Source organism: Nocardia coffeae, from assembly GCF_019890715.1.
GTDB lineage: Bacteria > Actinomycetota > Actinomycetes > Mycobacteriales > Mycobacteriaceae > Nocardia > Nocardia jiangxiensis.
On sequence record NZ_JAINZY010000003.1, the window covers coordinates 170,202 to 227,872 of the forward strand.

The window sequence follows — 57,671 nt, forward strand, 5'->3', positions numbered from 1 at the left end:
CGGGCAGTCGTGTTCGACGCCCGCTGGCTCGAGTAACGCACACTCCGCGCCGGACGACAATGATGGCAAGTGTGTATCGACCGAACAGTCTGCTGTGAGGGGTAACGGTGCGACACCGTTAACAATTGTGCATACAATCTCTGCGCAGATCGTTTCGAGGGAAGGCCGAACAAATTGAATATCATGGGACTCATGCTGCTCAGCAACACTCTGGGCCGCTCCCTCGGATACCTGATGCTCGGCATCTATGGCCTGTCCCATCAGTACCCGACCGATTACTGAGTCCGCCGGCCGTCTCGGCGTCTACTGATCCACCAGTGCCACGGATGCGATCCGGTGCAGCGTGAAATTTCGTACCGCGCCGGTCACCGGGTCCAGGGCGTTCAGCTGGCCGCCGGAAACCTGTAGCGGTTCGACGATGCGTTGAGTGGCGACACCTTGGGCATCGACATATCCGATGTGCACCGGTCGTCGCACGCGCACGGCCAACTGGAGTAGTGCCATGGTGGCCGCGGTGCTGGTGCGGGAGCCGTCCGAACGCACCGCCTGACCCGATTTCGCCTGTGCCGCACGCTCTCCGGCGCGCAGTTCGGCCACCAGCTGCCCGAGCTGTTCGGTGCTGGGCAGGCTGGGGCGCCAGGCGTTGCGGGTGTTGGGGCGAGCGGGGATCCGCATACCGTGCGGACGCAGATCGACGATCGCGCCCGAGGAATCCTCACCCGCCGGGCTGAACCCCGCCGCACGCAGTTCCTCGAGCACCTCGGCGAGCGTGGCCTGCGAGATCGCCACCGTCGGCGCGACCGCCCGCAGCGCCAACTGCTCGGCGACCGGTGCGGCGAGCACCTCGGCCAGTAGCGCGGGATCCTCACTGCGGACGAATGATTGCGCGATACCGGCTCGCAGCCGCCCGTGCCGGCGGGCCACGTCATCGATCAGATAGGTCAGCGACTGCGGAACCGGGGTGCGCGAGTGCGTGGTGAACAGCTGATGCAGTTCGGCCGCGGTCAGCCCGGCGTCCAGGGCACGTCGCACCGACGTCTCGCCGATCCGGTAAACGGTTGCCGCACCGGCCGATTCGATATCGGCGACCAGTGCGATCCGGCCCTGCAGATCCGGGACCAGCGGTCCGGGCGCGATCACCGTCAGATCCGCCTGCACCAGCACGTGATCGACCGGATCCGGTAGCGCGGAATCCATTTCGGACTCGGCGTTGCGCAGCGCCTCCTCGGGGACGGCCGGGTCGCCGGGCGCGACGGGGCCGTGCAGCAGCGCGCGTCCCGCGGAGGTCAGCGCACCACGTCCGACCAGGCCCAGCGTCGCGGCCTCGGTGAGTGTGCGGTCCACCGCCTCGGTGTGAAAGTGCCTGCGCAGACGCGGTTGCCGCCAGGCCAGCACCCGGGCCAGATCGGCGGCGGACACCGCGGAGCCGGTCGGGAATTCGGCCAGCAGGCTCAGAATCGCGTGGCGGTCCCGGACAGCGTGCATATTGCGCAATTCCATCGACAATGCCGCCAGCGGTTTGTCATTGGCGTCGCGCAGCCCGATCATCCAGGGGAAGCGATCCAATTCCAGCCACGCGTGCGCGAGCGTCACCCAGCGCCGGGCCGGGGAATGTTCGCGCCAGCCGTCGGTGGTGGTCGTCGGCGCCCAAGAATCGTCCAGTGAATCGTCCGGCGGGGCCGGTTCGGGAATTCCCTTGTCCAGTAGGCGCGCTGCCGCGAGGACCTCGGCGAGCAGGCCGACGCGGGTTTCGTCCACCCCGGTCTGTTTGGCGATGCGGCGCAATTCGCGCACGCCCAGTCCGCCCGAGCGCAGCGCGGGCGCGGGTGCGGTGCCCAGCACCTCGAGAATGTCCCCGCAGTGCCGCAGCAGTTCACCCACCTCGCCCGCGGCCGCGGCATTGACATCGGCCGCGGTGTGTTTGACCGGTGTGGGATGCGGTGGTATGAGCGCGTGCGGATCGGTCACCGGTTCGCGGCGCAGCACCTGCCCGACCGCGGGTGGCAGTTCGACGGTCTCCGCGTCGACCCAGTTCAGCAGGCGGTGTGCGAGCAGACGCTGAATCGGGCGGTCCGGCGCCGTGCCGGGGGCCGCGTCGCGGGTGCGTCCGCGCGGACCGGTCGCGGCGAGTTTGTCCAACAGGGCGCGTTCGGCGGGACCGATCTCGGTCAGCGCCTCGGTGATCTCCGATTCGGTCAGCGCGTCCGGGAGTTCGGTGGTGCTGCCCAGTTGCCAGGGCAGCGCATCCTTCGCGGCAGCGACCAGATGCAGTTCCTTTGTGCCCCAGACCAGAGCGCGAGCGGTGAGCCTGGTCGTGGACATGTCGACGGTCTTGGCGGGCACCCGATCACTGAGAAGTTTGTGCAGCTGTTTGCGCGGCAGCGGGGCGGCTGTGCGGCCGGGAAAGGCCGCGCCGTGCACGGCGAGGGTCTCGATGATGGCGAAATCGAGGGTGTCGAGGTCATCACAGGCCCGCAGCACCGACGCGCGCTGTTCGGCACGGGCCGCCAGGACCGCCATCGATGCGGGCAGCGGTACGGCCAGATCCGGGCGCAGCTCCAGCAGGGTCACCAGATCCTCGTCACCGCGGGCGGACAACCAGTCGGCCAACATCCCGGCACCGGCCGAGCCTCGGGCGGCGGGAGGGGCTCCCGTGGGACGGTCGTCCCCGGTCCGGGGCGTGCGGTCGGTCGTGGTCATCCTGTCCAGCGTACGGCGACACGCGGGTGGGCGCCGGGGGACCTGTCATCCTCGCCGAGTACCTATGCGTGTACTGATCGGGGCGGGCGTGCCAGAATGATGCCGTGGTGAACAAATCGAAGAAACCCTACGTCGACAACGGCTGGCCCCAGCTCGCCAATGGTGACCATGCGGTCACCGAACTCTCGTCGGCCCGCTCCGGTGGCCTCTCGCCGTTCGGCGAAGACACCGAGTTCCCGGTGCCGGCGGAAGAGATTCCCTATGTGCACCCGCGCACAGTGATCAACCGCTGACCGCACAGCAGAGAAGGCCCCACATCCTTTCGGATGTGGGGCCTTCTCTTATGTCCCGATAAAAAGCTGAAACGTGCCTCAGGCAGACCGAATCAGTTGAGCCCGAATCAGTTGGGCAGGAAGCTCTTGTTCGCCTCGAAGAAGTTGACCACGCTCGGGTCGAGCTTGACACCACTGGCCTTGGCGACGTTGTAGGCGTCCATGGCCTGCTGCGGCAGCTGAATGCCGTGCTGCTGGGCCATGGTGATGCCCTTGTCGACGGTCTGGAAGACCTGCTGGTTGCCATCCGGCGCGGCCTGCGGCTGCTGCTGCACGGGGGCCTGCGAATGAGTCGCGAGTTCCGGCTGGGTCTGGACGCGCGGGGCGGACTGCGAATGCATAGCAGCCTGCTCGGTGGTGGCGCTGGAGGCCGGAGCGGAGCGCTGCGTCGGCGAGCTGTGCAGGCCGAGGTGCGAGGAGCAGGAGGGCCAGGCGCCCCAGCCCTGCGTCGCGAGAACCTTCTCGGCGACCGCGATCTGCTGGTCCTTGCTGGCGTGCTCGGGGCTCGAGGCGTACTGCGTGCCGCCGTACGAAGCCCAGGTGCTCGGGGTGAACTGCAGACCGCCGTGGAATCCGTTGCCGGTGTTGATGCCCCAGTTGCCTCCGGACTCACACTGCGCGAGCTTGTCCCAGTCGCCGTCGGGAGCCGCAGCGGCGTGACCGGCGAGGGCAACTCCCGCACCGCCCATCATCGCGCTCGTCACGGCGACCTTGGCGACGGTACGGCCGGTGTTGGTCGGTTTGCGATGGCGTCCACTCATATCGGGTGTCTTCCTCTCGTACGCGCCTGCGAGGTGAGCTGTCGGGTTCGGACTGAGAGGCCGTCCGGCCCTGGCACACCGGGTTGGTGCGCCGGGGCTTCACCCCAAGGAATCGGTCGCTTCCGGCCGGTTCCGCTTCCCTGCCTGTAGGGAACGTGGGTTCCCCGCCCTCGCCCCTGTCTCCTTGGGGTCCGGTACCCGCGGGGCGAGGTTCGGTGCGGCGGGCCGGTGGTGTCGGGACTGCTCCCGACACGGATAGACGGTACGACGATCTCCGCGAAAAATCACTATTTGGTAACCGGCGTGTGCGGGCGGGTCGCGCTCGCGCCCAACAACTTCCGTCAGGCTTCTGTGCAGGTGAGTGCGTTGTCACGTATGCAAGTACGGTCCGTGACCGCTCCGTGACCTCCCCGTTATGTGATTAAGATCACATGTGTAGACGGGCGGCGAACAGGGCATACCTGAGGTCGGCTGAACGGATTCGTCGAACGGATCTCAGCGCGCCCGGCGGCCGGACCACAACGCGAACACGATCGCCAACAGAAGTCCGCCCGGAGTCGCCACCATCGCGACGAGATACAGCCACAATCCCGGATGGGCGTCGGAGAACACCGGGATGAGGAATATGGCGAGGATCGCCACCAATCCGATCGCGAACAGGCCCACGGCGAGGGGCAGCAGCCGATCCGCCGCGCGGCGCGGCGAACGGTCAGAAGAGGAATCCGGCATGGCTGCACCGTAAAACTGATGTGCTTCGGGAATAGTCACCGGGGTAGACTCGACGAAAATCGCGTCCTGCATAGCTGTGTGGGGCGCGTTCTTTTCGCGAATGCAAGGGTGCCGGATACACCTCCGGCGCCGGTGACCGTGTCCGGGCCGTCCGGACATTCGAAGATGAACGGGTGAGCGCAGTGCCGACCGGCAAGGTGAAGTGGTACGACGTCGAAAAGGGCTTTGGCTTCCTTTCCCAGGATGAGGGGGAGGACGTCTATGTTCGGTCGTCTGCGTTGCCCAAGGGTGTCGAGGGGTTGAAACCCGGGCAACGGGTTGAGTTCGGAATGGCTGCGGGTCGACGCGGCCCGCAGGCGCTGAGCCTCAAACTGCTCGAGCCGCCGCCCTCGGTGCGCGGCGGACAAGGCCAGGGGCACAAGGAATCCGCGCCGCAGCAGCCGCGCAAGGGACCGGACGACCTGCACGGGATGATCGAGGACATGATCACCCTGCTGGAGGCGAAGGTGCAGCCGGATCTGCGCAAGGGCAAGTATCCGGACCGCAAGACCGCCCAGCGCATCGCCGAGGTGGTCCGCGGCGTCGCGCGCGAACTGGATCACTGAGCAGATCGTTTCCCGCAGCCCCGGCGCACGATGTGTGCCGGGGCTGCGGCGTATTCGGGCACGGCCTCGCACGCCGATGGCCTGATCGGGACGTCGTCCGTTCGACTCGATGATTGTCGGTGGGTGCGGCTATAACTCATCTGTCGATGCCGGAACTCACCTGCCGACACCGGTATTCGAGTCAGAAGGGGCGAGCAGCTATGACGACCATCCACGACCATCTGGAGGAGTTCTACGGCCTGCCCGTGCACGACTTCCCGGAAGTTCCGGATGCGGGCGAGGCGCTACCCGAGCTTCCCGCTCCCGGCTCGGTCGCGTGGCGGGTGCGCGTGGATTACGACGAGGACGAGGAAACCTGGGTGGATCGCTTCACCCGGCTCCTGGACACCGTGGCCGCCGAGGGGGTGCGTGCGCTGATCGTGGGCAGTTGGGGAGCCCAATGGGAGAACAGTTCCGCGGTGGCGGTCGAGGCTCTGGTCGCCGCGCGGGATCGGTTGCCGGAGTTGCGCGCGATCTTCCTGGGCGACATCACCATGGAGGAAGCCGAGATCTCCTGGATCATCCAGAGTCAGGTGAGTCCGATCCTGGTGGCGTTTCCCGAATTGGAGGAGTTCGGGGTGCGCGGTGGCCAGCAGTTGGCGTTCGCTTCGGTGCGGCACGAACGGCTGGCGCAGTTGACCGTGCAGTCCGGTGGTCTGTCCGGCGAGGTGGTGCGCGGCATCGCGGGATGTGATCTGCCGGCCCTCACCCATCTGGATCTCTGGCTGGGCACCGAGGACTACGGCGGCGACTGCGAGGTGTCCGATCTGGCCTCGATCCTGGCCGGCGCCAAGCTGCCGAGCCTGCGCGATCTGGCCCTGCGCAACAGCGAGATTCAGGATCGGATCTGCGTGGCACTGGCCACCGCGCCGGTGGTCGCGCAGCTCGAGGGCCTGGACGTCTCGATGGGCGTACTCACCGACGAGGGAGCCGGGGCCCTGCTCACCGGCCAGTCGCTGACCCATCTGACCTCGCTGGACATGCACTACAACTTCATGTCCGAGTCGATGCGCAGTGCTGTGCGTGCGCTGCTCGAACCCGCAGGCGTCGAGGTGGATGTGGACGTCGACGATGCCGACAGCTATGACGAGGACTACCGATACGTCGCCGTCGGTGAGTGAACGGCCATGGCGGAGAACGATTCACCGGTGAGCCGCGACGATCCGCGCCGTTGGGTGGTCGTCGGTAACGGCGCGAATCGGCGGGTGCGGATGTTCGCCGAGGCCGCGCGGGCGGCCGGGCTGCCGCGACCGCGAGTGGTCGAGTGGTGCGCGGTCCTGAGCGGCACGGGGCAGGATTTCGCGCCGGACGAGCTGGTGCGCCTGGATTCGCCGGGCGAGGACCCGGTGGTGGACGAGATGCTGTGCGGTGTGAAAGAGCCTGCCCGGGTGGAAGGTTCGGCGCGCTGGTATTCGGGCTGGTTACGGGCGGTGCGGTCGTTGCGGGGCGGGATCCGGCTCGACGATCCGGACGATCTGGCCGTGTTGTTCGACAAACGGTTGTGCCATGCGCGGCTGGCGGCTCGCGGTGTGCCGGTTCCGGATTCGCCCACCTCGGGTGCGGGGATCGCGGTGCGGGACTGGTCCGAGGTGCGTGCGCGGATGCGTGCGGCCGGTCTGGCGCGCGCATTCGTCAAACTCGCACACGGTTCCTCGGCGTCCGGGGTGCTCGCGGTCGAGACGACCGCGTCGGGACGCGTCCAGGCGACCACCTCCGTCGAACTCACCTCCGACGGTCGGCTCTACAACTCGCTGCGCGTGCGCAAATACACCGACGAACGTGAGATCGCCGCGATCGTCGACCGGCTCGCACCCGACGGCCTGCACATCGAACGCTGGCTTCCGAAGGCGGCGCTGCGGGGCCGCTCGGCAGATCTGCGGGTCGTGGTGGTCGCGGGGCGCGCGACCCATGCCGTCGTGCGCACTGCCCGCACACCCTTGACGAATCTGCATCTCGGTGGCGCCCGCGGTGATCTGGACGAGGTGTGCACCCGCGCCGGGAACCGTTGGGCGCGTGCCCTGTCGATCTGCGAGCAGGCCGCCGCCTGCTTTCCCGACACGCTCTGCGTCGGAGTCGATCTGCTGCCCGCGATCGGCTGGCGACGTTTCGTGGTCGGCGAGGTCAACGCGTTCGGAGATCTGCTGCCGGGCCTGACCGGCCTGCCGGAGGGTCCGGCCGCCGGGCTGGACACCTACACCGCGCAGATCCTCGCGGCACACCGGCGGTACGGCCCGGACGGGCCGCAGGCCCGCGAACTCGTCTCGGCCGGAAGGCATCTCCGATGACAACCGTCCCCGAATCTCGCACCGACCTCACCTCGGCTCGTGCTGGTCTCGACTCGGACCCGGTCGGCCCCGCACCGGATCGTGCCGGCTTCGACTCGGATCCGGTCGACCTTGCCCCCGATCTCGCGGGCCTCGACTCGATCCTCGCCGACCTCGATCCCGATATGAACGAGGTTGTCGGCCATGACGACCTGCTGCTGCTCACGCTGGACACGCTGCGGTACGACGTGGCCGCCGAGTTGGCCGCCGCGGGTGAGCTGCCGACATTGTCCGCCCATCTGCCCGGTGGTCGATGGCAGCGCCGCCATGCGCCGGGCAATTTCACCTATGCCTCCCACCAGGCCATATTCGCCGGATTCCTGCCCACGCCGGCCGTGCCCGGTCCGCATCCGCGCCTGTTCGCGGCACAGTTCGCGGGTAGCGAGACCACTGCGGAACGCACCTTCGTCTTCGACGCACCCGATCTGGTGACCGCGCTGGCCGGGCGGGGGTACCACACGGTGTGCATCGGCGGGGTGGGCTTCTTCAACAAGCAGGGCGCGCTGGGCAATGCGCTGCCCGGTCTGTTCGCGGAGAGTCACTGGGAGCCGGAATTCTCGGTGACCTCGCCGACCTCGTTCGAGGCGCAGGTGGCGTGCGCTGAGAAGGTCGTCGCGGGACTGCCCCCGCAACGGCGGGTCCTGTTGTTCCTCAACGCTTCCGCACTACATCAGCCGAACTGGTTCCATCTGCCCGAAGCCACCCGCGATGCGGGCGATACACGGGCCACCCATGCCGCGGCCCTGCGCTACATCGACCGGCACGTGGGCAGGCTGTTCGACGTGATGCGTTCGCGGCGACGCTGTTTCGCCATCGTCTGCTCCGATCACGGCACCGCCTACGGAGACGGCGGATACACCGGGCACCGCCTGGGCCACGAATCGGTCTGGACCGTCCCCTACGGTCATTTCTTTCTGGAGCCGTCGCCGTGACCGTCGCCGCAGTACCCCGGCCCTATCAGAACTACGTCTACGCGTATCCGCACAAGACGTCGTACCGGCCGCTGACACCGCGTCCGGCGCTGGCCGATCTGTGGAGAGACGAAGCGCGACATGCGTTGTCGCTGTACCTGCACATTCCGTTCTGCGAGGTGCGCTGCGGATTCTGCAACCTGTTCACCCGCGTCGGCGCACCCGACGGGCTGACCGGGCGTTATCTCGACGCACTCGATCGGCAGGCGCATGCGGTGCGCGATGCGCTGGGCGAGCGGCCCGAGCCGCGGTTCGCCACGGCCGCGTTCGGCGGCGGCACACCCACCTATCTCGCGGCGCACGAGCTGGAACGGTTGTGCGATATCGCCGAACGGGTGATGGGTGCTGATCTGCGGGCGATCCCGCTGTCGGTCGAGGCCTCGCCCGCCACCGCCACGGCCGATCGCCTGGCCGTACTGGCCGCGCGCGGGACGACGCGGCTGAGCCTGGGCGTGCAGAGCTTCGTCGACGCCGAGGCCCGCGCGGCCGTGCGCCCGCAGCATCGCGCCGACGTCGAGGCCGCACTGGGCCGGATCCGCGATGCGGGAATCCCGGTGCTCAACATCGACCTGATCTACGGCATCGACGGGCAGACCGAGTCCAGCTGGCGGCAGTCCGTGGACGCTGCGCTGCATTGGCGGCCCGAGGAGATCTATCTGTATCCGCTCTACGTGCGCCCGCTCACGGGTCTGGGGCGGCACATCGATCCCGCTGCCTCCGAACGGGATTGGGATGTCCAGCGGCTGAGCAGATACCGCGAGGGCCGTGACCGCCTGCTCGCCGAGGGCTACGAGCAGATCTCCATGCGCATGTTCCGGCGCGTCGACGCGCCGCCGCAGGGTCCCGACGATTACGCCTGCCAGACCGACGGCATGATCGGCCTGGGCTGCGGCGCCCGCTCGTACACCAGCACGATGCACTACTCGTTCGACTACGCGGTATCCATGCGCGAGGTGCGGTCGATCATCGATACCTACACCGCTACATCGGATTTCAACCATGCAGTGGTGGGCCGCGCGGTCGATGCAGAGGAGGCTCGGCGGCGGCATCTGCTGCAATCCCTGCTCCAGGCGCAGGGATTGACGCTCGCCGAGTACCGGCTGCGGTTCGGCAGCGAACCCGGCCGGGATTTCGCCGATCAGCTCGGGTTGCTCGCCGATCGAGGCTGGCTGGAAGCGGATGCCGACCGACTGCGCCTCACACCCCTCGGACTGGCCTACTCCGACGCCATCGGTCCCGAATTCTTCTCACCCGCGGTCCGATCCGCCATGGCCGCCTACGAATTGCGTTGACCGGTGATGGATCTGACGCTGCTGTACCGCGGCCCGCTGGCATCGTGCGATTACGACTGTCCCTACTGCCCGTTCGCCAAACGCCGCGACACGCCCGCGCAACTGCGTGCCGATCGCGCCGCCCTGGAGCGATTCACCGCCTGGGCGAGTGAGCGGAGCGACGATCGGCTCTCGATCCTGTTCACCCCTTGGGGTGAGGGATTGGTGCGGTCCTGGTATCGCCGTGCGCTAGTGGAACTTTCCCATCTGCCGCAGGTCGAACGCGTCGCGATCCAGACCAATCTGAGCTGCCGGATCGACTGGCTCGCCGACGCCGACCCGGACGCGCTGGCTCTGTGGTGCACCTTCCATCCGGGCCAGACGCCGTATCCGCGTTTCCTGGACAAGGTCGAGCGCCTGGTGCGAGCCGGTGTGCGCTTCAGTGTCGGAATCGTCGGCCTCCCGGAGCATCTCGCGTCCGCGCGGCAGTTGCGTGCGGATCTGCCGGACCACGTCTACCTCTGGGTCAACGCCGCCGAGGGCCACAGCTACACCGAGGCGCAGGCCGATGTCTGGACCGCACTGGATCCGCTGTTCCCCTACAGCCGCCACCCGCACCGCTCCGCCGGACAACCATGCCGTACCGGTTCCCGTGTCCTGTCCGTCGACGGCGAGGGCACGGTCCGCCGCTGCCATTTCGTCCCCGAAGTCCTCGGCAACCTCTACGACGGCTCCTATCGCACCGCACTCGCACCCCGCCCGTGCCCACGTACCGAGTGCGACTGCCACATCGGCTATGTGCACCTCGAAACCTTGCCGCTCTACGACGTTTTCGCCGGTGGAGTGCTCGAACGCATCCCGGCCGCACCCATTCGTCCCGATCTCGCGGTACCGCTGGGACTACCCGGATCACGCCCTCCCGCAACTCTTTCCGTCACGAAATAGGCCGGATCGATCGACGAGCTCGGATGCTCGAAGCAGATCTGCGCCGCTCAGGCGGTCTTGATCGACCAGGCCTGGTACGGGACGAAGAACTCTTGGCCCATCTCGTCGCGAGCCGGCAGGACCAGTTGCAGTTCGAGGCCGACCAGACGCAGGTTGGGGGTCGGGCGGGACGGGACGGTCAGGGCGAGGGTGCCGGGATCGAAGTCGAGGTAGGTCTTCACATCGCGGACCACGGTGCGATTGTCGGGAAGGACGTACTCGCGCACCATGACCCACGGTGCGTCGGCGATCTTCTTCGGCAGCGAGATCTGCACCGGATTCCCGGCGGGCCGCACCGGCACGGTGATGTCGCTCTGCTGGCACGGGTTCATGTGCACCTGCCCGGACTCGGCGATCCCGGCCACCGTGCAGTACTTGTACGGGGGCACGGTGACGGATTTCCCGTGCGCGTACACCGTGAGTGCCGGAGCCGGTGTGGTCGTATTCCGCACGGCCACGGTGACGACCGCGGCGACTGCGACGATCACAACGAGCACGCCTGCCGCGGCCAGCGCGACGATCGTGCGGGTGCTGGGCTTGGTCACGGATTTCCTGTCGCTGGTCGGGATGCGGCGCCGGGCGGGGAGTCCGCGTGGACCTCCTGCTTGGCGTGTTGCGGTCGGTTGCCGCCCAGGCCGGGCAGCAGCGAATGCCCACGGTAGCTCACGAAGGTTTGCACCAATCCCAGTGCCAGCACCGCGGCGACCACGGCGAAGCCCTCCCACCACGTCGTGGGCAGCAGCACGCCGCCCGCGCCGCCGACCACCCAGGACAGCTGCAGCACCGTCTCGGATCGGCCGAATCCCGACGCGATCGACTCCGGCGGCAGATCGTCCTGGATCGAGGCGTCCAGCGAGACCTTCGCCAAAGCGCTGGCGCATGCGGCGACCAGGGTCGCCAGCGCCGCGCCCAGCAGATTGTCGGTCAGCGCCGCGACCACGGCGACGACCGTGCACGCGGCCGTGCACTCCAGCACGATCAGCGCCGGACGTCCGAGTTTCATCCGCGCACCGGTCGCATTGCCCGCGAAGTTGCCGATCGCCGCCGCCGCGCCGATCGCCCCCAGCATCGCGGCCTGCTGCACCGGACGGTGTTCGGTCGATTTCGCGACGAAGGCGACATAGAAGGTCAGGAATCCGGTGAGCACCCGGATGGCGCTGTTCCCCCACAGACCGGTCACCACCGACCGGCCCAGTGGCTGACGGCGTTTGTTCGGCTTGATCGGCGACGTCGCGTCCTTGTCGAGGACCTCACTGTCGCGGTGGTAGCCCAGCGTCGCGGGGACCTCACCCTCGGTGACCTCGACCCAGGACGGGATACGCAGGCTCAGATACGTCCCGGCGGCCGCGATGAGCGCGGCGAAGACCAGTGCGCCCGGCGATCCGGCGACTGCGGCGACCGCTGCGGCCAGACCACCCGCGCCCAGCGTGCCACCGACCAGTCCGAAGACCGTGAGCCGGGAATTGGTGCGCACCAGATCGATATCCGGTGGCAGCACGCGCGGGGTCACCGCACTCTTGAGCACCGCGAACGATTTGCTCAGGATCATCATCACCAGGGCCAGCGGATACAGCGCCCACCCGTCGAAGTTGAAGATCAGCACGATCGCGACCACCGCGCGCACGGCGAACGAGCCGGACAGCGCCAGTCGGCGGCCGCGTTGCAGCCGGTCCAGCAGGGGGCCGATCAGCGGTGCGATCACTGCGAAGGGGGCGATCGTGATCAGCAGGTACAGCGCCACCTTGCCCTTGGACTCCGCGGTCTGCGCGGCGAAGAACAGGGTGTTGGCCAGGGCTACGGCGATGGCCGCGTCCAGGGCGAAGTTGGCCATCGTCGCGTAAACCAGTGCGGTGAGCCCGGATTCGCCCGCGCCGTCGGCCTCGGCCGCGCGCTGGAAGGTGCGCAGGCCGCGTCCGGTGAGTTCGACGCTGCGCATCGCCACGACTCGGGTGACGGTCAGCTTGCGTGGACTCTTGCCCTCGGCGCCGGGATCCTCGGCGGGTGGGTCGGTGTCCGGCGGGGTGTCGCGGGACGAAGCATCGCGCAGTGGCCGGGTCGGCGGTGGGTCCCGAGGCGGTGCGCCCCCCGGCGGAGTCTCCTGCGACATGCCGTCCCGCGGCGGCGTCGACGGCGACTGACCCGAGGGCAGGCGACGGGTCATGAATTCGGGCACATCGGGCTCGTTGCCGCGCCGCGGCAGTGGTGGCAGCCGATCGCGGGACGAGGTGTGCGGCGGGGGATACCGGTCGTAACCGGGATGTCGCTGGGTGGGCGGGGATTCCTCGCCGTCCCGCCGCCCCGGATCAGTGCCGGAGGGGTCACGGGAGGCAGTCACAACGTCGATTCTCCCGCACTCGCCATGAATGTGCGGCCGGGGCCGGTGTGTTCGGGCCGCCGGGTTTTCATCGAGTGACGAATCCCACTCCGAATCCGGTCGGCCGGGGTGTTGCCGGCGTTCGGGGCGCCCCGTGGTTCGGGTGTTCAGTGGGGTGCGAATCGCGCTGCGATCGTGGTCGGGCCGGGGTGTTGTCGGTGATCGGGCGTCGTGTGGTTCGGGTGTTCAGCGGGTGCGAGTCGCGCCGTGATCGTGGTTGGCAGGGGTGTTGTTGGTGATCAGGCGTCGTGTGGCTCGGGGTTCAGCGGGGCACGAATCGCACCTCGAATGCGGTCGGCCAGTTCTTGCCGGTGATCAGGAAATGGTCGGTGCCGGGAATGTCGGCGATGCCGTTCAGGACGTCGGCTCCGGCCTGCTGGGTGGGGGTGAGCAGGCCGGATGCGTCGATATCGCCGAGTACCCGGCCGGAGCCGGGATCGATGTGCAGGATGTGGTTGGTCGGCCAGTCGTTGGCGTAGACGGTGCCGTCGGGGGCGCAGTCGAGTTCGTTGAGGCGGGCGCCGGTGTGACTGGTCAGCCGGATCGAGCCGGTCGGGGTGAAACTCACTGGGTCACGGAAGGTCAGAGTGCTGGTGCCGTTGCTCATGACCAGGCTTTTTCCGCGTGTGCACAGCCCCCAGCCCTCGCCGTCGAAGTGCACCTGTCGGCGTTCGGCGAGGGTGCTCGGGTCGCGGGCGAAGGCGATGCCGTTCTTCCAGGTCAGCTGCCAGAGTGTGTCGCCCGCGCGAGTGACGCCCTCGCCGAAGTACTGCGGATCCAGGTCGATGCGGGCCAGTTGCGCGCCCGTGCCGAGGCTGCTCGCGCGCAGACCGGACTTGCCCTCGAGTCCGGTGCTCTCGTAGAGGACGTCGCCGTCGATCTCGAGGCCCTCGGTGAACGCGGTGTGGTCGTGCGAACGGGTTGCCAGCACCTGTACGCCCAGGTGCGGGGTGTTGTCGAGCACGTCACATCCGGTCGTCCCGGACAGCGTCACTGCCAGCGCGAGCAGTCCTGTCGCGGCCAACGCACGGGGTTTGCGTTCCATGCGGCAAAATGTAGGACGTGAGCGCAGTTTCTGTTTCGGAGCCCGGCGTGCGACCGATCCTGGCGGAGGCGGTCGACGTGGCTCGCCGTGCGCTCCTGGAGCTGCAGCCCGAAGGCGTGGGCGAGCATCTGGGTGTGACCGCCGAGGACGAGTACGCGGCCACCCATCATTTCGCGACGACCTTGCCCGGTTATCGCGGGTGGCAGTGGGCGGTCGTGGTGGCCGCGCCGCCGGAGGCCGACCGGGCCACGGTCAGCGAGTCGGCCCTGCTCCCCGGGCCCGACGCCTTGGTGGCACCCGATTTCATTCCGTGGGATCAGCGGGTGCGGCCCGGCGATCTCGCACCCGGCGATCTGCTGGCCCCGCTGTCGGACGATCCGCGCCTGGTCCCCGGCTACCTGGTGACCGGTGACCCGGTCGTCGACGACGTCTGCGAGGAACTCGGCCAGGGCCGCGCGCAGGTGTTGAGCCGCGAGGGCCGCGAAGAGGCCGCCGAACGCTGGTTCACCGAATACGGTCCCGACACCGATATGGCCCGCGCCGCCCCGTCGACCTGTCGCCTCTGCGGTTTCTACGTCCCGCTGGCCGGCGCCATGCGCGCCTCGTACGGCGTCTGCGCCAACGCCCTCGGCGCCGACGGCCACGTCGTCCACGCCGAATACGGCTGCGGAGCTCACTCCGACACCGAACTTCCCACCGGCGGCGGCTCCCCCCTCTATGAGGCCTACGACGACGCCGCCGTCGAACTCGTCTCCCCCGAGGAACTGCGTAAGCCATCGGCTGTCGCGGCAGGAGATGCCGTCGAGCAGGACGCGTCCGCGTCGGTGGAGGCTGAGCTCGCACCGGCGAGCGAGGCTGTGCAGGAGGACACTGCGGCGGCGGATGTCGTCGAGCAGGCAAGCGCAGTGACAACGTCCGACCCTGCTGCTTCGGCGGGCGTGGCCGGCTCTGCCGATGTGGTCGCTCCGGTGAACGTGGCCGGTTCTGCGGATGTTGTTGCTGCGGCGAGTGTGGTCGGTTCTGCCGATGTTGTTGCTCCGGAGAATGCGGCCGCGGCGGCGGATGTCGTTGCGGAACAGGATGCTCCCAGGGCGGCGGATGTCGCCGCATCGGAAAGTGCGGGCACGTCGTCGGCTGCTGATGCGCCGGAGACGGTAGCTGCGTCGGCCGTCGTCGAGCAGGAGGATGCCGCTGCGGCGGATGTCGCCGGACCGGAGGCTGTGTCCGCGCAGGAGGATGCGCCTGCGGAATCTGTTGGTGCCGTAGCGGAATCGGCGGAGTCCGGCTCTCCTGAAGTTTCCGCTCGAGTTGTCGAGTCCGAAGACGTGTCGAGCGCCGAAGTGACTGAGGCCGGTCCGGCGGAGAATATTGCCGTGGCTACCGAGACCACGGTTGCTGAAACCGCCGAATCTGCCGCGACCGGCGAATCTGCGTATACCGCAGTGAATTTCGACTCTGCCGAGACTGTGGCGGCGACCGAGTGTGCTGCTGACACGGCCGCGAGCGAGGACGCCGCTGATGTGGCCGCGTCCGAGGCTGTCGATATCGAGGCAGCGCACGGTGAGGCCGACGCCGCAGTGGCGGCGGGTGTCGCCGACGCCGCGACCTCGGAAGTCGAGTCTTCCTCTCCCGCAGTGGAATCCGAGGATTTATCCGTATCCGATGCACTCGCCGCAGGTAGTGATTCCGAGCAGATTTCGACGGCCAGGCCGAGCGACCAAACCGGCGCGACGTCCTCGGAATCGGCTGACGTCCCGCCGTCGACGATCTCCACAGCAGCGACCTCAGCTGTCGTCGAGACCGCAGATGAGTCCCGAACCGCTCCGGCCGACCGGCCCTGGGCCACAACCGATACCCCGGCCTCGACCAACCCTGTTGCGGCAGAAGAAGAGTCGGCACCGGCAAGCGCGCAGACCGTGAGTGTCGATCGCCCGGCGGACTCCGCGAACACGGGGCTCCCCAAGGCGGAAGACTCAGCGCCCACTGCCCCCGAGCACTCCACAGCTTCGACGGGAGCGGCGGACGAGCTGCCGACAGGTTCAGCCGATACCGCTGTCTCCGGTCCGGGTGCGACCGCTGAAACATTAGCCTCGTCTGCGGAGTCGTCCGAGTCTGCGGCGACTGTCGCTGCTGAATCGTCCACCACGCCGACGAGCGAAGCCGAGCCGTCCACGGGAACCGACTCCGGTTCGGGTGCGACCGCTGAAACATTCGTCTCGACCGCGGAGCCGTCCGAGCAAGCGGCGACTGTCGCTGCTGAATCTGCCACCATGTCGACGAGTGGAGCCGAGTCGTCTACGGGGTCCGTTTCCGGTCCGGGTGAGTCGGCCTCGGCTGTCGAGGCAATCGCCCGGGCAGGGGAGCCCCTTCATGATTCGGTGGCCCCATCCGCCGAGGTGACGGGTGCAACCGCGGAGTCGACCCCTGCCGAAACGTCTGCTGCGGCCGGGCATCGGTTCGGCGAGTCAGCGGCCGGTGCCGAGTCGTCGAGCATCATTGGCGAGTCCGCGGGTTCTGCTGATGCGGCCGTCCCGAGCTTCGGTGCTTCGGCATCGGCTGTGCAGGAGTCGGTGGATTCGACCACCGCCGCGGGCCCGGTGGATGCCGATGCCTCGGTGGATTCCGGTGTGGCCGAGGGTGTTTCCGGTGGCCCCGCTGATGCCGCGGCCTCGGGTGGGACGGAGTATCACGACGCCTGGGCGGTGTCGGCGGTGCGTGTGCGGCGCGATGCCGAAGGCGCTTCCGGGGCGGCGGAGTCGAGCTGAGCGACATCGTGGGGGATCGGTTCGGGTCGGCGGGCCTTCGGGCGGGGGTGCTCGATGCGTGGCGCGGGTCGCCGACGCGGCTGCGTGAGGATGCGGCCACCGAGGCCGATCTGGTGCGCGCCGGATACCGTGATCGGCTGCTGACGGAGCTGGCGCAGAACGCCGCCGATGCCGCAGCTCGGGCGGGCGTGCCGGGGAAGCTGGCGGCGTGGTTCGAGGGCCGGACCTTGCATGTGGCCAATACCGGTGTGCCGCTGGATATTTCGGGTGTCCATGCGCTGACCGCGCTGCGGGCTTCGGCGAAGCCCGGTGCGGACGCTTCGGTCGGCCGGTTCGGCGTGGGCTTCACTGCTGTGCTCACCGTCGGCGACGAGATCGAATTCCGTTCCCGCACGGGCACTTTGCTGTTCTCCCGCGAGCGCACCCGGGATGAGTTGCACCGCAACGAGATCGCCCTTCCGCAGGACCCGGAGTTCGTGCCGCCCGCGCTGCGCCTCGCTTGGCCGTTCGATGCGGAGCCGGTCGACGGATTCGACAGTGAGATCGTCGTTCATCTGCGTGCGGACGTCGACATCGCGGCCTTGTCGGCCACCATGCGCGCCGAGGCCGCCGATCTGCTCCTGGAACTGCCCGCCCTGCGTTCCCTGCGCATCGATGATGACGAGATACGCAGTGAATCAACCGAACTCGGCAGCGGGCTGCGGCAGCTGACGGTGTCGGGTCCGGCGTTCGGCGAACGGATCTGGTGGCAGTTCGACACCGCCCGCGCCCGCTGGCTGCTGCCGGTGGTCGACGGTCGCCCGGTCCCCGCCGGGGACGACGTTCTGCGCGCACCGACCCGCTCGGACGAGGAACTGTCCCTCCCCGCCCTGCTCATCGCGCAGATCCCCATGCAACCCGACCGCCGCCGCCTCCTGCCCGGTGCCCGGGTGGTCGAATTGGCCTCCGGCTACGCCGATTTCGCCCGAGCTCTCCCGCCGCGAGACCGATTGATCCTGGTCCCAGCCCCGGGATTCGCCCGCAGTGAGACGGACTCCCTGCTCCGCGAAGCCCTCGTCACCGAACTCCGCACCGAAGCCTGGCTCCCGGTGGTGTCGATCCACCCCGCCGCAACCTCCTTGCGGCACCCGACCGGGCTCGGTCCAGCGAACTCGAACTCGACCGCAACCGCAGATGAATCCGCACCTTCGGTTGCCGCCGTGGATGAATCCGCCGCTCTCGCATCCGCCACGGACGACTTCATCGACGGCACGACGCAATCGGACGCAGGCGGTATCCCGATCGATCGTTCGGCGGAAGCCGCTGCAGCTGTGGATGAATCGACCGCTTTCGCAGCGGCCACGGACGATCGCATCAACCGCACGACGCAACCGGGCGCCGAGGCTCTCTCGATCGGCAGCACGGCGGAATCGGCTGTCGCCCTCGATGATTCGCTCGGTGATGTATCCGATTCAGGTGTCGTCGAGACGCAGTACCCCGGGACCGCCCTGGCAACTCCCGCCAGGGCGAGCGTATTCTCTGGCGTGTCAACAGAATTGGCGGATCTACTCGCCGATCTGCTTGGCCCGCTCGTGATTCCCGAACTCTCCGGCCGAGCCGCTTCGGACGCGCTGAACGTGCTGGACGTGCACCGGATCGGTCTGGCGCGCATCGCCGATCTGTCCTCGAGTCTGGAACGTCCACCGCAGTGGTGGTATTCGTTCTACGACGCACTCGAGCCGTTCGTGGTCGATCCACTGGCTGCCGAGGAACTCGGGGCGCTCGCGGTGCCGCTGGCCGACGGTCGTCGCGTGACGGGGCCGCGCACGGTGGTGCTGGGCGACGAGTTGGAGCTCGTGGACGTCTCGTACGGCGATGATCTCGTCGCGGAGATCGCCCTGCCCGTGCACTGGGCGCGCCTGGTGCATCCGGAGGCGGCGCACGATCTGCTGGGCCGTCTCGGTGCGCGCCAGGCCACGGTCGAGGATCTGCTCGCGGATCCGGCGCTGGAGGCGGCGCTGCAGGACGATCCGGCCGATCCGGACACCGTAGAGGCGGTGCTTCGCCTGGCCGGGCAGCTGATCGATCCGTCCGCGCTCCCGGACTGGCTGGGCACGCTGGAGCTGCCCGACGAGGACGGCGAACTGCTGCCCGCCGACGAGTTGCTGCTGCCGGGCGCACCACTGGCCGGGGTGCTCGCGCCCGATTCCCCCTTCGGCACGGTCGATTCCGCGACTCTCGACCGCTACGGCGAGCAGGCATTGCGCGCGATCGGCGTCGGCTGGGGATTCTCGGTGGTCACCGAACTCGACCCGACCGGCCCGGATCACCATCTGGATGATGAGGAAACCTGGTGGGAGACTCTGGTCGAGGATCCGCCCGAACTGATCGCCGTGCGTGATCTGGATCTGGTCGATCAGGACGCCTGGCCGAATGCGTTGCGGCTGTTGCTGTCCGAGCCGCGCACTCGTCGCTGCCTGGCCGATCGTGACGGCTACACCGCCTGGTGGTTGCGTCACCATGCGCGGATCGGCGGCACGGCGCTGGGACTGTTCCGCGCACCCGGCGACGAGGTGTTCGCCGGTCTGCTGCCCGCCCCGGCCGACCTCGATCCGGCCGATCTCGCCGCCCTGCACGCGGTACTGGCCGATCCGGACACCATCACCCCGGAACTGGCCGCCGCCCTGCTCGACGCACTGGCCGATCCAACGAAAACCCCGTCCCCGGAGGCGATTTCGCAGACGCACCGCAGACTCGCGGCCGCGCTGGACCTGCTGGATCTGGACGAGTTGGCCGTGCCCGAGCGAGTGCGCGCACTGTCGGGCGCGGTGATCGATCCCGCCGACGCCCTGATTCTCGACGAACCCTGCTACGGCCTGGCGGTGCCGCCGGATCGGCTGGTCGTGGGCGATCGCGATACCGCGCGGGCCCTGTCCACCCTGCTGGATCTACCGCTGGTGTCCGAGGCGGTCACCGCCGAGGTGCTCGGCACGGGCCGGGTCGGCACCTGGCAGGACGAGCCGCTGGGCGTGGTGCTGCGACTGCAGTTCGGTGCGGCTCCGGCGGATGCGCCGTTGATCCTGCACGAGAATCTGCGGGTATACCTGAGCGGCGCGTACGAGGCGACCGTCGAGGTGCCGTGGTGGCGCGAGGGCGAGGTGACTCACGTTCGCGCGCAATCTATTGCGCGTACGTCGTGATCATCTCCGCGAGCACGTCCAGCTGATTCCGGACCGCTTCGCTGTCGTTGTCCACCAGCCAGCGCAGCACGATGCCGTCGATGACCGCGAGGGTGAATCGGCTCAGCGTGGCGACCGGCACCGACCACCGGGTGCCGGTGGCGTCGCGGGCGTGTTCGAGAACATCACCGACGGTGGAGTCGTTGAATGTGTATTGCTCGCGTGCGATCGCCAGTTTGGCGGGAGTTTGTTCGCTTTCCCGCAGTGCATAGGTTGTGGTTTCGTAGGTCAGCAACTGTCGTTCGGGTGTGGCTTCGATGTTCAGCCACAGAAGTTCCAGGCTCGCTCGTACGAGATTTTGAAGCGATTCTTTTCCACTTCCGACGCCCTGCCAGACCGTTTCGTTGGTCTCGACGGAATCGCGCAATTCCATCGATAGTGCCTTGACCAGTTCGGTCATCAGCGCGTCCTTGTTTTCGAAACAGTAATGCACCACACCGAGCGAAACTCCGGCGGCTTGCGCCACGTCACGGGTGGTTACCCCGGCCACACCCTTTTTTTCGGCCAGGCCGATAGCGGCCTCGATAAGGTGGGCGCGGCGTTCTTCGACGCTCAATCGGGAGGACACCCACGCAGTTAAGCGGGAAGGACGCGAACAGTCAATTCGCGAGCGCTGAAAAGTCGCCCTCAGAGTCCTTTCTGTGCGCCCTTGTCGCCACGCCGCGCACCGCGACGTTGAATCATGAAGATGATGTAACCGAGCAAACCTACGGCCAAGCCCATCAGACAGATCGGTCGCGCGGGAGCCCACACGTCGTTCACCCAGACCGCGATCGTCGCAATCGCCCACAAGATGGTGCCGATGGCCAGTACCGGACGCGGATCGGTCAGGCGCGGCGGAATTTCGGGCACGTCGGAGGTCACGATGCCAACGATACCGCCGCGATCGAACATCTCCGGTCGGGCGTGTCACGTATCGTTCAGCTCTGTGACAACGGCTTCCGACATACGAGCCCTCGCCGCCGACCTCTCCCTGGCGGTGGTTCGGCTGACCCGACATCTGCGGGGTCGCCGCGCCGAGGCTCAGATTTCGCTGACCCAACTGTCGGCCCTGGCGACCCTCAATCGCGACGGCTCCATGACTCCGGGCGCACTGGCGTCCAAGGAACGGGTGCAACCACCCTCGATGACGCGCGTGATCGCCTCGTTGACGGACATGGAACTGGTCAAGCGCGATCCGCACCCCACCGACGGCCGTCAGGTCATCGTCTCGCTCTCCGAGACGGGCCGGGCGCTACTCGCCGACGAGGCCAATGCCCGCGAGGAGTGGATGACCGACCAGCTCTCCGGTCTGACCGCCGCTCAGCTCGACGTGCTGCGCGAAGCGGTCGGCATCATGACGCAAATCGTGGACGAATCGGAATAACATCCCAGCGAAGCGGTCGCGGACGCTGCGTTCAGCGCCCGAAAACGGCCTCACTCGGCACGATTTCGCGGCCCAGCGGCATCAACGACACCGGGATGAGCTTCAGATTCGCCCAGCCGAACGGGATTCCGACGATCGAGATGAACAGCGGAATACTGGTGAGCAGATGCCCCAGGGCCAGCCACCATCCGGCGAAGATGAGCCAGATGACGTTTCCGACCGTCGACGGAGCGCCCGAACCCGGCCGCACGACGACCTCTCGCCCGAACGGCCACAGCACGTAGTTCGCGATGCGGAACGAGGCGACGCCGAACGGAATGGTGACGATCAGCACGCAGCAGATCACCCCCGCGAGCAGATATCCCAGCGCCATCCAGAACCCGGCCAGTACCAGCCAGATCACATTCAGAACGAACCGAATCGTCTCCACAACCCCAGCATGCCAGCGCGCACCCGGACCGGCCACTGGAAAAAGCATGTCCCGCGCTCAGGGGGCGGTTCTGCGGTCGGGGCGGGGTCGAATTCGGTCATGTCGATGCGCTCCCGGGTGGGCGGCTGCGGCGAGGTGCGCTGCCACGCTCGAGCTGAGCGCGGCCCGAGGCTGGACGCATACTCGAGCGCGGTATCCGCCGCCGCACACGAGACCGTGGTGCGGTCAGAAAGCCCAGCCGAGGACGGGATCGCGGTCGCTCCGGAAGGCCAGGTCCAGGTCCCGCAGCACGGCCGGGTCCTTCGCCCGAATGCGGTGCGCCGCAGCCATTCTCCGGACCCGATGGGCGCCGAGATAGACCGAGCCCAGCACATCGATACCGAGTTCGACATCGGCCTCGCGGGTGGTCTGTGCGCATTCGGCGCGGCCCTCCCGCACCCGCAGCGCGAACACGCCGCCCGCTGCCCGGAACGGATCATGCACCGCGACAACGATATCCAGGTCCGCGTCGTAGGACCGGGCGGTCAGCGCCGCGGGAACGTCCATGATCCGCGACCACAGTGCATCGCCCAGGCCCGTGGTGTGGACCAGTCGCGGGTCGCTGAACAGATACGGGAGCGGATCGTCCGGCGCGATCACCGCCTCGATGTGATCGAACAGTTCGAGCGTGCTCAGCGTCCGCCAGAGTGCGGCGTGAGCGTCAGGAGTGGTCGCGCGCAGCTCCACCACCTCGAGCGCGGAACCCGATTCGCGCCGGTGGTAGCGGTACAGGACGTAGCCGTCGGGGTGGGTGAGTGCGAACAGTTCGGTCCCGCCGCCGCGGAAGCGCGGATGGTCGGCGAACATCGCCTCCCAAGCGGGCTCCGGGCGCAGCTGCGCGCCGGGCTGCACCCGTCGCCAGCGGTCGTAGATCGGGGGCACAATTCGCTGTGCCTCCTCGATCGAGGTCAACTCGACCCCGCCCGGATCCCGTGTGCTGGAATGGAATTGAGCGAAGCGACGATCGAAACGGATGTGCTGCTGGCAGATCGACGGGCCGTAGCCGAAGCGGCCGTAGATCCCGCCCTGGCTGGCCGTGAAGATGGTCAGCGGCAGCCCGTGCGCCTCGGTGCGGTGATGCTGCTCGGTGTACATCGCGCGCAGGATGCCGCGTCGCCGATGCGTCGGTGCGACAGCGACATTCGCGATCGACTCCACCTGCACCGGATGACCGCCCGGAACCGTCAGCGTCTGCTGATATGCGGCGGTGTACCCGACGATCCGATCGCCCTCCTGCGCCACGATGCCGTTCTCGAGCGCGAACAGGCGGTGAGCCCGTTCGCTTTCGACCGGATCGCTGAGCACACCGAAACTGATGTCGCCGAGCAGTCGTACCGCGTCGGCATCGGCCGCGGTACCGGAGCGCAGAGTTATCCCCGACGTCTCTGTCATACCTGCACCATTGCACGCATCGGGACGACTCCGCACTCCGATTTCCCCGCGGAGTGTTGCTGCCGGGCCGGATCCGGTCCGCCCCCCGACGTGACGTGCCGAATCGTTTCCTCAGGCGACCGCGACCGGATCGAACTGCCCTCCCCGGAACAGTCCGATCCGATATCGCGTGCCGCGCCGATATCCGCGCGCCCCGCCATCCCCTCCGAAGCGGGCCGAGTCGGTGATCGGATCGCGAGGTCCGTCGAACCTCACAGAAGAGACGATCCCGCACCGGACTCGACAAGCACTTAACAAGACCTTGCAGCGTCGCCGGCCGCGGCGAACTACTTCCGCGAACGTCGCCACAGCCGTCGATAGCGGGAGGTGGTGCGTTCGATCCGCGGATCCTCGGCCACCTCGTACCGCGGGACGTATTCGCTCAGGAATGCCTGCACCGTCGCGGTGGCCGGAATCGCCAGCAGCGCACCGACCGCGCCCAGCAGGGCGCCGCCCGCCAGGACCGCCAGCAGTGCCACGGCCGCGTTCACATCGACGGTGCGGGCGGTGATGCGCGGTTGCAGCAGATAGTCCTGGAACCACTGGTAGATGACCGAGAACACGATGATCCACACCGCGTCGATCGGCCGGATGGTCAGCGCCACCAGCACCGGCAGCGTGCCCGCGAGATAGGTGCCGATGGTCGGGACGAACGAGGCGACCACACCGAACCAGACGCCGAGCGCCAGCGCGTTGGGCAGTCCGAGGATCTCCAGGAACACCCCGTGCGCCAGCGCGGAGATCACCGCGAGCAGCGCGCGCGAGTACAGATATCCGCCGGTTTTGGAGATGGCCAGATCCCAGGCGCGCAACACCTCCTGCTGGCGGGGCGGTGGCAGCAGTGAGCACACCGTGCGCCGCAGCTTCGGGCCGTCGGCGGTGAGGTAGATGCTGAACAGCGCCATCGTCAGCACCTGGGCCAGGCCGCCGAGCACCGTACTGGACAGGCCCCACGCGTTGTTGGCCGCGGTCTGGGCGTAGTTGTTGAGCACATTGGAGTCGTGCAGCAGGCGATCGCGCAACTGATCCACCGTGAAGTGCTGGTGGAACGTGTGATTGATCCATCCGACGAGTTGGTTGATCAGACCGGGCAATTCGTGCAGCAGGTTGCTGACCGTCTCCACCAGCAGCGTGACCAGTGCCGCGAGAAACCCTGCGACAGAGGCGAAGAGAGCCACGAAGACCACCGCGGTGGCCACTCCGCGATGCACTCCGCGCGCGGAGAGCATGTTCACCGCCGGTTCGGTCGCCAGCGAGACGAAGAACGCGACCAGCATGATCGTGAAGATCCCCAGCAGCTTGTGCGTCGCCCAGTCGGTGATCTGATACGCGCCGAGCAGTGCGAACGCCAGCACCATCGCCCGCGGCAACCAGACCGGCATGCGGTGAGTTCCGTTCGAGGAGGGCTCGGGCGGTGTCTCGTCGCCCTGGTCGGCCTGCTCGTCCGGATGTTCGGTCATTTCATCCAGTGTGCCCGCTCGGGCCCGGTTTCTCCGGCTGCGACCCGCCCTGCGGCGTCCCGTCCGGCGGGGATTTCTCGCGCGGGACGGCCGGTCATTGCCCGACGACTTTGCGGTAGTCGTAACCGGTCTGGCGATCGACCGCGGGCCCGCCCAGTTCCGTGCGGGCCGAAGCCCGCAGGAATTCGGTGGCCGCGATGCTCGCGGTCGGATCGGCGTGCCGGATCGCGGTGGTGAGGCGGCCGCTGCGATAGAGCAGGCCGGGATCGCGGTCGGCGGAACACCATTCGGCCGCGTCGTCCTCGATGCGCTGGCGCCACAACAGGAATGCGCGATTCTCCATGATCCAGCCGCGCAGCCGGTCCCAGTGCAGCAGGGTGTCGTGCACGAGGTCGGCATGGCGCACCTCCACCACGATCAGGCGCATGCGGATCAGGCGATCGACCAGATCGCGGCCGGATCCGGTCCGGGCGGCGATGCGCAGCAGATCGGTTGTGGGCGTACGTCGCCGGGAGTAGCTGCCGTCGCGGTGCACGGTGGTCAGAGTCAGCAGCAGCTGGCGGGCGTCGGTCTGCTCGTCCGGAGTCAGCTCGGCCCACCGGCGTTCGGCGATCCTGGCCATCTCCCCGGCCGGTCCGCCGATCTTCCGGTAGGCGGCGATATCGATGCGATCGCCGGTGTGCGCGGCCCACAGCGATTGCATGGTGGCGGAAAGGACTGCCAGCTCACCGGGATTGGCCGCTGCTCTGTCCAGAATCGGCCGATCCGATTCCAGGGCGTTGAGCAGCAGATCGACCACCCCCGGATCGACCGCGGCGCCGCAACTGCGCACCGGGCCGACGATGACCGAGGTGAGTTCCGGTCGCAGCATCGGATTCAGCGTGAAACTGTTGTGCTGCACCGCATCCGCGAGCCACGGGTACTGCGCACAGGAGACCAGGTCGTCCGAGCGGATCGAGATCAGCACGGTGCCGATCGTGGCCACCTGTTTGAGCCAGATCAGGAAGGCCGCGCGTTCGGTCGGGTCGATCTCGGGACGGTACAGCCGCTCGAACTGGTCCACGATCAGTACCGGCCGGGCCTCGCCCGCCCACTGCCGCACCACTTCGAGATCCGGCCCGCCGACGGCGAGTTCGGTTGTGCCGCCGAAGGTCCGGACCGCCGTCGCGAGTGGATCGCGGCCCGCGGTGAGCATCGTGACCGCCCACCGGCCGCCCTCCGAGCGCAGTGCCGGAACCAGTGCGGCGCGCAGCAGCGAGGTCTTGCCCACGCCCGATGCGCCGGTCAGGACGATCACATCGGCGGGGCGCTGCGGCGTCGCCGACATCCGGACCATCGTCAGCAGGGCGGTGAGCGCGCGGCGTCGGCCGAAGAAGATCGCCTCGTGTTGTTCGGTGTACTCACCGGCCGGATACGGTCGCTGCGTCGTGGCGCCGGTGGTATCGGCCGGGCTCGACCGCGCCGCCGTCCACAGCATCCGCCAGGCGCGCGTATTGACCGCCTCGCCCGCAGTCCCGGTGCGGCGCTTGGCCCGTGCGCCCAGTACCTGCAGCACCGGCAGCAGTGATTCGAACCGCGCGGGCACGTTGCGCCCACTGAGCCAATCGCTGATCCGCTGCGCCGAGGCCAGCGCCGATCGGGCTTGTCCGCCGGTCTCGTTCGCCCGCAGCTGGGCCAGCATCGCGACATTGCGTAACGACGGCGCACCCGCGGCCCGATGCAGTGCCGAGAGCCGACGTGCGAATTCACTGCGCGCCGACCCGCCCTGAAGCTGGCGACCATTACCGATATCTTCGGTTGTCATATCGTGCCCCCCAACGGACTCGAGGACCCGCTCATCCGGCGACGAGCGGATGTTCATGCTCTTCGAAGGGATTAGACGGCGCGAACCCCGATTCAGTTCCCGTCACGACCGGGCATTTTCTCGAGGACGTCACGAAGTCCGCTCGACCAGCTACTTTCCGCCGTCGACCTGCGCGTGAGCGGCAGTGTTCGACCGGGCCCCGGGTACGTGCGCTCGCGCACCGGTGTCCGGACCGGGGGCATCCTGTCGATTCCGCCCGTGCTCGCGGCCGGGCCGTGTTGTCGCACTGCGGGTTTCACTCCACGAGGCGCGGGCTCTCGCCTCGTGGTGCCGACGCCGGGGCGTTGAAATGCGGAAGGCCCGCTTCCGGAGTCGGAAGCGGGCCTGTGCCGAAGGGGCTCAGCGGCCGTTGATCTCGGTGAAGTCGCGGGCGCCGTAGCCGGTGTAGATCTGGCGGGGGCGGCCGATCTTCATGGGCTCGCCGTGCATCTCGCGCCAGTGGGCGATCCAGCCGGGGAGGCGGCCCATCGCGAACAGCACGGTGAACATGCGGGTGGGGAAGCCCATGGCGCGGTAGATGACGCCGGTGTAGAAGTCGACGTTCGGGTACAGGCGACGCTCGACGAAGTAGTCGTCGGTGAGCGCGGCCTCCTCGAGTGCCTTGGCGATGTCCAGCAGCGGATCCTGCACGCCGAGCTTGGTCAGGATCGAGTCCGCAGTCTTCTTGACGATGGTCGCGCGCGGGTCGTAGTTGCGGTAGACGCGGTGCCCGAAGCCCATCAGCTTCACGCCGTCTTCCTTGTTCTTGACCTTGCGCACGAACTCCTTGACGTCGCCGCCGGAATCCTTGATGCCGTCGAGCATCTCCAGCACGGCCTGGTTGGCGCCGCCGTGCAGCGGGCCCCACAGGGCGTTGATGCCGCCGGAGACCGAGGTGAACAGGTTCGCGTCCGAGGAGCCGACCAGGCGCACGGTGGAGGTGGAGCAGTTCTGCTCGTGGTCCGCGTGCAGGATCAGCAGCATGTCCAGGGCCGCGGCGACGTCCGGGTCGACCTCGTAGGGCTCGGCCGGGAAGCCGAAGGTCATCCGCAGGAAGTTCTCCACCAGCGACAGCGAGTTGTCCGGGTACAGGAACGGCTGACCGACCGACTTCTTGTACGCGTAGGCCGCGATCGTCGGCAGCTTGGCCAGCAGGCGGATCGTGGACAGCTCGACCTGCTCGGGGTCGCGCGGGTCCAGCGAGTCCTGGTAGTAGGCCGACAGGGCGTTCACCGCGCTGGAGAGCACCGGCATCGGGTGCGCGTTGCGGGGGAAGCCGTCGAAGAAGCGCTTGAGGTCCTCGTGCAGCAGCGTGTGCCGGCGGATCCGGTCGGTGAAGTCCTCCAGCTGGGCCGCGGTCGGCAGCTCACCGTAGATCAGCAGGTAGCTGACCTCGATGAAGTTGGAACCGGCGGCGAGCTGCTCGATCGGATACCCGCGGTAGCGCAGGATGCCGGCCTCGCCATCGATGTACGTGATCGCCGACTTGGTCGGAGCCGTGTTCACGAAACCGGGGTCGTAGGTGACGTACCCGGTGCTGGCGAGCAGCTTTCCGAGGTCGATCCCGTCGTTGCCCTCGGCGGCCTTGGTGACCGTCATCGGGTAATCGCCGCCGGGGTAGGACAGTACCGGCTTGGCGTCGTCGTCGACGTTGATGATGTTCTCAGCGGGCACGGAAGGATCCCTCTCAGGCTAGAACCGGTAGGCATCGGGCACGGTCGGTGTTCGATGCGCTCACCGTCAACGCTAGCCGTTAGCCGTTGGCGGTGGATCGCGAGGGTCTGGTTGACTACCTCACGGTCACCTCTGTTCGAGGTGAGTTTCGCGGGGGTCCCGTGGTAGTGGGACGCGATGATCACACGACCGGGATTTCGGCATGTGCGCGGGCCACTCGGTACCGCACGAAGGCCGGGAAGACCAGCGCCGCGAGCACCATACCGATCACCACGAGCACACCGCCGCCGGCCGCCGCGACCGCTGTACCCAAGGCCGCGGCGGCAAAACCGTGGGCAACATCACCCAGGCGCGGTCCGCCCGCGACCACCACCGTGAACACGCCCTGCAAGCGGCCGCGCATCTCGTCGGTGGCCACCTGCTGCAGCATGGTGGTGCGCAACGTCGCGGAGAACATGTCCACCGCACCGCCGAATGCCAAGCAGCCCACCGCGATCCAGAGTCCGACGGTGGTGCTCAGCAGATGTCCGGTGACCCCGACCGCGACCCCGAAACCGACCATGGCCACACCCCACAGCGCGATGCACACCACCACCGCCAGGCCCTGTCGTCGCAGATGGGAGAGCCAGCCGGAGAAGATGCCGCCCGCCACCGCGCCCGCGGACAGCGCGGCGAACAGCAGGCCCAGGGCGGCGCCGCCGGTGATCGGATCGCCGAAGGTGTCGTGGGCCAGTTCGGGGAACAGGGCTCGCGGCATGCCGAACACCATCGCGATGATGTCCACGGCAAACGAGGCGAGCAGGATGCGCTGAGTGGTCAGATAGGCGAATCCGTCTGCGACAGTGCGCAATCCGGCTCGCCGGGCATCGCCGGTCGGCGGCACCTCGGGCAGCTTCCACACCGCCCACAGGGTGGCCAGCAGGGCCACCGAATCGATCAGGTACAGCGTCGAGAGGCCGAGCACCGGGATCAGCGTTCCCGCCAGGACCGGCCCGGCGATCGCGCCGAACTGCATGACCGTCGCGTTGAGCGAGTTGGCGGCCGGCAGCAGATGGCCGGGCAGCAGCCGCGGATAGATCGCGCTGCGCGTGGGCTGATTCACGCCGAAGAAGCCCTGCTGCACGGCGAACAGTCCCAGCACCAGCCAGACGTTGTTCACCCCCGCCAGCGCCTGCACCCAGAACAGCACCGAGGTCAGACCGGTTCCGGCGCTGGTGATCAACAGCAGTTTGCGCCGGTCCATCACGTCGGCCAGCGCACCGCCCCACAGTCCGAACACGATCAGCGGCACGAGTCCGAACAGTCCGGACAGCCCGACATATCCGGAACTGTGTGTGATCTGGAAGATCTGCTGCGGCACGGCGACGACGGTCAGCTGCGCCCCGATGACCGTGACGATATTGGTCGTCCACAGGCGGCGAAAGTCCTGGTTGCGCAGCGGGGTGATGTCGGCGAGCAGTTTCACTGACGGAACATTAACGGTTCCGAAAGGCCCGAGAACACCAATTTCGAGTGATTCATCCCATGATTGCAAGTCTGGCGATCCGGAAGTCCGGCAACGCAAACCCCCGTGGACAACCCAGGCCCGTCCACCATGGAGAACGCCAACTTCAAAGGTCGGGGCCCGGGCCGATTCTGGACTGACGGAGCGGGGGAGCGAAGCGGAGGAGCGGAGGAGGGAAGAATCGGCCCTTCGGGGGCCCCGACCCGCCGCAGCGAAGCGGAGGCCAAATTACGGCTGTAGGCGTTCGATCTTCATGGCTGATACGTCGGGGTTGCCGACTTCCAGGGTGACGCGGATGCGGTTGTGCAGACGGCTGCGGCGGCCCTGCCAGAACTCGACCGTTTCCGGGGTGAGCTGGTAGCCGCCCCAGTTCGCCGGGACCGGGAGTTGTTCGACGTCCTCGAAGCGGCTGGTCACGCTGTCGAGTGCGCGATCCAGATCGGCGCGGGAGGCGACCGGGCGGGACTGCTGTGAGGCCCATGCGCCGAGTTGGGAATTGCGCGGCCGGGAACGCCAATACACGGCCGTGGTTTCCGCGCTGACCTGTTTCACCGGTCCGCGCACGGTGACCTGCCTGCCCAGCGCGGGCCAGACGAACGTGATCGAGGCGTGTGGGATCGCGGCGAGCTGATTTCCCTTGTCCGAATCGTAATTCGTGTAAAAAGTCACACCCGCCTGTGAGAGCCCCTTGCACAGCACCGTGCGCGAGGCCGGGCGCGGGCCCGCGCCGGTCATCTCCACGGTGGCCAGGACCATCGCATTCGGCTCGGCGATGCCGGCCCGGGTTGCCTGCTCGATCCAGTTGCGCAGCAACGGTTCCCAGCCGTCGGAAAGCCAGGATTCGTCGAGATCGGGATCGCCGCCGTATTCCGCGCGCATGGCGGCGATATCCATTTCTGCGCGCATCGCCGCACCCACATCGGGGTACACGGGGTTCGAATTTCCAGTGGGAAATCCCACTCGGGCTTCCGCGGAACCGGGTGAATTCTCCTCGTCGCGCATGGACCAGAGGTTACTCCGCGGTAAGAGAAGGACTAAGGTTCTTATCGGTCGACGCGCGTGGCGCAACGTCCGAGTGAACCTCCGGCTACCTCGCGCGTCGCAGTAACAGCGTGGCCGCCCAGGGATCGTGCGGCCCGAAATCGCAAGGAGAGTCACCGCATGACCACCAGCGCTGCGGCATCGTCCACCGGCCCCGCCGTACCCCCCGATTTCGTCAGCGGACTGGAAGGCGTGGTGGCGTTCACCACCGATATCGCCGAACCCGACAAGGACGGCGGCGCGCTGCGGTACCGCGGTGTCGACATCGAGGATCTGGTCGCCAATCGGGTGACCTTCGGCGATGTGTGGGCCCTGCTCGTGGACGGCGAATTCGGCCACGGCCTGCCCCCGGCCGAGCCGTTCCCGCTGCCGATCCACACCGGTGACGTGCGCGTCGACGTGCAGGCCGGTCTGGCCATGCTGGCCCCGATCTGGGGTTATCAGCCGCTGCTGGACATCGACGACCGGACCGCGCGGGAGAATCTGGCGCGTGCCTCGGTGATGGCGCTGTCCTACGTCGCGCAGTCCGCCCGCGGCATCTATCAGCCCGCCGTGCCGCAGAAGAAGATCGACGAGTGCACGACCGTCACCGAGCGGTTCATGACCCGCTGGAAGGGCGATCCGGATCCCCGGCACACCCAGGCCATCGACGCCTACTGGGTGTCCGCGGCCGAGCACGGCATGAACGCGTCCACCTTCACCGCCCGGGTGATCGCGTCGACCGGCGCGGACGTGGCCGCTTCGCTCTCGGGTGCGATCGGCGCGATGTCCGGTCCGCTGCACGGCGGTGCGCCCGCCCGCGTGCTGCCGATGATCGAGGAGGTCGAGCGCACCGGCGATGCTCGTGCGCTGGTCAAGGGCATTCTGGATCGCAAGGAGAAGTTGATGGGCTTCGGCCACCGGGTGTACCGGGCCGAGGATCCCCGCGCGCGGGTGCTGCGCGCGACCGCCGAGCGGCTGGGTGCGCCGCGGTACGAGGTGGCCGCCGCGCTGGAGCAGGCCGCCCTGGCCGAACTGCGCGAGCGTCGTCCCGATCGCGCCATCGAGACCAATGTCGAATTCTGGGCCGCGGTCATCCTGGACTTCGCCGAGGTGCCCGCGCACATGATGCCCGCGATGTTCACCTGCGGTCGTACCGCGGGCTGGTGCGCGCACATCCTGGAGCAGAAGCAGCTGGGCAAGCTGGTGCGTCCGGCGGCGATCTACACCGGGCCCGCGCCGCGCAGCCCGGAGTCGGTCGTCGGTTGGTCCTCGGTCGCCGGGAAGTAGCTCGGACGCAGCATCTTCGCCCCGCCCGTCCGGTCGTCGGTGGCGGCCGGGCGGGCTGGATGAATTCGTGCGGAACAGCCGGTGCCGCCGACACTCGCCCGGTTTCGGCGGGGTCTGCCGCGTGCGGGGACTTCCCGTACGATCCGTGCCGTGTTCGATCGAGTGATCTCCCGTCGTGGTCTGCTGGCTGCTGGAGCGATGACGGCCGCAGGTCTGGCGAGCGCGGCCTGCGCCGAGGCGTGGGGATCCTCGCCGACATCCGCGACGCTGTCCGCGGCGACCCGGCAGCAACTACCGGTCACCCCTGCGCAGGATCCCGCGGCCATGTTCGCGGCCACGACGAACACGCCCGCGGCCGCGCCGGCGAATGCGCCTGCGGCACAGTCGGCTTCGGGTGCACAGCCCACCGCCGTGGCCGCCGCGCACACCGGGCAGCGGCCCGCGGCGTGGGCAATGGCGATGCCGGGCATCATCACCACATTCGTCCCGGCGGGCAGGCAGATGGCGCTCACCTTCGATGCCTGCGGCGGTCCCGGTAACGACGAGATGAATGAAGTTCTGATGAACTTCCTGATATCCCAACGCATTCCGGCGACATTGTTCCTGAACGAGCGCTGGATCGACGCCGATCCGGCGCGGGCGGAATCACTCGCGAACAACCCGCTGTTCGAGATCGGCAATCACGGCACCCGGCACTGCCCGCTGTCGGTGACCGGACGTTCGGCGTACAACATTCGCGGCACCGCCTCCCCGCAACAGGCGGTGGACGAGGTGTGGGGCAATCACGAACGGCTGATCCGGCTGACCGGTCGCGCACCGCGCTTCTTCCGCACCGGAACCGCGCACTACGACGACATCGCCGTCAAGATCGTGCACGAACTCGGTGAAACCCCGGTGGGCTTCAGCATCAACGCCGACGCCGGCGCCACCTTCAGTAGCGCCCAGATCCAGCGCGAGATGGCCGCCGCGGTCCCCGGCACCATCTCCATCGCCCACATGCACCGCCCGAAATCCGGCACGGCCCCCGGCATGCTCGCCGCAATTCCTCGATTGCGTTCCGCCGGTTACGAATTCGTCCACCTGCCCTAATTTTGGCCTCCGCTTCGCTGCGGCGGGTCGGGGCCCCCGAAGGGCCGATTCTTCCCTCCTCCGCTCCTCCGCTTCGCTCCCCCGCTCCGTCAGTCCAGAATCGACCCGGGCCCCGACCTCGGGGTTGGCGTTACATGAGGTGGGCGCACTGGGCGAGCGGGGGTGATCCGTCAGTCCGAAATCGACCCGGGGCGCGGCCTCGGGGTTGGCGTTACATGAGGTGGGCGCACTGGGCGAGCGGGGGTGATCCGTCGGTCCGCAATCGACCTGGGGCGCGGCCTTGATGTCGATGTTGTCGGGGGTGAGTGGAACTCGGGTGACTCGAGAGGGTTTGTCCTCGCCGGAGGCTATTCGGATGCGGCCCAGTCCACGGCCACGGACTCCCCGCGATCGACGGTGAAGAACGCGACTTCCAGATGTCTGCCCCGGTCGACCAGTTCGATCGCGGACAGGGGGACGGGCTGGATGATGCGGACCCACCAGGGGTGGGGTTCGTCCCAGGCGCGCAGTTCCAGGTCCAGGCGCAGGACCGGATCGTCGCGACCGGTGTAGTCGGCGGCGACGGGACTGGCCGCGAGCACCGTGGCATCGGCGCGGCGGCCGTTGGCGAGGATCTTCGCGATGCCGACGCGGGTGGTCTCCTCGGGCCCGGGGGCGTACAGCACCACGCGGTCCCGGTCGCCCGGATCCACTCGGCAACCGACGACGTCGCCGGGCTGCATCGCGGCCAGTTCGGTTTCCCCGATGCGCTGGCGGATCCGGGTCTCGTAGGGCTGGTGGTCATCGATGTGGATGCGAATCCAGAACCGGTGCCCGGCTTCGGTCCGGCTGCCCGCCGCGCGATTTTCGCCGTTCCACCGCACCACCGACGGTCCGGCGAACGGTGGCATCCGGCACGGCCGCGCCCCGAGGATCGTCGCGGTGCCCGCGAGCCCGCGCATCAGCACCTCACGCCGAGCCGGTTCGGACAGGGCGCCGTGCCGCATCGCCAAGCCGTGTGATCCGAACAACGCCGACCATCGGCCGAACGAACCGGTAGGAGTGCTCGAGATCACCGGTGCTGATCGTTCGCCAGCTCGCTCCCGCATGCACTAAAGGTAGCCAAAATATGAGCTGCATCATGGCATTTCGGCAATCTACGCGAAGCGATCCCGGATTAGCTCCACTGCGAGTGTTGCACCCTGCTCCAGGCGGGTACCCACCTGCGCCGGAAGGGGTGGCGGGCCATTAGGCTTACCGCTATGACCGCTGCCTTGCCGAGCATCCCCGCCGAACTCAAACCAGCCGACGGACGTTTCGGCTGTGGCCCGTCCAAGGTCCGCCCGGAACAGCTGAGCGCCCTGGTCGAGGTCGGCGCCTCGGTGTTCGGCACCAGCCATCGGCAGAAGCCGGTCAAGGACGTCGTGGCCCGGGTGCGTGCGGGTCTGCGTGAGCTGTTCTCGCTGCCCGAGGGCTACGAGGTCGTACTCGGCAACGGCGGCACCACCGCGTTCTGGGATGCGGCCGCGTTCGGCCTGATCCGGGAGCGTTCGCTGCACCTGACCTACGGCGAGTTCAGCTCGAAGTTCGCCACGGTGGCCAAGAAGAACCCGTTCATCGGCGACCCGATCGTCGTCTCGACCGATCCGGGCACCGCGCCCGCGCCGGTCGCCGATCCGCAGGCCGACGTGATCGCCTGGGCGCACAACGAGACCTCGACCGGCGTCGCGGTACCCGTGCAGCGTCCGGCGGGTTCGGAGAATGCGCTGATCGCCATCGACGCCACCTCGGGCGCGGGCGGTCTGCCGGTGAACATCGCCGACGCCGACGTGTACTACTTCGCACCGCAGAAGTGCTTCGCCGCCGACGGCGGGCTGTGGATCGCGCTGATGAGCCCCAAGGCGCTCGAGCGGGTCGCGGAGATCAAGGAGTCGGGCCGGTTCACTCCGGAATTCCTGTCCCTGCCGATCGCGGTCGACAACAGCGCCAAGGATCAGACGTACAACACTCCGGCGTTGGCCACGCTGTTGCTGCTGGCCGATCAGATCGAGTGGATGAACGCCAACGGCGGTCTGGACTGGACGGTCAAGCGCACCCTGGATTCTTCTTCGCGGCTGTACGCCTGGGCCGAGTCGAGCGAATTCGCCACTCCCTTCGTGGTCGATCCGGCGCATCGCTCGCAGGTCGTCGGCACCATCGATTTCGTCGATTCGGTCGATGCCGCACAGGTGGCGAAGGTCTTGCGCGCCAACGGAATCGTCGACACCGAGCCGTATCGCAAACTGGGCCGCAACCAGTTGCGCGTCGGTATGTTCCCGGCGATCGACCCCGATGACATCACGCAGCTGACGCGTAGTATCGACTGGGTCGTCCAGGAAATCGCCAAGTAGGCGAATGCGGCAGGGGGGTCGGATGTTTCAGCGGATTTCGGCCATTGAATGGCGATCCGGCCCGGTCGCGAACATGCTGTTCGAAGCGAGCTGAATTGAACAAGATAGCGCGCGCGGAAGTCTCCCGGGAGATTTCCGCGCGCGTGTCCTGCCACATGAATCTCAGAAGTGCACTACTGTTCCAGAACGTGGGCGGTGTCGCGAGCCTTGCTGTGATCGACGCGGCGATAAGGAGGTAACGGTGCGTGAGCTTCGAGTGATCGGTCTGACGCCCGATTCCGCGCACATCGTGTGCATCGATCCCGAGTCCGGACAGAAGTACCGGCTCGCCGCCGACGAAAAACTGCGCGCTGCCGCCCGAGGAGACCTTGCCCGATTCGGCCAGATCGAGATCGAAACGGAAGCGACTATGCGTCCTCGCGATATCCAGGCCCGTATCCGTGCCGGTGCATCGGTGGAGCAGGTAACCGAGGAATCCGGAATGCCGCTGAGCCGCGTGGAGCGGTTCGCCTATCCGGTTCTGCTGGAGCGCGCGCGGGCCGCGGAGCTGGCGCAGAAGGCGCATCCGGTCCGCAAGGACGGTCCGGCCGTGGAAACTCTCATCGATGTGGTGTCGGCCGCCTTCGCCGAGCGCGGCCACAACATCGATATCGCCGAGTGGGATGCCTGGAAGGACGAGAAGGGCTACTGGGTCGCCCAATTGCAGTGGCAGGCAGGTCGTTCGGTGATCGCCGCGCACTGGCGTTTCCAGCCCGACGCGCACGGTGGTTCGGTGACGCCGCTGGACGATCCGGCCAATGATCTGGTCGATCCTGATTTCGGCCGGGCGCTGCGTGGCCTGGCGACGATACTGCCCGAGCCCGCCGCCGAACAGCCCGCACCGGTCGAGCCCGTCACGCCGGTCGCACCGACGCCTCCGCCGCTCGAGGAGCCCGCGGCGGTGACCGAGCGGGAGGCGAAGACCGAGGAGTACTTCGAGAAGCGCGCCGTAGGCGGGAGTTCGGTGCCGGTGTCGGCTCCGGCCGCCACGCCGCCTGCCACGCCGTCGCGTGAACCGCAGGCCCCGGCCGCCGAGTACGCCGCGCCCGCGCGTGAGCAGTCGGCTCCGGCCGCGCCGCCGTCGCGCGAGCAGGTCGAGCCCGCACCCGAACGCGCACAGCCGGTGGCGGCGAAGTCGACCAAGCCTGCCGCCGCGGCGAAGTCGACCCCGGCGCCCGCGGCGAAGCCGGCCGCTGCGGCCACGGCGAAGTCGGCTCCCGCTGCTGCGGCGAAGGCGGCGCCCGCCGCGGCCGCAGCGGGTCAGCCCGCCGCGGAGGAGACCAAACAGCCCGCCAAGCAGGCGCGGCCCAAGGCAAAGCGTGGCAAGGCGCCCATGCCGTCCTGGGAAGACGTCCTGCTGGGAGTGCGCAGCTCGGGTCACTGATTTCCGGCGTCGCACAGCGGAATTCCCGCCGGGTCGCCGGATCCGGCACTGGCCTGCACCTCCGGTGAAACCGGCCTTGACACGCGCACGCTTCATCCGAAGCGCACCTTTTCGGTCTGCCGGAGGGTAGATTTTTCGCATAGCGCCCAGGTATTTCGGGCGGGCACCATGTGGATCGCGGGTCGGATGTCATCCGGCGCTGGGGTTGCTGTTAATTAGCTATGCTTACCCGTACGAAGATCGGGAGGTGTCGCAAGTGCCGTCTACTGCTTCGTCCCTCTGGTACGTCGACGCACCCGATCCGGTTGCGGTGCTTCGAGATCATCCGGATCCGGATCCGGCCGCCGCGCTCGCGCTGGCCCGACAGCTCAATCCGGACCTCGACGTGGTTCCGGCCGCCTCGGGAACCATGAAGGTCTGGGCCGGGCCCGATCCCGGTTCGATGTACATCGGCTGCTATCCGGGCGTCACCGTGGTGTGTACGACCCAGGCGGCGGTGGCGCGCCCGACGCGGCTGCCGGAATTGCTGGTCCGCCCGCTCGCCTCCGAACGCACCTATCTGATCTCCTACGACGTCGCGCACGGCTGGGGTGCGTTCGCCCATTGGGAGCGTGGGGAATTCCGCCGTTCGTTCAGTTCCACGCGGGTCGACATCCTCGAGGACGCGGGGTTGCCGCAGGTGTGGGAGCGGTCGTACTGGGCGGGGGAGCACCCGCTGCGATTGCTGCCCGGTGAATTCCCGGATCCGCAAACGCTGCCCTTCGACCCGACGGAATTCGCCGACGGGGCCAATGCCGAATGGCTCGGCTTCCATTATCGCGGCGGGGAACACGACGGCGCGCTGGTCCCGGACGACGTTCCGGTCTGCGGTTTCAGCCTGTTCCCGAAGGGGCAGGCGCCGCAGCCGATCCGTCCGGAGGATCCGAAGGCCGAGCCGCACAACAGCGGTCGCTGGTTCGGCTGGCTACGCGGCCGCAACGGCGACCGCGTGCACGAGACGACGGCGTGAACGATCGGTGAGTCAGGACGAGATCGCGACGAGCAGCAGGGCGATCCAGCCCAGTACGACTCCGACGGCGACACCCAGCAGGATCCAGCGGACGACCGGCGTGTTGCGCCAGCGCCAGGCACTGGGCGTCGCGCCGCCGGCCGCGACCAGGTTCACCGCGACGGCCAATGTCCAATGGACCTGCGCCAGTGCGGCTCCGAACGCGTACACCCCGGCGGTGGCCAGCACCGCCACCAGGGCCGACACCGCGATCCCCGCCGCCCACGGCGTCGGTTCGGGATAGGCGCCGTAGCGGGCGCCCGGAGGCTGGTTCACGAGATGCGCACCCTTTCGTAGAAGGCCATCGCGGCGGCGGTGGCCACATTGAGCGAATCGGTGCCCGGCGTCATCGGGATGCGGGCGCGAATATCGGTGGCGGCCATGGCCGTCTCGGTCAGGCCCGGCCCCTCGGCCCCGAGCAGCAGCGCCACCCGGTCACCGGTCATCGCGCGGGCCAGTGTGGCCGCGGCCGGGTCGGGAGTCAATGCGATGATCTGGAATCCCTTGTCACGCAACGTTTCCAGACTGCCGGGCCAGTCCGGCAGCCGGGCGAACGGCACCCGCAGCACATGTCCCATCGACACTCGCACCGCGCGCCGGTACAGCGGATCGGCGCAGCGTTCGCCGAACAGCACCGCATCCGCGCCCAGACCGGCCGCATTGCGGAAGATCGAGCCGATGTTCTCGTGATCGTTGACGCCCTCGAGCACCGCGACGGTGCGCGCTGAGGCCAGTATCTCGTCCAGTGCCGTTTCGTCGGGGCGGCGAGCCGCGGCCAGCACGCCGCGATTGAGGTGGAACCCGACGATCTCGGCCATCACCTCCGCGGTGGCCCGGTAGTACGGGACGTCCATGCCGGTCAGATCGGCGGCCAGTTCCTCGTAGCGCCGCCCGACCCCCAGCAAACCGAACGGGGTGAATCGCGAACCGAGCATCCGCTGCACCACCACGACGCCTTCCGCGATCACGTATCCCTGCCGTCCGGGCAGATCCGGACGGCGATCCGCGGATTTGAGGTCGCGAAACGCCGCGACCCGCGGATCTGCGGGGTCTTCGATATCGATCACGTCGGCCACGGGCCCAATCCTGCCCTGCGCACAACGCACACCCCCGCACCACCCGTCACCGAACGCATCCACTCCGTGTGATGCTCCACACCTCGTTCCGCCGACCTTGGACCACGCCAACACCCGGTTTGCGGCGCGGCTTGCCGTTCGGGCACGTGGCGGGTGCGAGGAACGAGTGCCCGACACGGGGCCGAACGGTGAGCCTTACGGCGCCGCAAACCCGCCGGAGCGGAGCGGAGGCAGAAAATACAGCGGGTTTCGCGAGCAACGATATGGTGAACAGTTAATTGGCTAACCCATCGAAACGGAAGAGGACGCATGACCAAGCCTGAAGTCGAGTTCCAGGACGGCCCCGCGCCGAGCACTCTGGTGGTCAAGGATCTTGTCCAGGGTGAGGGTGCGGAGGCAGCGCCCGGCGGCACCGTCGAGGTGCACTACGTGGGCGTGGAATACGACACCGGCGAGGAATTCGACTCCTCGTGGGGACGCGGCGAGTCCATCACCTTCCCGCTGCGCGGCCTGATCCAGGGCTGGCAGGATGGCATTCCGGGGATGAAGGTCGGCGGTCGCCGTCAGCTCACCATTCCGCCGGAGCAGGCGTACGGTCCGGTCGGCTCGGGGCATCCGCTCTCGGGTAAGACCCTGGTCTTCGTCATCGACCTGCTGAACGTCATCAGCTAGGCGTCCACCGGGGGCTCGTGCACGACCCGTTCCGCGCGGGTGATCACCTGCCCGGGAATTCCAGTACCAGTCGCACCCCACCCAGGGCGCTGTCCTCGAAATAGGCTCGCCCGCCGTGCAACTGGGCCTGCTGGGCGACCAGTGCCAGGCCCAGTCCGGAACCGCCCTTGGTGGCCTGGCTGCCGCGAATGAACCGTTCGAAGACCGCATCGCGTTCCTGTGCGGGTATGCCGCACCCGTCGTCGTCGACCGAGATCAGCACGCCCGCGGGGGTGCGATGCGCGGCGACCAGCGCCCGGGTCGCGCCGCCGTGCCGGGCGGAATTGGTCAGGGCGTTGTCCACCGCCAGGCGCAGCCCGGTGGGCAGACCGCGAATGATCAGCTCCGGATCGGTATCGATGCCCACGGTCAGATTCGGGAAGTGCCGCATGGCGTCGTGGGCGGACTGGTCGATCAGATCGCCCACATCGGTTTCCACGTGGTCGCGTTCGTTGGTGAGTTCACCGGCCGCGAGACGTTCGAGTGCGGCCAGCGTCGACTCGACGCGGGCCTGGCTGCGCTGCAGGTCGGCGAGGATCTCCGCACGCTGATCCGCGTCCAGGTCCAAGGTGCGCAACACCTCGAGATCGGTGCGCATGGCCGTGAGCGGGGTACGCAGCTCATGCGCGGAGACCGCCGCGAAATCGCGGGCGGTCTCGAGTGCCGCGGCGGTTTCGGCCTGTGCCGCGCGCACGCGTTCCAGCAGCGAATTCACTGCTTCGGCAAGTTGTTCGGCCTCGCGCACACCCGATCCGTCCACCGGGGTCTCGCCGTCGCCGGTGCCGCTGTGCTCACCGACCTGCCGGGTCAGATCCACGATCGGCCGCACCGCCCGGCCGCCGAACATCCAGCCCAGCGCCGCCGCCGCGACCATCGCGAGTCCGGCCGCGGACAACACCCAGCGACGTTGTTCGCTGGTCGCGTGATAGGCGTCGTTCAGCGGAATGCCCATCGAGACCACACGGTCGGGCTGCTGTTTCTCGGTGGTGGTCATGATCCGGTAGGGCGTGCCGTCGAGGGTGACGGTGTGCGAACCCGGATCCAGCCGCGGCAGTTGCATCAGGGTCGAGGCCGCGATCGTGCCGTCGTCGCGGACGGTCACCGCCAGATCCTTGCTCGGGGTGACCACCGAGAGCACCCCGGCCGCGATCACCGGCTGCATCAGCACGATGCGCGAGGCCACGTTCAGTTCCTGATCGGCCTGGGTGATGGCGTTGCGCTGGATGGCCACCATGGACAGCCAGCCCAGCAGGGCGGTGAGGATGATCGCGCCCAGTGCGGCGGCCGCCGCGACGCGGGTGCGCAGCGAGTACGAGGGACGTCGCCGTCGCCGGGCCCGCGCCGCCGCGATGGTCACTTCGGCGCTCGCAACACGAACCCGACGCCGCGAATGGTGTGCAGCAACCGCGGTGTGCCGTCGGCCTCGAGTTTGCGGCGCAGATAGCCGACGAAGACGTCGACCACATTGGTGTCGGCGGCGAAGTCGTATCCCCACACCAATTCGAGCAGGCGTTCGCGGCTCAGCACCACCCCGGCGTTGCGGGCCAGGGTCGACAGCAGTTCGAATTCCCGCTTGGTGAGGTCGATCTCCTCGCCGTTGAGCAGGGCGCGATATCCGGCCTCGTCCACCTCGAGCGGGCCGACCGTGATCGCACCCGGGGTGAGCGGCACGGCGGTGTCGGTGCGGCGCAGCAGTGCCCGGATCCGGGCGACCAGTTCGGCCAGGACGAACGGCTTGACCAGATAGTCGTCGGCGCCGGACTCCAGCCCGGCGATCCGGTCGTCCACCGAATTGCGCGCGGACAGCACACAGATGGGCACCTCGTTACCCATCGCCCGCAGCGCCGTGACCACCCCCGCGCCGTCCAGGACGGGCATGTTCATGTCCAGGACGAGCGCATCGGGGGCCTGTTCGGTCACACTGCGCAGCGCCTGTGCGCCGTCGCGGGCGATGATCACCCGGAACCCGGACAGCCGGAGCCCGCGCTCGACCGAGGCCAGCAGGTCCTCGTCGTCGTCGACCAGCAGAACCGTCGGATTGTCATGGCTCGTCACCAGTACATTCTGCACAGATGGGCGCGCCGGGCCCGGAAAAACAGACCGTCAGTAATTGTGGCAACTGTCCGCGACAGCCTGGATGGTCCGCTGCAGGCTCGAGGACCGGGGATCATTCTGGATCTGCTGCTGCGCCTCGGGATGCTGGGCCAGATACTGCTGCGCCTCGGCGCGTCGCTGCTGGATCGGCTCGTCGAACTTCGCCTTCAGCTGTGCCTTCTGACTCGGATTCGAGTCCAGGATCGAGGCCATTTGCGGGTTCTTGGCGTGCAGCGCGCGGTCGACCTGATCGAAACTGCAGGTCGAATTCAGAAGGGGCGTAACCATATCCATCGGTGCGGCCGCGGCGAGACCGGGGGAGAGCAGGGCGGCGGCGGTGGCCAGGCCACCGATCGCGAGGACGGTGCCGGTACGGCGGCGATTACGCAACGTGATCATGTGAAGTCCTTCGAATCGGGGAACGCCCGAAACCCTAGGACCCCGCTCTGGGACGGATGTGAACCGATCCTGAGAAGACTATGAGGACCGCACCGGGGCGTCGTCGCTCGACGTGGCCGGACCTTCGGGATGACCGCTCGCGATGATCTGATCCTCCAGCGCGACCAGCACGGCGGGATCCTCGATGGTGGCGGGCATCTCCCAGTCCTCGCCGGCCACGATCTGCCGCATGGTCTTGCGCAGGATCTTGCCGGAGCGGGTCTTGGGCAGCGCCTGCACCACGATGACGTCGTACAGCGTTGCGATCGCGCCGATCTGGTCGCGCACGCGGGCGGTCAGTTCCTCGCGCAGCTGATCGGGATCGATCTGGACGGTCTGCCCCGTCCCGTCGGATTTGAGCACCACGTAGGCGATCGGTCGCTGGCCCTTGAGCTCGTCGGGGATGCCGATCACGGCGCATTCGGCGACGGCGGGATGTCCGGCGACCGCGGCCTCGATACCTCCGGCCGAGAGGCGATGCCCGGCCATGTTGATCACGTCGTCGCTGCGGCCCAGGACGTAGAGGTAGCCGTCCTCGTCGAAGTAGCCGGAGTCGCCGGTCAGGTAGTGGCCGGGGAAGGCCGCCAGGTACGACCGCACGAATCTGTCGTCGTCACCCCAGAGGCCGGTGAGGGTGCCCGGAGGCAGCGGCAGGCCGATCACGATATTGCCCTCGGTGCCCGCGGCGACCGCATCGCCCTCGTAGTCCAGTACTCGCAGGCGGTAGCCCGGCACCGGCAGTGAGGCCGAGCCGGTCTTGATCGGAAGTTCTTGCAGCCCCAGGGGATCCGCGCAGATCGGCCAGCCGGTTTCGGTCTGCCACCAGTGGTCCACCACCGGGCAGTCCGGGTGATCGGCCAGCACCACGTCGCGGGTCCACTCCAGGGTGGTCGGATCCAGGCGCTCACCAGCGCAGAACAGCGCGCGCAGGCCGGACATGTCGTGCCGATGGGCCGCAGCGGCGTCCGGATCGGCGCGGCGGATCGCGCGCAGTGCGGTCGGCGCGGTGAACATCACGTGCACACCGTGCTGTTCGACCATCCGCCAGTACGCCCCCGGATCGGGGGTGCCGACGGGTTTGCCCTCGTAGAGCACGGTCGTCGCGCCGATGAGCAGTGGCGCGTAGACGATGTAGGAGTGCCCGACCACCCAGCCGATATCGGAGGTGGTGAGCATGACCTGGCCGGGGGCCATGTCGTAGATGTAGCGCATCGACCAGATCAGCGCGACGGCGTGGCCGCCGTTGTCGCGCACCACGCCCTTGGGTTTCCCGGTGGTGCCGGAGGTGTAGAGGATGTACAGCGGATCGGTGGCCGCGACCGGAACCGGGTCGGCCGGTTCGGCGTCGGCGACCATGTCCTCCCAGTCCAGCCATTGTGCGGCAACACTTTCCGAGGAGCCCGGTAGGTGTTCGGTGGCCGGCTGCGGCGCCGCGAACCGGAGAGTGGGGAAGTTCGGGCGCTGTTTGACCACGACGTGCCTGGGCGCGACGGTGTGGACCAGATCCAGCGCCTGCAGCACGATCGGCGGGTACTCGAGGCGCTTGCCCGGTTCCAGGCCGCCCGAGGCGGTGACGATCAGAACCGGTTCGGCGTCGTCGATGCGGGCGGCCAGTTCGTGCGCGGCGAATCCGCCGAACACCACCGAATGCACCGCCCCGATCCGCGCGCAGGCCAGCATCGCGATGACGGCCTCCGGAATCATCGGCATATAGATGACAACCCGATCGCCGGTGCGCACACCCAGTCGCAGCATCGCCCCGGCGAACTGCGCCACTTCCGCCAGCAGCTCGGCATAGGTGTACACAACTGTGGCGCCAGTCATGGCGGAGTCGTATATCAGGGCGGGCTGATCGGCGCGGCCGCCGGTCTGATCGGCATTCCGGAGTCGATCCGAGTTCGATCCGGTCTCGAAGAGATCACGACCCGGCTCGCCTGCTGTCGAGGGCTCTATCGGTGTGATATCGCGCACATGACGGTCCAGTGCGTTGTAGGAGGTGTTCAGGCGGGCGTCGGTGAACCAGCGGGCCGTCGGGCGGGCGGTGCTGTCGAGGATCTGTGTGGGTGGAACATCCCAGCTGACAGCCGCCGCGGCCGCGCCCCAGAAGTCCGACGGGTCGACCAGGCTCGTCTGGTAGGTAGGCCGGTACTCCTGCTGTGCGTTCAACCGTGTGACTCCCTGCCTCGCCTCGATGCCCGCCTCGATAGATCAGCCTGATTGTGGCAGACTTCACGCGGCGTCCGGGCGGGCGCCGCGACCTTTGATTTTGTTCAGAACAGGCTGGTCATTGTGCAGAGGTTGCCAACAGGTCACACAAGAAGTTATTGATCCGTTAGAATCGCATGTCACATATTTCGGCCGTCAAGGACGCAATTTCACGGCCTGCCGCAGATCTCGGCCCGCTGTGCCAAACGAGTCCAGCCATGCGATCGTGGAGGCTCGCTGATGGCGCATGGCTGGGGCCAGTTTGGAAAGTGAGTGAAGATGCGCGACGCCGCTAGGTCCGGCAACAAGCGTTGGGCGCTTAGCAACTGGGACCTGCGTTGGAAGGTTACGGCGGTTCTGGCCGTCCCCCTTCTCGTTGCGGTGGTGCTCGGCGCGTCCAGGATCGCGGCGCAGTTCAGCGACTCGAGTCGGCTGGATGCCGCGGTGACACATGTCGGGGCGATTCCCGCGGTGACCGGGCTCAGTGGCGCGGAGGCCACGGTGGCCAGTGAACAGATGGCGCAGATCGCTCCGGGCCAATCGCTGGTCCAGGACGCCGATCTGACCGCGCTCGACAACGCAATCACCTCCGCCCAGAAGAATTCGGCGCGCCTGGACGGCGTGCCGGGCGGGCAGGCCGCGCTCGATCAGATGATCGCGGGCGCCAAGGAGGTGCGGGCCAACGGCCACACGCCGTCGCCCACGGTGACCGACGCGGTCAATCACGAAGAGAGCATTCGGCAGAACAGCGTCCGGACGACCGAGCAGATCACCGCGACGGTCTCCGACCCGCAGGTGGAGCAGGCCAAGCTGCGCCTGGTCGACACCCTGAACACGCGTGCGGTGGAGGTTTCGGAGGTCGCCGCGATCTCCGAGGCGCTGCGCGGCGACTCCAAGGGCGCGCTGCGTGACTTCCAGATCGCCGCCAACACCGAGCGGCAGATGCTCTCCACCCTGGCGCACCGCTTCCCGGACAACGATCCGACGATCACCGCGCTGAACCAGCTGGTCAGCAAGCGAATCGAACTGGCCGGCAGCCCGCAGGCCGCGGTCGGCCAGATTCCCGTGGCGGACCTCAAGCAGTCGCTGCAGGACAGCCTGTCGTACTACCAGAAGATCGTCGACAGCTCGACCAGCCAGATCACCGCGCGAGTGAACCAGCTGGCCGACGACGCCCGTACCGGTGCGATCCGCTACGCGATCATCGTCATCGCGACGATCATGGCGGCGCTGCTGCTCGCGGTCGTCATCGCGCGGTCGATGATCGTGCCGCTGCGTAAGTTGCGTCTGGCCGCGCTGCGCGTCGCCGAGCACGACCTCGGTCACGAGGTCTCCCGATTGCGTGACGGCGCATCTCCCGAGGACGTGCCACTGGAACCGATGCCGGTGCACACCGATGAGGAAGTCGGTCAGCTCGCCCGCGCCGTCGACGACATCCACGGACAGGCATTGCGTCTGGCGGCGGATCAGGCCTCGATGCGTACCCAGGTCAACGATATGTTCGAGACCCTGGCTCGACGCTCGAAATCCCTTGTCGACCATCAGCTCTCGCTCATCGAGGCGATGGAGTACGACGAGAAGGACCCGCGTCTGCTGGAGAACCTCTTCCGGCTGGACCACCTCGCCGCCCGTATGCGACGCAACGGCGACAACCTGCTGATTCTGGCCGGTACCCGGCAGCGGCGCGGTAAGTCCGCGCCGGTCGAGATCGCCGACGTGCTGCGTGCGGCCATCTCCGAGGTCGAGGACTACGAGCGGGTGAAACTGGGCGCCACCCCGCGCGGCGCCATCACCGAACCCGCCGCCTCCGACCTGGCGCACCTGTTCGCCGAGCTGCTGGACAACGCGCTGCGCGCCTCGCCGCCGGAGACCGACGTCAAGTTCACCTTCGCCCAAGCGCACGATCAGGGCCTGCTGGTCGAGGTCGCCGACCGCGGTATCGGTATGCCCCCGGCCGAAATGGCCGACATCAACCGTCGGCTGGAGACCGCCGCCGAGGTCGGTCCGGACACCGCGCGGCACATGGGTCTGTTCGTGGTCGGCCGGCTCGCCGAGCGGCACGGTCTGACGGTGCGGCTGCGGCCCACCTTCGACACCGCACGGGACCCGGGCGTCACCGTCACGGTGCATCTGCCCAAGCCGATCATCGTCGCGCCGGTCGGCGGCTCCATCGCGGTGCCGACGCAGGCCACCCCGCAGGTGCCCACGCCGTCCCAGCCGATTCCGGTGCAGCCGCAGTCGACCACTCCGGCGGCCACCATGCAGACGCGTGCGGTCACCCGCACGCCGAGCGGCAACATGATGGTGACCGTGGATCCCGGTGTGAGCGGGGCGATTCCGACCGACGAGGACGCCGAGGACGGCCTGTCGGCCGAGGGCGTCATCGGCTCCACCCCGCCCGCGACGGCCAGTCCGAGCGGTGGTCTGCCGCAGCGTCAGCCGGCTGGTGCGGCTCCGAGTGGACTGCCGCAGCGTCAGCCGGGCAGTGCGACTCCGGGCGGTCTGCCGCAACGTCAGCCGGGGGCGGACGGTCCCACTCTGCGGCGCGCCACCACCGACAGCGGACCCGGTCTGCCACGGCGTGAGCCCGGCGCCAACGGCCCGCAGATGCCGGGCGCGCAGCCCGGCGCGAATCTGCCGCAGCGTCCGAATACCGGTGGCGGACTTGCTCAGCCACAGGCCAACCTGGCCGCGAATATGCTCAAGCGCCAGCCCGGCGCCGCGGGGCAGCCCCGCACCGGCGGTCTGCCGCAGCGTCAGCGCGGCGGTAACGGCGCGCCACAGCGTGAGCCCGGTGCGGGCGGTATGCCGCCGCGCGAGGGCGGTCCCGGCGGGTTGCCGCAGCGGGGTATGGGTGCCGCGGGTCTGCCGCGTCGCGGAGGTCCGGCGGGGCCGGACGCCCCGGGTGGACCCACACCGCCGCAGGGCCCCGGTGGTCTTCCGGAACGTCCGGCCGCCAACCGGCAGCCGGGTCCGGGCGGTCTGCCGCAGCGTGAGCCCGGCGCCAACGGCCTGCCCAAGCGTGGACCCAACGGTCTGCCGCAGCGGGGCGGCGAGGGTCTGCCGCAGCGCGATGCCGCGGGTAACGGTCTGCCGCAGCGTGGTCCGGCCGGTGACGGTCTGCCGCAGCGTGGTCCGGGTGGTCTGCCGCAGCGCGATGCCGCGAGTGACGGTCCGTCCCAGCGCGATACGGCGGGCAATGGTCTGCCGCAGCGTGATTCGGCTGCGCCGCAGCGTGATACACCGGGCACCGGCCTGCCGAAGCGGGATCCACTGAGCGGGGATCTCCCGCAGCGCGATGCCGCGAGCAATGCGCTGCCGCCGCGGGATCCGTCCGCCGGTGGTCTCCCACCGCGCGACGGCGGTCTGCCGCGGCGTCAGCCGGGCGCGAACGGTCTGCCGCAGCGTGGTCCGGGTGGTCTGCCGCAGCGCGATGCGGCGGGTAACGGCCTGCCGCAGCGCGAGAACACGGGTAACGGTCTGCCGCAGCGTGACGGCAACGGTCTGCCCAAGCGCGAGAGCCCCGGCCTGCCGAAGCGGGAGAGCACCGGCAACGGCCTGCCCAAGCGCGATCCGCTCACCGGTGACCTGCCCAAGCGCGATCCGCTCACCGGTGACCTGCCCAAGCGCGATCCGCTCACCGGAGATCTGCCCAAGCGCGATCCGCTGACAGATGATCTTCCGCAACGTGATTCGATTGGTAACGGCCTGCCGCAGCGCGACTCCGCCGGAACCGGCCTGCCGCGCCGCAGCGCCACTCCGCCCGGATTGCCGCAGCGAAATTCGGCGGAAACCGAGCCGCCGCAGCGGGATTCGGGTATAACCGGTCTGCCGCAACGCAAGCCCGGTGCCGGACTGCCGCCGCGTCCGCTGCCGACGCCCGGCCTGAGCCTGCCGCCTGCGGATCGATCGGCCGAGAACACAGACAAGGGGGAGGACCTGGGCGAGGGCCGCGAACGCGGTCGCCACAGCTTCAAGTCCAACCCGCAGAAGACGGCCGCGTTCTTCCAGACGCGGTTGCAGCCCACCGAGGACACTCAGTCGTCGATGGCCGACAGTCCGATCTTCGCGGAGATGATGTCGGCCTGGCTGTCGGATCCGAATTCGGATCGGTCCGAGGTGGCTGCCGCCTTCGAGTCGCCGGGCGACGAGGGCTGGGAGGCTGCCCGCCGGGCGGTCGAAACGACCTCGGACAAGCGCACCGCATCCGGACTGCCACAACGCGATCCGGGTAACCGGCTCGTACCCGGTGGTGTGGATGGCAAGGTCGACCGGGTACCGCGTAACCGGGACGCCGATGCCATCAGGTCAAGTCTGAGTCGTCACCAGCAGGGCGTCCGGGATGGCCGCGCAATGAAGGCAATGAACCTTACCGGAGATAAAGGAGACCGATGAACCCCGATCTAGGTGGTACGAACCGTCAGCTGGACTGGCTGGTTTCGAACTTCGCCAACGAGGTTCCTGGCGTCGCTCATGCCGTGCTGGTTTCGGCGGACGGTCTGTTGATGGCCGCGAGCGCCCAGTTGCCCGTGGACCGTGCCGAGCAGCTATCCGCAGTGACCGCCGGGCTGGCCAGCCTCTCGGTGGGTGTGTCGAACCTGTTCGAGGGCGGCACAGTTCTGCAATCCGTAGTCGAGATGGAACACGGCTACCTATTGCTGATGGCCGTCGGCGACGGTTCCTATCTGGCCGTGCTGACCAACACGTCGTGCGACATCGGCCAGGTCGGCTACGAGATGGCGCTGTTGGTTGAGCGGGTGGGCCAGACGGTTCAGGCGACGCCTCGCGTCACGATGGGTTCCTGATGGTGGGATGGACATAGACAACCAGCGCGTGGGGAGCGCCGAGCCGAGCCTCGTACGCCCGTACTCACTGACCGCCGGCCGCACGCGGCCGACGGTCGAGTTGGCGTTGGAGGCCCTCGTCGCAGCGCAAGCGGTCGCCTTCGAGCGGCAGTTCGAACTCACCAATATCGAGACGTCAATCGTGGAGTTGTGCAGGGAGTCGCCATCGGTTGCCGAACTGGCTGCCCGGCTGGGTATCCCGATCGGGGTGGCACGTGTTCTCGTTGCCGATCTCATCGAGGCCGGACATGTACGAGTCTCGGCGACATTGAAGGACGACTCGAGCGACGATGAACGTCGCGAGCTGATCGAAAGGGTTCTTAGTGGACTCCGGCGTATTTGATTCGACGGCCCAGGTCGATACCCGCACCAGTAAACCTACCTCGGCGAAGATCGTGGTCGCGGGCGGTTTCGGTGTGGGCAAAACGACCCTGGTCGGTGCGGTCTCGGAGATCGTTCCGCTGCGCACCGAGGCATTGGTGACCAATGCCAGTGTCGGGGTCGACAGCCTGGCCGCCGTGCCGACGAAGAACACCACAACGGTGGCGATGGACTTCGGCAGGATCAGCCTCGCCGATGACCTCGTGCTCTATCTGTTCGGTACACCGGGGCAGTACCGCTTCTGGTTCATGTGGGACGACCTGATCCGCGGCGCCATCGGCGCCGTGGTGTTGGTCGACACCCGCCGGCTGGAGGACAGCTTCGCCGCCGTCGATTATTTCGAGGCGCGCAGCCTGCCGTTCCTGGTCGCCATCAACGAATTCGATGATGCGCCCAGGTATCCGACCGAGGACATCCGGCAGGCGCTGGCCGTCCCGGCGGACGTGCCGATCATGTCGATCGACGCGCGCCGGCGGGAGCCGGTGAAGCAGGCGCTGGTCTCGGTCACCGAGTACGCGCTGCGCAAGGTCGTACAGGGTTACTGAGCCCGGCGAGACAGGGTCACGAGCCCTGCCTGCCGGAGCAAGGGCTGCCCCTGTGCTCCGCGGCGTGTTCCGGCGCCACGGGGTGATCACACCCAGTCGCACCCCCGCCGGGGATGCGCACGTCCGATCCGAGCGGGTCGGACGCGTCGCGTATCCCGGGCAAGGGTGCGACTGTCCGTGACTCGATGAGGGCTGTGGTCCATTAGCTCTCGCTGTCACGAACGCCGTGTAGCGGATCACCCACGCCGCCGCGAACATATCCTTAACTCGATCTGCGTACACTCACCGATCACAGGAATACACAGCGGGCCGCCTGAGTTCCGCCCACCCCAGACAACGCCAACCCCAAAGGTCTCGGCCCTTGGGGGCCGCGACCCGCCGGAGCGAAGCGGAGGCAAGAAAATACAGTCTGCGCGAGAGTTGTTGGCGGAGTTGCTCGATGCCGGTTCTTTCGTGACCTGGGATCGGTCGCCGGTGGAGGTTGCGACGGGGGCCGAGTATCGCGAGGACCTGCGGGCGGCTGCGGATCGTTCGGGGGTGGACGAGTCGGTGGTGACCGGTGAGGGCCGGTTGCGAGGGCGGCGGATCGCTGTGATCGCTTGTGAGTTCGGATTTCTCGCGGGATCGATCGGCGTGGCGGCGGCGGAGCGGATAGTGCTTGCGGTGGAGCGGGCGACCGAACTCGGATTGCCCCTGGTGGCCTCGCCGACCTCGGGTGGCACCCGGATGCAGGAGGGCACAGTCGCTTTCGTGCAGATGGTGAAGATCGCCGGGGCCGTGACGATACACAAGGCGGCCGGGTATCCGTATCTGGTGTATCTGCGCGATCCGACGATGGGCGGGGTGTTCGCGTCCTGGGGTTCGTTGGGGCACATGACATTCGCCGAGCCGGGCGCGTTGATCGGCTTTCTCGGACCGAGGGTTTATCAGGCGCTGTACGGACGGCCGTTCCCCGAAGGTGTGCAGACCGCCGAGAATCTGTATCGCAACGGGGTCGTCGACGGCGTGGTGCCGGTTCGGGTGTTCCGGCGGATCGTGCATCGGGTGTTGAACGTTGTGAATAACCTTCAGGGGCAGGGGATTTCGGATTCCGACCGGTCGGGATCGGGGATGGTCGTCGAGAACACCGGATCAGATGATGCGAAACACCCTGTGGAACAACCGGGTTCGAGCGCTTGGGATTCGGTGCTGATCTCCCGCCGCCCGGAGCGCCCCGGAATACGCGAACTGTTGCGCCACGTGACGGACCGAGTTCCGTTGAGCGGCACCGGTCAAGGCGAATCGGATCGGACCGTCGTATTGGCGCTGGCTCGTCTGCGCGGTCGACCGTGTGTGGTGTTCGGACACGATCGGGCGGGGCAGACCGGCGAGAACACCATGGGCCCGGCCGCATTACGGGAGGCGCGGCGCAGTATGCAGCTGGCCGCGGAACTGCACCTGCCGCTGGTTCTGGTGATCGATACCGCCGGTGCGGCACTCTCGCGCGAGGCCGAGGAACGCGGCCTGGCTCCCGAAATCGCCCGCTGTCTGGCCGATCTCATCACGCTCGAGACACCCACCGTCTCGGTGCTGCTGGGACAGGGCAGCGGCGGTGGCGCACTGGCTCTGCTCCCGGCCGACCGGGTGCTCGCCGCGACGCACGCCTGGCTCGCGCCGCTGCCGCCGGAGGGCGCCAGCGCCATCGTCTTCCGCGACACCGAGCACGCACCCGCGCTGGCCGACGCGCAACGTATCCGCGCGGCCGATCTGCTGGCCGACGGTGTGGTGGATCGCATCGTGCCCGAATATCCGGACGCAGCGGACGAATCGGTCGACTTCGCCCGTCGCATGGTGAGCACGATCGCCGCCGAATTGACCCGGCTGGACGGCCGATCGGCGGACGAACTCGTGCTCGCTCGCCAGCAGCGGTACCGCCGCCTCGGTCTGCGATGAGCGCGGACCAGCGCACCAACACGCTCCGGGGCGTTCGTTGACGGTTGGACGAACCGCTCCTACCGTCGAATCGTGACCTATCGCAGCGAGACCAGTGCCGTCCCCTCGATCGTCCTGAACGACGGGTCCGTGATTCCGAGGCTCGGCTTCGGTGTCTTCCAGGTTCCGCCGGGGGATGCGGCGGCGGCGGTCACGTCGGCGTTGGAGGTCGGATACCGCAGTATCGACACTGCGGCCGTCTACGCCAATGAGGCCGGAGTGGGTGATGCGGTGCGCAAATCCGGCCTGGACCGCGACGAGGTCTACCTCACCAGCAAGCTGTGGAATTCCGAGCAGGGCTACGACTCCACGCTGCGTGCCTTCGATGCCACCATGGCCGAGCTGGACATGGATTATCTGGATCTGTACCTGATCCATTGGCCGGTGCCCGCCGCCGATCGGTACGTGGATACGTTCCGCGCGATGCAGGAGATCAAGTCGCAGGGGCGGGTCGGATCGATCGGTGTGTCGAATTTCACTCGCGAACATCTGGAGCGGCTGATCGGCGAAACCGGAGAGACTCCGGTGCTGAACCAGGTCGAGTTGCACCCCAGCCTGGCGCAGCCGGAACTGCGCGCCTTCCACGCCGAGCACGGCATCGCGACCGAGGCGTGGGCCCCGCTCGGGCAGGGCTCGGAGCTGAAGGATCCGACGATCGGCTCGATCGCCGCGGAGGTCGGCCGCAGTCCCGCTCAGGTGATCATCCGCTGGCATCTGCAGCTGGGCAATGTGGTGATTCCCAAGTCGGTGACCCCGTCCCGGATCGAGGAGAACTTCGACGTGTTCTCCTTCGAGCTGAGCTTCGAGCAGATGCAGCTCATCTCAGCGCTGGATACCGGCAGCCGGCTCGGTCCGGATCCGGCGACTTTCCGCGTCGGCCTGGAGGATTGATCACACGCGGCGCAGGCCGAGGTACTCGGTGAGTTCCACCGCGGCGGCCCGGCCCGCGCGATTCGCGCCGATGGTGCTGGCCGACGGGCCGTAGCCGAGCAGATGGATGCGCGGGTCGGCGGCGACCTGGGTCGCGAGCCGACCGGTCATGGTGATGCCACCGCCCGGTCCGCGCAGCCGCAGCGGCGCGAGATGATCGAGCGCACTGCGGAATCCGGTGGCCCACAGGATCACCTCGGCGGGCTGGAAGGAGCCGTCCGCCCAGCGCACGCCGTCCGGTTCGATCCGGGTGAACATCGGATGCCAGTCCATTACGCCGCGTGCGCGTGCGGCACGAATCCGGTCGTCGACCGGTAGTCCGGTCACCGACACCACCGAGCGGGGCGGCAGTCCGCGCCGCACCCGATCCTCGACCATCGCCACCGCGCGCCGCCCGGCCTCACGGGTGAATTCTTCGGTGCGCCAGCGCGGTTCGGTCCGCGACGTCCAGGTCGTCGTGGTCACCTGCGATATCTCGTCGAGCAACTGGACCGCCGAGATTCCGGCGCCCACGACCACCACGTGCCGCCCGGCGAACTCTTCGGCGGTCCGGTAGTCGTGGGCATGCAGTTGCCGCCCACCGAACGTCTCGGCGCCCGGGTAGTAGGGGATGAAGGGCTTCTCCCATGTTCCCGTCGCATTGATCAGCCCCCGCACCCGCAGTGTCGTCGCTACTGCGTCGGAAGCCTTTGCCGCAGCGGCAGATTCGTTGCTCGGATCCGAATGTCCGTTCGTCCGCGCTGCGGCCGTGCGATGGTCCCCGTCGCCAGTTGTGTCGGAATGCCGTGTTGCACTGCCGTATTCACTCGCCGGTCCGGTCGGCTCGGCGGATGTGTGGGGAGTCGGGTCGGCCGGCTCGCCGGAGGGCGGTGTCGTAGCGCCCGGGACGGTTTCGGCGTGCAGTAGTCCGTCGACGGATTCGGTGGGGCAGGTGCTGGGGGTGGCGCGGTCGCAGACCACGCGGACGGTGGTGGGCCGGTGGACGCGCAGGTCGTAGCGCTGCTCGTAGCGGGCGTAGTACTCGGGGATGGCGGTGGCGGCCTGGGCGTGTTCGGAACCTGGGCGCAGCACTTCGGCAAATGCCATTCCTGGGAGGTCGTGAACGCCGTTCACGGTGGTGAGGGTGAGCGAGGGCCAGCGGAACTGCCAGGCCCCGCCGGGGCCCGGCGCGTGATCGATGATGAGAAAGTCCTGTTCGGGACGCAGCCCGAGGCGTCGGAGGTGGTATCCGGCGGACAGTCCGGCCTGTCCGGCACCGATCACCAGGATGTCGGCATCGGGTGCGGTCACGGCCGCCACAGTACCGCGAAGTGCGTCGGGTGCGGCCGGGCAACCGTGCGCCGCATACAGTGAAGGTTGTCCGAGGCGAGACGATGTGTCCGAGCCCACTACCGCACGAACCGGGGAGGCCCCTTGCTCGCAGTGAGCCGCGATGGTGACGTTGTCACCATCGAATTACAGCGTCCGGAGCGCCGCAACGCGCTCAACGAGGAATTGGTGGGGCGGCTGCGCGAGGCCGTGATCACCGCCGCGGCGGATGCCCGGGTGATCGTGCTGACCGGTCAGGGCACGGTCTTCAGCGCGGGCGCGGATCTGAACGGGGTGTACTCGGAGACCTTCCTGGACGCCCTGATGGGCATGTTGTCCGCGATCGAGTCGGTGCCGGTGCCGGTCATCGCCGCGCTCAACGGCCCGGCACTGGGCGGTGGCGTGCAGCTGGCGCTGGCCGCGGATCTGCGGGTGATGGCTCCGGACGCCTACATCGGTATCCCGGCCGCGAAAATCGGTGTCTCCGTGGATCGTTGGACCGTGCGCCGGTTGGCCTCGATCATCGGCGGCGGCCCCGCGCGCAGCATCCTGCTGGGCCTGGACACCGTATCCGCCTCCGACGCATACACTTTCGGCTTCGCGAACCGGATCGGAACGTTGGACGACGCGCAGGGCTGGGCCAAGTCGATCGCCGAGCTGGCCCCGCTGTCGCTGCGTCATCTCAAGCTTGTGCTCAACGACGACGGCACTCGCGATCCGCAGTCATCGGCGCAGCGGGAGGCGCTCGAGGCCGCGTGGAGCAGCGCCGATGCACAGGAGGCGCGCATGGCGCGGCAGGAGAAGCGTCCGGCGAAATTCGAGGGGCGCTGATGAGTACCTTCACCACGATCGTGCGCCGCGCCACTCTGGGTGTGGCCGGTGCGGTCGGACTGAGCTGGGTCGCGCGAGCGGTGTGGGAGATGCCCGCGGCGATGGGCGCCTCGGTCTCGGCCATCGCGCCGGTGGCCGCGCGGTCCGCCCGCTATCGCAAAGGGCAGTTCTACAACACCGAACCCAGTTCCCAGCTGGTTCCGGGATCCGGTGTGTCGCTGATGTTCTCGGCACTGACCAGGCGCGGCGTCGGCCGTCCGACCGGCCGGATCCCGCTGGCCACACCGGATGTGCCCGAACAGGCCGGCGCCCTGGCGGTCACCTGGTACGGGCACGCCTCGACGCTGCTCGAGGTCGACGGGTATCGAATTCTCACCGATCCGGTGTGGAGCGAGCGGGTTTCGCCGTCCGCGATCGTCGGGCCGACCCGGTTGCATCCGGTGCCGGCGCCGCTGTCGGAGCTGCCGCCACTGGATGCGATCGTCATCTCGCACGATCACTACGACCATCTGGACCGCGATACCGTCACCGCGCTGGTCGCGAGCCAACAGGCGCCGTTCCTGGTGCCGATCGGCATCGGCGCACATCTGCGCATGTGGGATGTTCCCGAGGAACGCATCGTCGAACTGGATTGGGGCGCTTCGTTTTCGCTGTCCGAACCGGTCGGCGGCGGGCAGCCGGGCGAGCTGGTCGTGACATGCACCGAGGCACGGCACTTCTCCGGTCGCGGGTTGGTGCGCAATACGACGCTGTGGGCCTCGTGGGCGATCGCCGGACCCACCCGGCGCGTCTACTTCGGCGGAGATACCGGTTACACCAAGGCATTCGCGGAGATCGGCGAGAGCCTGGGCCCGTTCGATCTGACGCTGTTGCCGATCGGCGCGTACGACGTGCACTGGCCCGATGTGCACATGAATCCGGAGGAGGCGGTGCGCGCACACGCCGATGTGTGCGGCGGGAATTCCGGACACGGCCTGATCGTCCCGATTCACTGGGCGACCTTCAATTTGGCGTTCCACGGCTGGTCGGAGCCGGTGCGGCGACTGGTCGCCTCGGCCCGCGCGGCCGGAACTCCGGTATCGGTTCCGTTGCCGGGTCAACGTATCGATGCCAATGCGCTATCACCGCAGGTTCACTGGTGGGAAGATATGGGCTGACCAGCGATAAATCCGATGGGTGAAGGAGCGGGACGGATGAGTCTGATGGATACCCTCAAGGGCTTGGTCGGCAAGGGGAGGGAGGTGGCCGCCGAGAACGCCGACAAGATTCACGGTGCCGTGGACAAGGCCGGCGAGTTCATCGATGAGAAGACCGGCGGCAAGTACTCCGATCAGATCGGCAAGGGCGCCACGGCGTTGAAGAACGCGATCCCGGAACAGCCCGGAGCCGAATCCGAGGCAGCCGCGGAGGCGCCGTCCGCTCCCGAAGCGTCGTCGGCTCCCGAAACGCCTGCCGCACCTGAGGCGCCTGCCGCTCCCGAGGAGCCGTCCGCGCCTGAGGCACAGGCCGAACCCGAACCTGCCGCGGAGCCGGAGGCAGTCGTTGCCGAGCCGACGCCCGAGACCGCTTCGGAGAGCGACGCCGAACCCGAGCCCGGACAGGGCTGATTGTCGGCAATCTGTTGTCGGACGGGCTGTGCTGTAGGGCATGTTCGGCCGCCCGTCCGTCTGCAGACCCGCGTGTGTGGCCGGTACGCAGTTATCGGCCCGTAAACTTCGACCATGGCCACCCGCCGGGATTTCGGGGGTATCGAGGTTGAGCTGAGCAACCTCGACAAGGTGCTGTACCCGGCGACCGGGACCACCAAAGGCCAGGTTATCGACTATTTCACCGAGATCGCCCCCGCGCTGCTGCCGCATATCGCCGGTCGGGCGGTGACCCGCAAACGGTGGCCCAACGGGGTCGCCGAATCCTCCTTCTTCGAGAAGAATCTGGCCGCGCACGCGCCGACGTGGCTGGACCGGCGGGTGCAGCAGCATTCGAATCGCCGCGTGGTGTACCCGCTGATCGATTCGGTCGCGGGGATGGCCTGGCTCGGGCAGCAGGCCGCATTGGAAATCCATGTGCCGCAATGGATTTTCGACCATGATAAGCGCGGGCCGATCACCCGGCTGGTCTTCGATCTGGATCCGGGTCCGGGGGTGGGACTGGCCGAATGCGCGCTCGTCGCGATGCGGATCCGCGATACCGTGCGCGATGTCGGACTGGACGCCTATCCGGTGACCAGCGGTAG

Annotated in this window: 49 protein-coding genes and 1 riboswitch (1 of these 50 only partly in view); of the genes, 26 read left to right on the top strand and 23 right to left on the bottom strand. The window is 68.0% G+C overall.

Translation table 11 applies throughout. The features are described 5' to 3' along the window. Positions 1 to 303: 303 nt before the first annotated feature. Complete coding sequence (locus K7711_RS14415) at positions 304 to 2,700, bottom strand: helicase-associated domain-containing protein (RefSeq protein WP_222969689.1); 2,397 nt, start codon at positions 2,698 to 2,700, stop codon at positions 304 to 306. A gap of 104 nt (positions 2,701 to 2,804) precedes the next feature. Between K7711_RS14415 and K7711_RS14420 the strand changes: the two genes are divergently transcribed. Next, positions 2,805 to 2,993, top strand: a complete 189-nt coding sequence (locus K7711_RS14420; RefSeq protein ID WP_222969691.1) for a hypothetical protein — start codon at positions 2,805 to 2,807, stop codon at positions 2,991 to 2,993. A gap of 107 nt (positions 2,994 to 3,100) precedes the next feature. On the opposite strand, the gene K7711_RS14425 is transcribed toward K7711_RS14420, so the two are convergent. Both K7711_RS14425 and K7711_RS14430 read right to left on the bottom strand, forming a co-directional pair. Further along, a complete protein-coding gene (locus K7711_RS14425; RefSeq protein ID WP_222969693.1) occupies positions 3,101 to 3,793 on the bottom strand; it encodes a transglycosylase family protein in 693 nt (230 codons plus the stop codon). 8 nt (positions 3,794 to 3,801) lie between these two features. Further along, a riboswitch (cyclic di-AMP (ydaO/yuaA leader) is annotated at positions 3,802 to 3,931 on the bottom strand. Between the two features lie 357 nt (positions 3,932 to 4,288). Further along, the gene (locus K7711_RS14430) at positions 4,289 to 4,594 is read right to left on the bottom strand and encodes a hypothetical protein (protein ID WP_235747184.1); all 306 of its coding nucleotides are present in this window, start codon (positions 4,592 to 4,594) and stop codon (positions 4,289 to 4,291) included. A gap of 110 nt (positions 4,595 to 4,704) precedes the next feature. Between K7711_RS14430 and K7711_RS14435 the strand changes: the two genes are divergently transcribed. From K7711_RS14435 to K7711_RS14460, 6 genes are all read left to right on the top strand, one after another. After that, complete coding sequence (locus tag K7711_RS14435; RefSeq protein ID WP_174434998.1) at positions 4,705 to 5,127, top strand: cold-shock protein; 423 nt, start codon at positions 4,705 to 4,707, stop codon at positions 5,125 to 5,127. Positions 5,128 to 5,327: 200 nt separating this feature from the next. Further along, entirely contained in the window at positions 5,328 to 6,287 is a 960-nt protein-coding gene (locus K7711_RS14440; protein WP_222969695.1) for an STM4015 family protein, read from the top strand. 6 nt (positions 6,288 to 6,293) lie between these two features. Continuing rightward, the gene (locus K7711_RS14445; RefSeq protein WP_222969697.1) at positions 6,294 to 7,451 is read left to right on the top strand and encodes an STM4014 family protein; all 1,158 of its coding nucleotides are present in this window, start codon (positions 6,294 to 6,296) and stop codon (positions 7,449 to 7,451) included. Beyond that, the gene (locus K7711_RS14450; protein WP_235747185.1) at positions 7,448 to 8,422 is read left to right on the top strand and encodes an STM4013/SEN3800 family hydrolase; all 975 of its coding nucleotides are present in this window, start codon (positions 7,448 to 7,450) and stop codon (positions 8,420 to 8,422) included. Before K7711_RS14445 ends, K7711_RS14450 begins: the two co-directional genes overlap by 4 nt. Then, complete coding sequence (locus tag K7711_RS14455; protein ID WP_222969699.1) at positions 8,419 to 9,753, top strand: STM4012 family radical SAM protein; 1,335 nt, start codon at positions 8,419 to 8,421, stop codon at positions 9,751 to 9,753. Before K7711_RS14450 ends, K7711_RS14455 begins: the two co-directional genes overlap by 4 nt. A 6-nt stretch (positions 9,754 to 9,759) precedes the next feature. Next, a complete protein-coding gene (locus tag K7711_RS14460) occupies positions 9,760 to 10,677 on the top strand; it encodes an STM4011 family radical SAM protein (RefSeq protein WP_222970339.1) in 918 nt (305 codons plus the stop codon). Between the two features lie 47 nt (positions 10,678 to 10,724). On the opposite strand, the gene K7711_RS14465 is transcribed toward K7711_RS14460, so the two are convergent. From K7711_RS14465 to K7711_RS14475, 3 genes are all read right to left on the bottom strand, one after another. Further along, positions 10,725 to 11,261, bottom strand: a complete 537-nt coding sequence (locus K7711_RS14465) for a DUF2771 domain-containing protein (protein ID WP_222969701.1) — start codon at positions 11,259 to 11,261, stop codon at positions 10,725 to 10,727. Further along, the gene (locus tag K7711_RS14470; RefSeq protein ID WP_308014722.1) at positions 11,258 to 13,051 is read right to left on the bottom strand and encodes an MFS transporter; all 1,794 of its coding nucleotides are present in this window, start codon (positions 13,049 to 13,051) and stop codon (positions 11,258 to 11,260) included. The genes K7711_RS14465 and K7711_RS14470 overlap by 4 nt, the downstream gene beginning before the upstream one ends. Positions 13,052 to 13,352: 301 nt before the next feature. Next, positions 13,353 to 14,135, bottom strand: coding sequence for a glutaminyl-peptide cyclotransferase (locus K7711_RS14475; RefSeq protein ID WP_222969703.1), 783 nt, complete (start codon positions 14,133 to 14,135; stop codon positions 13,353 to 13,355). A gap of 17 nt (positions 14,136 to 14,152) precedes the next feature. On the opposite strand from K7711_RS14475, the gene K7711_RS49285 reads away from it, so the two are divergent. Both K7711_RS49285 and K7711_RS47570 read left to right on the top strand, forming a co-directional pair. Then, positions 14,153 to 16,900: a DUF3027 domain-containing protein gene (locus K7711_RS49285; protein ID WP_372460134.1), complete on the top strand. Its 2,748-nt coding sequence runs from the start codon at positions 14,153 to 14,155 to the stop codon at positions 16,898 to 16,900. An 8-nt stretch (positions 16,901 to 16,908) separates the two neighbouring features. Continuing rightward, complete coding sequence (locus tag K7711_RS47570; protein WP_308014723.1) at positions 16,909 to 20,079, top strand: sacsin N-terminal ATP-binding-like domain-containing protein; 3,171 nt, start codon at positions 16,909 to 16,911, stop codon at positions 20,077 to 20,079. Here the strand turns inward: K7711_RS47570 and K7711_RS14490 are convergent. Together K7711_RS14490 and K7711_RS14495 are read right to left on the bottom strand one after the other, a co-directional pair. Then, positions 20,060 to 20,674, bottom strand: a complete 615-nt coding sequence (locus K7711_RS14490) for a TetR/AcrR family transcriptional regulator (RefSeq protein ID WP_235747186.1) — start codon at positions 20,672 to 20,674, stop codon at positions 20,060 to 20,062. The two genes, K7711_RS47570 and K7711_RS14490, sit on opposite strands and share 20 nt — an antisense overlap. Before the next feature lie 71 nt (positions 20,675 to 20,745). Beyond that, positions 20,746 to 20,982 carry a DUF2530 domain-containing protein gene (locus K7711_RS14495; RefSeq protein ID WP_372460135.1) on the bottom strand — a complete coding sequence of 79 codons (237 nt, stop codon included), beginning with the start codon at positions 20,980 to 20,982 and terminating at the stop codon, positions 20,746 to 20,748. Positions 20,983 to 21,046: 64 nt separating this feature from the next. Here K7711_RS14495 and K7711_RS14500 point away from each other — a divergent pair, with 64 nt between their 5' ends. Continuing rightward, on the top strand, positions 21,047 to 21,484 hold the full coding sequence (locus K7711_RS14500) for a MarR family winged helix-turn-helix transcriptional regulator (protein ID WP_308014724.1): 438 nt from the start codon (positions 21,047 to 21,049) through the stop codon (positions 21,482 to 21,484). Between the two features lie 31 nt (positions 21,485 to 21,515). Here the strand turns inward: K7711_RS14500 and K7711_RS14505 are convergent, their stop codons facing one another. The 7 genes from K7711_RS14505 to pdxH form a co-directional block, all read right to left on the bottom strand. Then, positions 21,516 to 21,905, bottom strand: coding sequence for a YccF domain-containing protein (locus K7711_RS14505; RefSeq protein WP_218008727.1), 390 nt, complete (start codon positions 21,903 to 21,905; stop codon positions 21,516 to 21,518). Positions 21,906 to 22,139: 234 nt separating this feature from the next. Continuing rightward, a complete protein-coding gene (locus K7711_RS14510; RefSeq protein WP_222969710.1) occupies positions 22,140 to 23,345 on the bottom strand; it encodes a GNAT family N-acetyltransferase in 1,206 nt (401 codons plus the stop codon). Positions 23,346 to 23,671: 326 nt separating this feature from the next. Then, positions 23,672 to 24,844, bottom strand: a complete 1,173-nt coding sequence (locus K7711_RS14515) for an AI-2E family transporter (protein WP_235747187.1) — start codon at positions 24,842 to 24,844, stop codon at positions 23,672 to 23,674. A gap of 94 nt (positions 24,845 to 24,938) precedes the next feature. Further along, positions 24,939 to 26,648: an ATP-binding protein gene (locus tag K7711_RS14520; protein ID WP_222969712.1), complete on the bottom strand. Its 1,710-nt coding sequence runs from the start codon at positions 26,646 to 26,648 to the stop codon at positions 24,939 to 24,941. Between the two features lie 399 nt (positions 26,649 to 27,047). After that, positions 27,048 to 28,361 (bottom strand): citrate synthase, encoded by a 1,314-nt coding sequence (locus K7711_RS14525; RefSeq protein ID WP_222969714.1) that lies wholly within the window; start codon positions 28,359 to 28,361, stop codon positions 27,048 to 27,050. Positions 28,362 to 28,542: 181 nt separating this feature from the next. Beyond that, the gene (locus K7711_RS14530; protein WP_222969716.1) at positions 28,543 to 29,826 is read right to left on the bottom strand and encodes an MFS transporter; all 1,284 of its coding nucleotides are present in this window, start codon (positions 29,824 to 29,826) and stop codon (positions 28,543 to 28,545) included. A 267-nt stretch (positions 29,827 to 30,093) separates the two neighbouring features. Further along, complete coding sequence (pdxH, locus tag K7711_RS14535; protein WP_372460136.1) at positions 30,094 to 30,771, bottom strand: pyridoxamine 5'-phosphate oxidase; 678 nt, start codon at positions 30,769 to 30,771, stop codon at positions 30,094 to 30,096. Between the two features lie 255 nt (positions 30,772 to 31,026). Here pdxH and K7711_RS14540 point away from each other — a divergent pair, with 255 nt between their 5' ends. Then, on the top strand, positions 31,027 to 32,175 hold the full coding sequence (locus tag K7711_RS14540) for a citrate synthase 2 (RefSeq protein WP_222969718.1): 1,149 nt from the start codon (positions 31,027 to 31,029) through the stop codon (positions 32,173 to 32,175). Positions 32,176 to 32,325: 150 nt separating this feature from the next. Next, positions 32,326 to 33,264 (top strand): polysaccharide deacetylase family protein, encoded by a 939-nt coding sequence (locus K7711_RS14545; protein WP_308014726.1) that lies wholly within the window; start codon positions 32,326 to 32,328, stop codon positions 33,262 to 33,264. A 347-nt stretch (positions 33,265 to 33,611) separates the two neighbouring features. On the opposite strand, the gene K7711_RS14550 is transcribed toward K7711_RS14545, so the two are convergent. Next, on the bottom strand, positions 33,612 to 34,352 hold the full coding sequence (locus K7711_RS14550) for a hypothetical protein (RefSeq protein WP_235747188.1): 741 nt from the start codon (positions 34,350 to 34,352) through the stop codon (positions 33,612 to 33,614). A 153-nt stretch (positions 34,353 to 34,505) separates the two neighbouring features. Here K7711_RS14550 and serC point away from each other — a divergent pair, with 153 nt between their 5' ends. The 3 genes from serC to K7711_RS14565 all read left to right on the top strand — a co-directional run bounded on the left by serC (position 34,506) and on the right by K7711_RS14565 (position 38,065). Then, entirely contained in the window at positions 34,506 to 35,633 is a 1,128-nt protein-coding gene (serC, locus tag K7711_RS14555) for a phosphoserine transaminase (protein WP_222969720.1), read from the top strand. Positions 35,634 to 35,874: 241 nt separating this feature from the next. After that, a complete protein-coding gene (sepH, locus tag K7711_RS14560) occupies positions 35,875 to 37,056 on the top strand; it encodes a septation protein SepH (RefSeq protein ID WP_222969722.1) in 1,182 nt (393 codons plus the stop codon). A 256-nt stretch (positions 37,057 to 37,312) separates the two neighbouring features. Then, positions 37,313 to 38,065, top strand: coding sequence for a DUF6928 family protein (locus tag K7711_RS14565; protein ID WP_308014727.1), 753 nt, complete (start codon positions 37,313 to 37,315; stop codon positions 38,063 to 38,065). Between the two features lie 12 nt (positions 38,066 to 38,077). Here the strand turns inward: K7711_RS14565 and K7711_RS14570 are convergent, their stop codons facing one another. Then, the gene (locus K7711_RS14570) at positions 38,078 to 38,380 is read right to left on the bottom strand and encodes a DUF2537 domain-containing protein (protein ID WP_222969726.1); all 303 of its coding nucleotides are present in this window, start codon (positions 38,378 to 38,380) and stop codon (positions 38,078 to 38,080) included. Further along, positions 38,377 to 39,180 (bottom strand): TrmH family RNA methyltransferase, encoded by an 804-nt coding sequence (locus K7711_RS14575; protein WP_222969729.1) that lies wholly within the window; start codon positions 39,178 to 39,180, stop codon positions 38,377 to 38,379. The genes K7711_RS14570 and K7711_RS14575 overlap by 4 nt, the downstream gene beginning before the upstream one ends. A 309-nt stretch (positions 39,181 to 39,489) precedes the next feature. Between K7711_RS14575 and K7711_RS14580 the strand changes: the two genes are divergently transcribed. Then, the gene (locus K7711_RS14580) at positions 39,490 to 39,852 is read left to right on the top strand and encodes an FKBP-type peptidyl-prolyl cis-trans isomerase (protein ID WP_222969731.1); all 363 of its coding nucleotides are present in this window, start codon (positions 39,490 to 39,492) and stop codon (positions 39,850 to 39,852) included. Between the two features lie 43 nt (positions 39,853 to 39,895). On the opposite strand, the gene K7711_RS14585 is transcribed toward K7711_RS14580, so the two are convergent. From K7711_RS14585 to K7711_RS14600, 4 genes are all read right to left on the bottom strand, one after another. After that, entirely contained in the window at positions 39,896 to 41,248 is a 1,353-nt protein-coding gene (locus K7711_RS14585) for a sensor histidine kinase (RefSeq protein ID WP_222969733.1), read from the bottom strand. Further along, complete coding sequence (locus K7711_RS14590; RefSeq protein ID WP_222970346.1) at positions 41,245 to 41,949, bottom strand: response regulator transcription factor; 705 nt, start codon at positions 41,947 to 41,949, stop codon at positions 41,245 to 41,247. Before K7711_RS14590 ends, K7711_RS14585 begins: the two co-directional genes overlap by 4 nt. A gap of 45 nt (positions 41,950 to 41,994) precedes the next feature. Then, positions 41,995 to 42,384: a hemophore-related protein gene (locus K7711_RS14595; protein WP_222969735.1), complete on the bottom strand. Its 390-nt coding sequence runs from the start codon at positions 42,382 to 42,384 to the stop codon at positions 41,995 to 41,997. Between the two features lie 78 nt (positions 42,385 to 42,462). Beyond that, positions 42,463 to 44,589, bottom strand: coding sequence for an AMP-binding protein (locus tag K7711_RS14600; protein WP_222969737.1), 2,127 nt, complete (start codon positions 44,587 to 44,589; stop codon positions 42,463 to 42,465). Between the two features lie 318 nt (positions 44,590 to 44,907). Here K7711_RS14600 and K7711_RS14605 point away from each other — a divergent pair, with 318 nt between their 5' ends. The 6 genes from K7711_RS14605 to K7711_RS14630 all read left to right on the top strand — a co-directional run bounded on the left by K7711_RS14605 (position 44,908) and on the right by K7711_RS14630 (position 53,260). Beyond that, a complete protein-coding gene (locus K7711_RS14605) occupies positions 44,908 to 49,023 on the top strand; it encodes an ATP-binding protein (RefSeq protein ID WP_222969739.1) in 4,116 nt (1,371 codons plus the stop codon). Then, the gene (locus K7711_RS14610; RefSeq protein ID WP_011207200.1) at positions 49,020 to 49,433 is read left to right on the top strand and encodes a roadblock/LC7 domain-containing protein; all 414 of its coding nucleotides are present in this window, start codon (positions 49,020 to 49,022) and stop codon (positions 49,431 to 49,433) included. Before K7711_RS14605 ends, K7711_RS14610 begins: the two co-directional genes overlap by 4 nt. Positions 49,434 to 49,440: 7 nt before the next feature. Continuing rightward, on the top strand, positions 49,441 to 49,815 hold the full coding sequence (locus tag K7711_RS14615; protein WP_040818858.1) for a DUF742 domain-containing protein: 375 nt from the start codon (positions 49,441 to 49,443) through the stop codon (positions 49,813 to 49,815). Continuing rightward, positions 49,796 to 50,398 (top strand): GTP-binding protein, encoded by a 603-nt coding sequence (locus K7711_RS14620; protein WP_174435003.1) that lies wholly within the window; start codon positions 49,796 to 49,798, stop codon positions 50,396 to 50,398. Before K7711_RS14615 ends, K7711_RS14620 begins: the two co-directional genes overlap by 20 nt. 453 nt (positions 50,399 to 50,851) lie before the next feature. Continuing rightward, positions 50,852 to 52,330: a carboxyl transferase domain-containing protein gene (locus tag K7711_RS14625; RefSeq protein ID WP_372460137.1), complete on the top strand. Its 1,479-nt coding sequence runs from the start codon at positions 50,852 to 50,854 to the stop codon at positions 52,328 to 52,330. Between the two features lie 72 nt (positions 52,331 to 52,402). Continuing rightward, positions 52,403 to 53,260, top strand: coding sequence for an aldo/keto reductase (locus tag K7711_RS14630; protein ID WP_222969741.1), 858 nt, complete (start codon positions 52,403 to 52,405; stop codon positions 53,258 to 53,260). Here the strand turns inward: K7711_RS14630 and K7711_RS14635 are convergent, their stop codons facing one another. Continuing rightward, complete coding sequence (locus tag K7711_RS14635) at positions 53,261 to 54,589, bottom strand: NAD(P)-binding protein (RefSeq protein ID WP_308014730.1); 1,329 nt, start codon at positions 54,587 to 54,589, stop codon at positions 53,261 to 53,263. Between the two features lie 123 nt (positions 54,590 to 54,712). Between K7711_RS14635 and K7711_RS14640 the strand changes: the two genes are divergently transcribed. The 4 genes from K7711_RS14640 to K7711_RS14655 all read left to right on the top strand — a co-directional run. Then, the gene (locus tag K7711_RS14640) at positions 54,713 to 55,438 is read left to right on the top strand and encodes an enoyl-CoA hydratase (protein WP_222969743.1); all 726 of its coding nucleotides are present in this window, start codon (positions 54,713 to 54,715) and stop codon (positions 55,436 to 55,438) included. Next, entirely contained in the window at positions 55,438 to 56,595 is a 1,158-nt protein-coding gene (locus tag K7711_RS14645; protein WP_222969745.1) for an MBL fold metallo-hydrolase, read from the top strand. Before K7711_RS14640 ends, K7711_RS14645 begins: the two co-directional genes overlap by 1 nt. Before the next feature lie 36 nt (positions 56,596 to 56,631). Beyond that, positions 56,632 to 57,045: an antitoxin gene (locus tag K7711_RS49290; RefSeq protein WP_222969747.1), complete on the top strand. Its 414-nt coding sequence runs from the start codon at positions 56,632 to 56,634 to the stop codon at positions 57,043 to 57,045. 114 nt (positions 57,046 to 57,159) lie between these two features. After that, positions 57,160 to 57,671, top strand: the 5' portion of a protein-coding gene (locus tag K7711_RS14655; protein ID WP_222969750.1) for an ATP-dependent DNA ligase. 1,744 nt of this gene lie beyond the right edge of the window; 512 of the gene's 2,256 nt are visible here — the first part of the coding sequence; it begins with the start codon at positions 57,160 to 57,162; the stop codon falls past the right edge of the window.

Bases quoted from the DNA above. Each gene is read 5' to 3' on its own strand.
- K7711_RS14460 (WP_222970339.1), top strand. From the start codon at position 9,760: ATGGATCTGACGCTGCTGTACCGCGGCCCGCTGGCATCGTGCGATTAC.
- K7711_RS14550 (WP_235747188.1), bottom strand. From the start codon at position 34,352: ATGCGGGAGCGAGCTGGCGAACGATCAGCACCGGTGATCTCGAGCACT.
- K7711_RS14580 (WP_222969731.1), top strand. From the start codon at position 39,490: ATGACCAAGCCTGAAGTCGAGTTCCAGGACGGCCCCGCGCCGAGCACT.
- K7711_RS14415 (WP_222969689.1), bottom strand. From the start codon at position 2,700: ATGACCACGACCGACCGCACGCCCCGGACCGGGGACGACCGTCCCACG.
- K7711_RS14595 (WP_222969735.1), bottom strand. From the start codon at position 42,384: ATGATCACGTTGCGTAATCGCCGCCGTACCGGCACCGTCCTCGCGATC.
- K7711_RS14645 (WP_222969745.1), top strand. From the start codon at position 55,438: ATGAGTACCTTCACCACGATCGTGCGCCGCGCCACTCTGGGTGTGGCC.
- serC (WP_222969720.1), top strand. From the start codon at position 34,506: ATGACCGCTGCCTTGCCGAGCATCCCCGCCGAACTCAAACCAGCCGAC.
- K7711_RS14445 (WP_222969697.1), top strand. From the start codon at position 6,294: ATGGCGGAGAACGATTCACCGGTGAGCCGCGACGATCCGCGCCGTTGG.
- K7711_RS14425 (WP_222969693.1), bottom strand. From the start codon at position 3,793: ATGAGTGGACGCCATCGCAAACCGACCAACACCGGCCGTACCGTCGCC.
- K7711_RS14605 (WP_222969739.1), top strand. From the start codon at position 44,908: ATGCGCGACGCCGCTAGGTCCGGCAACAAGCGTTGGGCGCTTAGCAAC.
- K7711_RS14615 (WP_040818858.1), top strand. From the start codon at position 49,441: ATGGACATAGACAACCAGCGCGTGGGGAGCGCCGAGCCGAGCCTCGTA.
- K7711_RS14610 (WP_011207200.1), top strand. From the start codon at position 49,020: ATGAACCCCGATCTAGGTGGTACGAACCGTCAGCTGGACTGGCTGGTT.
- pdxH (WP_372460136.1), bottom strand. From the start codon at position 30,771: ATGCGCGCAGAAATGGATATCGCCGCCATGCGCGCGGAATACGGCGGC.
- K7711_RS14540 (WP_222969718.1), top strand. From the start codon at position 31,027: ATGACCACCAGCGCTGCGGCATCGTCCACCGGCCCCGCCGTACCCCCC.
- K7711_RS14440 (WP_222969695.1), top strand. From the start codon at position 5,328: ATGACGACCATCCACGACCATCTGGAGGAGTTCTACGGCCTGCCCGTG.
- K7711_RS14430 (WP_235747184.1), bottom strand. From the start codon at position 4,594: ATGCAGGACGCGATTTTCGTCGAGTCTACCCCGGTGACTATTCCCGAA.
- K7711_RS14520 (WP_222969712.1), bottom strand. From the start codon at position 26,648: ATGACAACCGAAGATATCGGTAATGGTCGCCAGCTTCAGGGCGGGTCG.
- K7711_RS14510 (WP_222969710.1), bottom strand. From the start codon at position 23,345: ATGACAGAGACGTCGGGGATAACTCTGCGCTCCGGTACCGCGGCCGAT.
- K7711_RS14450 (WP_235747185.1), top strand. From the start codon at position 7,448: ATGACAACCGTCCCCGAATCTCGCACCGACCTCACCTCGGCTCGTGCT.
- K7711_RS49290 (WP_222969747.1), top strand. From the start codon at position 56,632: ATGAGTCTGATGGATACCCTCAAGGGCTTGGTCGGCAAGGGGAGGGAG.
- K7711_RS14515 (WP_235747187.1), bottom strand. From the start codon at position 24,844: ATGACCGAACATCCGGACGAGCAGGCCGACCAGGGCGACGAGACACCG.
- K7711_RS14475 (WP_222969703.1), bottom strand. From the start codon at position 14,135: ATGGAACGCAAACCCCGTGCGTTGGCCGCGACAGGACTGCTCGCGCTG.